The organism is Rhizobium sp. SRI_017, from assembly GCF_057586295.1.
Map to the genome: position 1 here is coordinate 393,388 of NZ_JBYCZP010000003.1, position 56,798 is coordinate 450,185.

Below are 56,798 nucleotides of genomic sequence, written 5' to 3' on the forward strand. Positions count from 1 at the left end.
AGCCTTCCTGGCGGCGGGGGCGACCGCGACAGATACCGGCGGCTCGATCCGCCAGCCGGCGGCCTTCACCGGCACCGTGGGCATCAAGCCGACCTATGGCCGCTGCTCGCGCTGGGGCATCGTGGCCTTTGCCTCCTCGCTCGACCAGGCCGGCCCAATCGCGCGCGATGTTCGCGACGCAGCGATCCTGCTGAAGTCCATGGCATCAGTCGATGCCAAGGATACGACATCGGTCGACACCCCGGTTCCGGATTACGAAGCCGCGCTCGGCAAGTCTCTCAAGGGCAAGAAGATCGGCATTCCCAAGGAATACCGCGTCGATGGCATGCCTGAGGAAATCGAGGCGATCTGGCAACAGGGCATCAGCTGGCTCAAGGATGCCGGCGCCGAGATCGTCGACATTACTTTGCCGCATACCAAATATGCTTTGCCGGCTTACTATATTGTCGCGCCGGCTGAAGCGTCCTCCAACCTGGCCCGCTACGACGGCGTCCGCTATGGCCTCCGCAAGGAAGGCAAGGACATTGTCGACATGTATGAGAAGACCCGTGCGGCGGGTTTCGGTACCGAAGTCAAGCGCCGCATCCTGATCGGCACCTATGTGCTTTCGGCCGGCTACTACGATGCCTACTACATCCGCGCGCAAAGGGTTCGGACACTGATCAAGCGCGACTTCGAACTCGCCTTCCACGCCGGTGTCGATGCGATCCTGACGCCTGCAACGCCATCCTCGGCCTTCGGAATCGCCGACCAGGACATGGCGAATGATCCGGTGAAGATGTATCTCAACGACATCTTCACGGTGACGGTCAATATGGCGGGCCTGCCCGGCATCGCGGTGCCGGCAGGCCTCGATCACAAGGGCCTGCCGCTCGGCCTTCAGCTCATCGGCAAGGCCTTCGACGAGGAAACCCTGTTCCAGACGGCCCATGTGATCGAACAGGCGGCCGGACGGTTCACGCCCAACAAATGGTGGTAAGCTCATGACGCAACGACTGTTCCGGACCATGACTGACGCGGACCGGACGGGCGTTGCGGATATTGGATACAATTCCTGGCTCGCCAATCGACTTTACCAGGAATGGTTCGACCCGGCGGTCGAAGCGCGGGCGCGGTCCTGGCTCAAGGACTGGGTCAAGAATCCGCAATGCGACGTCGTTGTTTGCGTGATCGATGGCGCGGTAACGGGCTGGGGTGCGCGGGATAACTACGAGAAGCCTGGTGCTGGCGGAGAACTCGACTACATCTCCGATCTCTGGGTGAGCCCGGACACGCAGGGCCGCGGCGTCGGTTCCGCTATTCTCAACGAACTGATGAATCGCATGCGCGCCGACGGGCTCGCGAGAGCTCGGATCGAGGTGGCGCAAGCCAATCTCAGGGCGCTCGACCTCTATGTCCGGCAGGGGTTCCGCGAAACCTGGCGGGGCGTGAAAATGTCCGAGACGCTCGGCCTGCCGCTGCCCCGAATCTTGCTCGAACGGCCGATCTAGGCCCGATCCCACGGGAGGGCGTCATGGGCAGTTTATGCCGCCCATGACTCTCCAGCTCAACGGTTGTTGAGCTGTGAACGCACCAGCTGCAGCCCGCGGCTGGTGATGCGGTAGGGTCTTCCTGACGATGACGAGATCGCTTTCAGGCTCTTGAGCTTGCGGAAGAGTGTCAGGTCGAGGCCGGGATAGACCCAGCCGTCGCGCGTGAAGCACGTGACATCTGACACTTTGGCCGTCGTGGAGTGTTTGTGTTCGATCCAGCCGCCCTGGGCGAGCAGGTGAAGAATGCGCTGTTCAGCGCGTGTGATATCCATTTTTGATGAAGTCCGGGAAATTGCCCGATGGGCGCAATAAAACGTGTCCGGACGCCGAGGCGGCCGGGTTTCAATTGCTACCGCTGCGCGCGAAAACTGGTCGCGGGCAGGGTCCTTCAGACAATCTCAGACAGACGAGACATCAACACTCCATAGATGCGCCCTGTATAAGACAGAGCGCGCCGGAGGGTCAATCACCCGGGTGGCGTTGGGGTGATGGCTGTGGCGCGAAGGCGTCAGTACTCTTTTTCGAAGAAGATGCCGGTCGCCGTGCCGCCATCCTGGGTGGCCTGGCCGCGCAGCTTCACGCCCTTGCCGATATCGAGATTGATCGCGACGCCGGACTTGCTGGGATCTTCTCCCTGCATGACTTCGACATAGGTGCGGCGGTTGATGTATTTGCCGGCGGTCACCTGCGCGCCGCCATTCTCGTCGGTGCCGACATTGAGGTCGTCGACGCCGAGACCCTGCCTGAGCTTGTTGAACAGCGAGGTGCGCTGACCGCCGGAGAGCGTCGCGACGGCATCGGCGAGCTGGGCGATCTGAAAAGGCGAGAGGCTCGAGGATTCGCGGCCGAAGATCAGTTGCGCCAGCACCTCGTCCTGCGGCAGAGCCGGAGATGACGTGAAGCTGAAGGCGGGATTGTTGGCGAGGCCGGTGACATTGACATTGAGGGTCGTCGCATTGACCGTCGTCGAGGCCACCATGTTGAGAGAGGGCACCAGTCCGCCGCCGAAGGTGATTTCGCCGGTGGTGAAGTCGAGCCGCTTGCCGATGATGGCGAGCCGCCCACGGTTCATCTTGAAGCCGCCGGAGACGTTCGGCGCGCTGGAAGAGCCGACGATGCGAACCTCGCCGCCGAGCTCGGCGTCAAGCCCGCGACCGCGGACGAAGATCTGGCGCGGGGCGATGATCTTGAGGTCGAGGCGCATGCCGCCTCCCTTGTCCTTGTCGGCAGTCGCGGTCGTGTCGGCGCGGATTTCTTTGGCCTGCTTTGCGACGTCGGCCGGGGTGTTCTTGTGCTTCACATTGGCGTTGGCGAGAGAGGAGGGCAGGCGCTCGGGAATGGTGACATCGGCGCGCCGCAACCGGATCGTACCGCCGAGGACCGGGCCGCGTTGCAAGGGTCCGGTGACGGTCAGGTCGCCGCTGACCTTGGCGACCACGACGCGGCCGTCGGCATAGGTGGCACGATCGAGCTTGATCTTGAGGTCTGCCGGAAGGCCGGAGCCAGGCGCGAAGCCGACGGTGCCGGAGCCGCTGATCTTGCCGCCGCCCTGCAGATTGCCCGAGAGGCTTGCAATGGTTGCCGTCTGGCCGGAGAGATTCACCGTCGCCGCGACATTGTTGACGATCAAATTCTGCCGGATGGCGATGAACTGGCTGTCGGCTGTGGTAATGCGGCCGGAGATGTTCGGCCGCGCCGTACTGCCGCCGATCTTGAGGTCGAAATTGGCGTTGCCCTTAAGCGCGAGGCCCTGGGTGGCCAGCTGGCTGGCAATGGCAGCGAAGGGCAACTGGCCCTTGACGGACAGGTTCAAGGCCTGGCTGCCGCCAGTATCGACCGTGCCATTGGCATTCAGCGTCAGCCCGCCGCTGCCGCGGACATTGGTGTCGATCGACAGCCGCGTGCCCACCAGCCTTCCCTTGGCGTTGACGGTCACAGCCGAGAGGCCGGCCGTGCGAATTTGGCTGGTCAGCGCATTCTGCCAGTTGGCGGTGAAGTTGACCTCAGGATTGGTCGATGAGCCCGCCACCGTCACATCCGCGGCGATGGTTCCCGAGGCATCGAGGCCGCTGGCGAAAGTATTGGCAAGACTGGCGGGCAGGGCTGCGACCTTGATCTTCAGGTCGAGCTTGTCGCCCGCGACGCCGTCGATTGTGATCGAGCCCTTGCCGGTGGCGATCTTGAGCGCCTTGATCTCGGCGCCATCGCCGCCCGTCGTGATCGTGACGGGAGCCGACAGTTTGACGGGGATCTTGCGCGGGCTGGCCGAGAACTGGTTGAGCGTGACGACCATGCCTTCAGCCTTGGTTTCAAGCGCGCCGGCGACCGTGAGCGGGGCGCCGTCATAACTGCCCTTGACGTCGAAGTCCGTCGTCGGGCCGTCGCGGGTGAAACGGGCATTGAGATCGGCGAGGCGGTTGGCGCCAGAGACGATGTCGGCTGCGATAACAGTGCCGGATATCTGCCCGCTCAGCAGATCCGGGATCTGCAGGTCGATCTCAGGTTTGCCGACCTTGATGCCCTGTGAGGTGACGCCTTCGCCATCGGCCTTGATTGCGGCGCTGATCTTGCCATCGACCTCGGTCAGATCGACCGAGCCCTTCAACTGGCCATCGGCGACCTGGCCGCCGAGCGCCGCCAGCAGGCCGATGTCGGGCAGGTCGAAGCTGAGCTTTCCGGTCGGCAGATTGGCGGTCGTGAGTTTAATGGCGCCGCTGATCGAGTTGCGACCGACATTGGCCTTGATCGCAGGGATCGAAACACGTCCCTGGTCGGGGACGACCTCGGCGCTCACATCGATGGTCTGGCCGTCGATCTCCCCCGTCGCCGTCAGCTTGGCAGTCGGCTTTCCCGGATCGGCGGTGGCCGTCGCATCGACGACTATGCGGGTCAGGGTCTTGCCGGCCATCACGGCATTTTCGGCTTCGAGTCTGATCTTGAGCGGCAATGCCGCGAGCGGACCGTCGGCTTCGATCAGGAAGGTCGCCCCGCCTTTGGCCTGGGGCAGGAAGGCGGTGAGATCGACGATATCGCCGGCGAGGCGGAGGTCAAGCGTGTCACCCTTGAGCACGGCATCGCCGCGCGCCGTGAGTACGGAAGACGTCAGCGCCACTTCATCGATGGCAATCGCGCCGTCCTTCAGAGCGACATTGGCGGTGATTTGCGAGGGTCCCAGTTCCTTTATGCCTGCAATATCAGCCTTGACCGACAGCTCGTTGTTCTCGAAGCGGCCGCTGGCCTTGATGTCGAGCGGATCGCGGCCGGCGTCACGGAGTTGCCGGGCGGTCAGTTGTTCGCCGTCGATGGTGAAGTCGGCGATCGGATTGGCCGACGTCCCGGTGACGATAGCATGGGCGTCGAAGGTGCCTGACGCGTCCAGGTCGACTGCGGCGACGTTGGCGAGCGCCGCAGGAAGGGCGGGTGCATCGATCTTGAGGTTCAGACTGTCGGACACGGTGCCGGAAACATCGATCCGGGCGCCGGCAATGTCTAGCGAGAGCTGGCCGAGATCGGTGGTGCCATCAGCGATGCGAATGCTGGCCGGCGATGCGAGAGCGACCGGCAGTTTGCGCGGCGCGGCCGAGAACTGGTTGAGACTGATTTCCAATCCATCGCTGTTCCGCAGCACTGCGCCGTTGAGCTTGAGCGGCGCGTCATCATAATTCGCGGCAATCGTGAAGTCCGTGCGCGGGCCGTCGAGTGCGAAGGTCGCATCGAGGCCCATCAGCGCATTCGCACCGGCTGAGAGTTCGGCGGCTGTCACCTTACCGGAGACCTGCCCGGTCAAGAGATCCGGGATGTCGAGATCGACCGATGGCGAGCGGATCGATAGCCCCTCGGCACGGATGCCTTTGCCTTCCGCCTTGATCATCGCGCTCAGGTTGCCGCCGGCATTGTCGACCCGGCCATGGCCCTTGAGGTCGCCTTCGGCCTTCTGGCCGACGAGGGCGGCGAGCAGACCGAGATCAGGCAGGTCGAATTGGATCTCGCCCGCGGGCAGGAAGGCCTTGTCGAGCGCGAGGGTGGCCGTCAGGCTGTTGCGGCCGATGACGGCCTTCAGCGCCGGCAACTTGAACAGGCCCTGCTCTGAAGTGATGGTGCCGCTGATATCGATGACCTGGCCGTCGAGTGTGCCGGTCGCGGTCAGCGTGCCTTTGGGTGCTTTCGGATCGGCCACGGCGTCGAGTTTGGCCGTCAGCGACTGGAGTGCGCGGCCGGCCAGCGTGGCATTGGCGGCGTTCAGTTCGGCTTTGATTGCGGGGGTCGCGATGGGGCCAGAGACGGTTGCAGTCAGGTTGGCGGCGCCCGCGATATTGGGCTGAAGCGCGGATAGATCGGGGAAAGTTCCCGCTACGCTCGCGTCGATCATGCCCGCTTTCAACGTGCCGGAGATCTCTGCGGCGACGAGATTCGAGGCGATTCTTATGTTGCGGAACGTGAGATTGTCAGGCGTTCCTTCAATCATACCGATGAGGTGGATCGGGGCTTTCAGCTTGGCCTGCAGGTCGGGCCGAAGCAGGCGCTTACCGGTCACGTCCAACTGGAAGGTTGCCTGAAGCGCCTGCGACGCAGGCTGGAAACTGCCGGTGACGTTGCCAGTCAGCGCTTCGCTTGCAAGATTGAATTTCTCGATGCGGATTTCCGGGCCGAGGCGAACAGATGCATTGGTCGTGAGATCGCCGGCCTCATCGATGCCCGAAATTGTCGTTTCGGCAGTGAGCAGATTGTTTTCCAGCGTGCCCTTGCCGGCGAGATCGAGCGGGCGGCGTCCCGCCTGGGTCAGCGGCGCGGCGGCAAGCGACTTGCCGCTAAATTCGTAGCGGATGACAGGCGCTGTGGCCTTCCCCGATATCGTCGCCTTGGCGTCAAGTGTGCCTGAGGCATCGAGGCTCGGCGAGAAGCTGTTTGCGAGGCTGGCGGGCAGGGCAGCCGCCACGACATTGAGATCAAGCGTTTCGCCGACTGTGCCGCCCAATGTCACCGTTCCGGTGCCCAGCGCAATGCGCAGTGCCTCGACAGTCGTCTTGCCGTCGCGGAGCAGGACGAAAGCCGGCTCGGCGAGCGCCAGCTGCAGCCCACGGGGCGCTGCCTTCAGGTCGCGCAGCATGACGTCGATTCCGGCAGGCCCCCGCTGTATATCTGCTGCCACGGCAAGCGGCGCGCCGTCGTACCGGCCGTCGAGCGAGAGTGCTGTCTGCGGACCCTTGTGGTCGATCGACAGCGCCAGGTTCTCAACCTTGTTGCCGGCGATTTCGAGCGATTGTGCCTTCAAGTCTCCCTTCACCAACTGACCGAGCAGGTCCGGGCTCTCGAAGCGCAACGTAGGCGATGCCAGGGTTGCACCCTGGGCCGTGATTCGGCTGCCGCTGCCGGCGATCACTGCAGTCAGCTTGCCATCAGAGGGCTTGAGGTGGAGGGTCAGGTCGAGGTCGCCTTCGACGCTTTGCCCGGCTAGGCGGCTCAGCGTGGTGAGATCGGCGAGCTTGGCGTTCAGTTTGCCGGTGGGCAAGAAATCCGGGCCGAGATCGATATTGCCGTTGAGCCAGCTGGTACCGATCTTCCCATCGATTGCCGAAATTGCGATGACATCCTTACTTCGGGTCACGTCGGCTGAGAGTGAGACCTGCGCGCCATCGAGTGATAACGACGCCTTGATTGTACCCTTGGGCCCTGAAGGATTGAGCTGGCCGCCGAAAACGACATCGACATTTTCGAGTGTTCGCCCAGCAGCGACGATCTTCTCCGCCGTCGCCGCGCTGTCGATCTTGAGGTTGGAGAGCGGCCCTGTGACCGTCGCCGTCAGACTCAGCGGGCCGTCAACTTCGCTGCTGAAGGCGGCGAGCGAGGGAATGTCACCGGTCAGCGACGCGGTCAGCTCGTTGCTCGCGAGCGTGCCGTCGACTTTTGCCGAAACGATCTTGGAGGTGAGCTGAATGGCGCTGAAGGCGAGATTGTCTGGTGTGCCCGTTAGTTGGCCGGACAGCTCGATCGTATTGCCGGCCTTGGCGGCGAGATCGGGCGATAGGAGCGCCGATGATGCGACGAAGCTCTTGAAGTCGAGTTCGAGGGACGCGGTCTGAAAGTCATAGGCAAGGGCCGCAGTGCCGCCGATCGCCGCGCTCGAAATCTCGATCGGATCGGTCTTGACATCCGCCGCTGTCAGAGTGACCGGTGCCGTGAGCTTGATCGGACCACGAACCAGCTTGCCGATCTGCGGGTCGGCGAAGGTGGCGCTTTCGGCGGTCAGTTCGGTGCTGAGTTGCCCGCTCCTGGTCGTAAGATTGAACCCATCGCTGCCGACGCGGAAGACGACATCCTCGACATTTCCGGCCGGCAGTGCCGCGCGTTTGACATCGGCGGAGAGTTCGAAGGCGACGGACTGAAAAGGACCCGAGGCGGTTAGCGCCACATTGCGGATATCCGCTTCGAGCATGCCGTCTGCCAGCGGCCAGCGGAAAGGCACGGTCTCGTTGGCGGCGTGAAGGCTGCCATTCAGCGTCGCGTCGCCTTTCGGGTCGATCGCGCCGCCAATATCGAGTGACAGGCTGGCATTGGCGAGTTTCGCGGAGCGGATGTCGAGCATGCCATCGGACGAGAAGGAGGCATCGATGTCGATCGCACTCTCGCCCTCGAACAGCGCGCGGAACTCCGGCGGCAACAGGTCACCGATGGCGCCGCCGCCCGAGAGCACGACCTGGTGTACGCCTGCGCTATTGCGCAAATGGCTGCCGTCGAGTGCCAGGCGCTGTTGGCCATCGAGACTGGCGCGGATTTTCCCCACCCAGGAATCGAGGGGCCCGTCCCCTGTGACGGAAATGTCGATCGCCGGATTGTCGGGCAGTTGCAGCACGGTGCCGAGCAGGCCGCCCTTGGGCTCGCTGACATTCATGGAGAGTTTCAGCGTCCGGGCGTTCACCGCATAGGCGAGATCGGCGACGGCGTGGGCGCCGGCCTGGTCCTTCTGCCTGGCATCGAAGGTCAGCGCGATGCGGTCGGCGGCACCCTTTGCCGATCCGGTGAGTGCGATATCGGCGGGCTTGCCAAGAATGTCCTTGCCCAGTGCCAGACTCGGCAGGTCGATATGTCTGACATCAATCTCGACAGGCAGGCTGAACGAGCCTTCGGAGGGTTCACTTTCGATCGTCTGGACGGGCGGGCGTTCGAGCCTGATGTTGGCCGCAGCGATGCGCTCGGCGTCGAACTCGCCCGTCAGTAGCTCCCATGGCGACCAGTCGAGCGCGATGTCTTCGACCTCGGCGAAGGCGCCCTTGGTGTCAGCGACCGTGACGCGATCAATGCGGAAATCGCCCACCAGCAGGCCACGTGCACCGTCGATCCGGATCTGCATGTTCGGCGTCGAGACACGGTTCGCGATCTGGTCGGCCATAAACTGGTTGCCGTTGGCGGTATAGCCGAGCACGACCAGTGCGACGATTGCCAGCACCACAAGCACGCCGGTCACGGCGAAGAGCCGCGCCAAAAGCCAACCGATCCATTTGAGTGCGGTCCTGATCGCCAAAGCTCCCGTCAGAAGGACTGTCCGATGCCGGCATAGATGCCGAAGGTACTGCCGTCGTCATATCGATCGAGAGGCATGGCGACATCAAGGCGAAGCGGCCCGAAAGGTGTGGCATAGCGGATGCCGAGGCCGGCGCCGGCGCGGATATCGCTGAAATCGGGATAGGTCTGGGACGAGACCGTACCGACATCGATGAAGGGCACGACGCCGACCGTGTCCGTGATTTTCACGCGCGTCTCGAAAGAGGCGAGCATGTAAGAACGGCCGCCGAGCGGATCGCCATCCTGGTTGCGCGGCGTGATCTCCTGATAGGCATAGCCCCGCACCGTGCCGCCGCCGCCGAGATAGAATCGCCGGGTGGCAGGCACGTCTTCGAGCGATGGCGCCATCAACAGCGTGCCGATGGCGAGCTTGCCGGCTAGGGTGACGCGGTCGTCCTCGCCGAAGGACGTATAGCCGCTGACCTGACCGTCGATCGTCTGGAAGAAATTGCCGCGGAAAATTTCGTAGCTCGGAATTCCGGTCAGGCGCAGCCGGTAGCCTTCCTTCGGATCGAGCTTGTTGTCGCTCGCATCACGGGTCCAGGCGACAGGCAGCGAGAAAGTCAGGAATTGAGCGGTGCCACGGAAATCCTCGGTTTCGTTCCAGGTAAGGTCGAAGCCACCGGTCACCGTGTCCTGCTTGTTGAGTTCATAGCCGATATTGGCGAGCTTGGTGAACGAGGTCGAACGGTAAGTCTCCGGGTTCACCTGCTGGGCGATGACGCTGACATTGAGTGTGGAATAGGCATCGAATATGCCGGGCTTGGAGAATTCGACCGAAGCGAGATAGTCGAGCTCGCGATAATCCATCTGCTCGCCAAGGCGTGAGACCGAGCCGGTGATCTTCAGAGATTCCGCCCCACCGAACAGGTTGCGGTGACCCCAGTAGCCCTGGAGGCCGAAACCATCGAGCGAGGAGAACTGCGCACCCAGCCCGAAATAGCGCTGCTTGCCGTCGGAGACCTGGATGCCGAGCGGGATCTGGCCATTCTGGTCCAGCCGGTCGGCCTTGACGATATTGATCGATGAGAACACGCCGAGCTTGCGCAGTCGCTCGTTGGCGTCCTTGACCTCCTCGGGTGAATAGCGCTTGTGCTGGTCGAGCCGCGACCATTTCTCGACGAATTCAGGGTCGACCGTCTTGGTGCCCGATACAGTGACATCGCCGACATCGGCGACAGGCCCGCCCTCGGCGCCGATGCGTATGTCGACCGTGTTATTCTTGTGGTCCGCAGTGAGGCCCCGTTCGGTCAGATGCGCGAGCGGCCGGCCTTCTGCTTCGAGATCTTCGACGATCTTGCCGGCGGCAGAGATCACAAGCGTCGAATTGGCCTGCGCACCGATTTCCAGGCCGTAATCCGCGGGGTTAAACTTGGTTGCATCACCGGTGAGGGACACCGTGCCAACCGTGAAAATCGGACCCGGCTGGACATCGACGGTCACGGGAATCGGCTTGTCGCGTGGAAACTCGGGTACCGGCGGCAATTCATCAATGGGGGTGCCGGCGACGGTTATATTGACCACGGCGCCATAGCGGGCGTTCTCATAGAGGGCGGCGAGCAAACGCTCGCGGTCGTCGCGGGCCTTGATGACGAGGCCTAAGTCGCCGTTGACTGGGTCGGCCTTTTCCTGGACGAGGGCGGATGCATCTTCAAGGGTGCCGGTGAGATCCTTGTCGGTTCCGCCGTTGAAGGTTAGCGTGTAGCGAACGGGATCGGAGACTGCTGCGGTGCTCTCGTCGCCCTCGAAGAACTTCCAGCCGAAAATCTCGAAGGCTGAGGCGGGCAGAGGTGTGGTCACCGCCAGGCCAATGCCAGCCAGCAGGCAAAGTGCGGTGCCCCGCAATTTTCCGCCTCGACGTCCCAACGGCTTCAACTCTTTGTTACACTTCAACGAAGAGCCGTAGCAGAAAGATTTTTGAAACAGAACCCCTTAATGCCCATTCCCCCGGTACACCCGATCCTTGAAATGCTTGCCCGCGATGGATAATTGGTCTAACCCGCAATTCGTTCCCTGACCGAAGAAGAGAAGACTCTCCAATGAGCATCGTCGACGTCCGCACCCCCGATCCGAAACGCTTCATCCCCGGCGCCACCGGCGATTGGGAAGTGGTGATCGGCATGGAGGTTCATGCCCAGGTTCTCTCCAAGTCGAAGCTGTTTTCGGGCGCTTCAACGGAATTCGGCAAGCCCGCCAATTCGAATGTCTCGCTCGTCGACGCCGCCATGCCCGGCATGCTGCCCGTGATCAATGAGGAATGTGTCAAGCAGGCGGTGCGCACCGGCCTCGGGCTCAACGCGCAGATCAACAAGCGGTCCGTCTTCGACCGCAAGAACTATTTTTATCCCGACCTGCCGCAGGGTTATCAGATCTCGCAATACAAGGATCCGATCGTCGGCGAGGGCAAGGTGATCATCTCGATCGGGCCGGACCGCCAGGGCCAGTTCGAGGATGTCGAGATCGGCATCGAGCGGCTGCATCTCGAGCAGGATGCCGGCAAATCGATGCATGACCAGCATCCGACGCTGTCCTTCGTCGACCTGAATCGTTCGGGCGTGGCGCTGATGGAGATCGTCTCCAAGCCGGACCTGCGCTCGTCGGACGAGGCAAAGGCTTACATCACCAAGCTGCGCACCATCCTGCGCTACCTCGGCACTTGCGACGGCAACATGGACGAGGGCTCGATGCGCGCCGACGTCAATGTCTCCGTGCGCAAGCCGGGCGGCGAGTTCGGCACGCGATGCGAAATCAAGAACATGAACTCCGTTCGCTTCATCGGCCAGGCGATCGAATATGAGGCCCGCCGCCAGATCGCGATTCTCGAAGGCGGTGGCTCGATCGACCAGGAAACCCGTCTCTTCGATGCCGGAAAGGGCGAAACGCGCTCGATGCGCTCCAAGGAAGATGCGCATGACTATCGCTATTTCCCCGATCCGGATCTGCTGCCGCTCGAATTCGACGATGCGTTCATCGAGGAGATGCGGGCCGGGCTCGCCGAGCTCCCCGACGACAAGAAGGAGCGCTTCGTCCGTGATCTCGGCCTGACGATCTACGACGCCTCGGTGCTGGTGTCGGAAAAGGCGATCGCCGACTATTTCGAAGCGCTCACCGCCGGCCGCGATGGCAAGAGTGCCGCCAACTGGGTGATCAACGACCTGCTCGGCGCGCTTAACAAGGCCGGCAAGTCGATCGAGGAAACGCCCGTTTCGCCCGACCAGCTCGGTGGTATCCTCGATCTGCTCAAGGACGGCACGATTTCGGGCAAGATCGCCAAGGACCTCTTCGAGATCATTTTGACCGAGGGTGGCAACCCGGCCGAGATCGTCGAAGCCCGTGGCATGAAGCAGGTGACAGACACCGGCGCTATCGAAAAGGCCGTAGACGAGATCATTGCCGCCAATCCCGATCAGGTTGCCAAGGCTCTGGCCAAGCCGACGCTCGCCGGCTGGTTCGTCGGCCAGGTGATGAAGTCGACCGGCGGCAAGGCCAACCCGCAGGCGGTGCAGGCGCTGGTCAAGGCCAAGCTCGGCCTGCCCGACGAAGGCTGACGGAGGTGTTCTTCGTTCGCTCAGCCTCCCCCGCCGATCTGCAGAAGGTCTCAGACCTGTTGGGTCGCAGCTGGCATGCGACCTATGACGCGCTCTACGGCGCCGACAAGGTGGCGGAGCTTACGGTGAGCTGGCATGGCGTGCCGGCTCTCAAGGAACGGCTGGCACGCCCCGACTCCGAGTTCGTCGTGGCCGATGATGGCAGGAGCATCGGCGGCATGGCCTATGCCGCGATGGACAAGGATGAAACCGACGTCGTCAATCTGCATCAGCTCTATGTCGAGCCGGATCTGCTGGGGCAGGGCATCGGCCGTGATCTCTTCGCCGAGGTCGAGACATGCTTCCCGGCCGCCAAGCGGATGCGCCTCGAGGTCGAGCCTCAGAATGAGCGCGCGGTGCGCTTCTATGCCGGTCTCGGCTTCCATGAGGTGGGCTGGACGAAGAACTGCGGCGCCGACCAGTCGGGTATTCCGGCCATGATCATGGAAAAGACGCTCAGCTTTCCCTGAAATCTCACTCCAGATTGGTGTGCCGGGCGCGCATGCTCTCGGCTGTTTCGCCAAGGCGCTCTTTCAGCATCATCACCAAGATCTCGCAAAGCAGGAACTGCGCGCCTTCAAAGAGGCTGCCCATCGGCAGGAAGGATGTCGGGGCCGACTGGTCGCGCGCCATGGTTTGGGCCGGGATCACAAGTGTGAAATCCGACGACTTCGTGACCTGCGAGCCGGGCTCTGCGGTGAAGCAGGCGGTGTTGGCGCCGGCGTTGCGTGCCACGGCGAGCAAGGCCTCGACGGTCGAGAGGTAGCCCGGACCGGCGCTGACCAGCAGAAGATCGCCGGGACCGACCGGCGGCGTCGTCATGTCGGCGACCATGTGGACATCCAGCCCCAAATGATAGAGCCGCATGCACAGTGCCCGCATCATCAGGCTCTCGCGCCCGCAGCCGTATAGCACAACACGCTTCGACACGGCGATCAACTCGACCAATTCGCCGAGCCTGGTTTCATCGATGCCGCGGAGGCACGTTCCGAGTTCGTCGAGCGCCCGCCCGACACCTTCCGTCAGCAGGTTCATATCAATTCTCGAGTTGCGGTTTGGCTTCGGGGTCGTGGATCTGAACGGCGGTGCATTCCAAAATGGTTCTGATCAAAGCTGTCATGAAACTCCCCGAGACGGATAGGCTCGACCCCGACCAGGAGGATGGTTTCCGCATGCGGCGAATGCAAGCGGGATTTCCTCGGCGCTGCGTCAATTGTTGTCTGGACAAGGGCAGGCGGGCGCGGCATAAGCGAGGCGATAGCTCACGGAATCTCCGCGCATTCAGTCCTTGTTTCGAGGCCATCTAGACATGAAGCTTCTGCTGCAACTCTTCACCTGGTGGAACGGTCAGACGATCGGAACGCGCTTCTTCACTTGGCGCCACGGCAAGCGCGTCGGCGAAGACGAGTTTGGCAATATCTATTACGAAGGCCCGATGTCGACCTATGGCCTGCAGAAGCGCTGGGTTGTCTATAACGGTTATGCCGAAGCGTCCGCGATTCCGCCCGGCTGGCATGGCTGGATGCATCACCGCACCAGCACCCCGCCGAGCCGCGAAGACTACAAGCCGCATGAATGGGAGAAGGCGCACAAGCCGAACCTCACCGGCACATCGACGGCCTACCGCCCCAAGGGCTCGTTGCTATCAAGCGGTGAACGGCCGCGTGTGACGGGCGATTATGATGCGTGGACGCCGCGCAGCTGACGCTTTTTGCGGCCACAATTGATCCTTACCGGTTGGCGGATCGGATTCGGCCAACCTCGGAAACAGCGTCAATGATCCCTTCTCTCTTCGCCCGACTGACGAGGCCCGCCTTGATGCTCTGCGTCGCGGGCATTTCCGTTGTCGGCGTCGTGCTTCCGGCACAGGCGGAGAAAGTCAAGAATCCCGTGGCCGTTTTTTCCGGCCTCGACAAGATCACCGGTCGAACGACGTCCTTCGATGTCTATATCGATGAGACCGTGCAGTTCGGAGCGCTGCAGGTAACACCCAAGGTCTGCTACTCCAGAGACGATACCGAAGCACAGAAAATCTCGAGCTTCGTCGAAGTCGACGAGATCACGCTCGACCGCAAGATCCGCCGTATCTTCACAGGCTGGATGTTTGCCGCGTCGCCCGGCCTTAATGCCGTGGATCACCCGGTCTATGACGTTTGGCTCACAGGCTGCAAGCAGTCGTCTGACGTACCGGCGCCGTCGGAGACCAAATCCGAGAGCCAGTGATACCGCGGTAGCAACGTGTTCACGCTAAATGTGTGAAACGATGCCGATCTTGCCCCGAAGCGATTGGGGCCACGACAATCGGAGTTGACCATGCGCGGTGCCCTTCTTTTCGTCACGTTGCTCGGCTCGTTGTTTGCAAGCCAAGCCGCGGCGGAGAAGCTGGCGCTTGACGTAGATGCCATGAAGGTCAGCATCTTTCCAACTAACCAAAAGGCAATGCTCACGATTACCCTGACGCCGGAAAGCGAGGCTGCCGCCGCCGAGTTCAATCGTCTCCGTGGTGACGAGCCGATAACGGTGCGGTTGGGAGACGAACCGCTGATCATGTCCATTGATGGCGGCAGGATCATCGAGGGCAAGATCAAGGTTGGCGGCGATTTGACTTACAGGGTCGTTCGCCAGATGAAGCGCGATATAGAATCCGGTAAGCGCACGCTCTTCCTCGAAGGCAGCGACAAATAGCGATCGATCATCTAGGGTCGAAGTCGATATCTTCGGCCTGCATCGCCTTTTCCAGCAGTTTCTCATAATCCTTGCGCGGAATGTCGACTGCGCCAAAGGTCTTGAGGTGGTCGGTGGTGAACTGCGTGTCTAGGAGCGTAAATTTCCGCTCCTTCAGCCGTTCCACCAAATGGACGAGGCAGATCTTGGAGGCATCGGTCCGGCGCGAAAACATGCTCTCGCCGAAGAAGGCCGAGCCGAGCGAGACGCCGTAGAGACCGCCGACCAGTTCCTCGCCTTCCCATGCCTCCACCGAATGAGTGTAGCCCATGCGATGCAGTTCCTTGTAGATCGTGAGGATCAGCGGGTTGATCCAGGTCGTCGGGCGATCATCGGTCGCTTCGGCGCAGAACTCCATGACCTTGTCGAAGGCCTTGTTGATTGTGATGTCAAAGGGCTTTTGGCGAAGCTTTTTTGCCAGGCTCTTGGAGATGTGGAACTCGTCGAGCGGAATGATGCCGCGGATCTTGGGCTGGACCCAATAGACCTCCGGATCGTCGGCCGATTCCGCCATCGGAAACATGCCTGCCGCATAGGCGCGCAGCAGGATTTCGGGCGTGATGGCGGGCTGCTCTCCGACATAGCGCGCCATCACGAACCTTTAGACAGTCGGGCCGGCCAGATAATGTTCCAGCCAGTGGATGTCGTAGTCGCCATTGGCGATATCAGGGTTGGTCACGAGATCCTGGAAGAGTGGCAGCGTCGTCTTGATGCCATCGATGACGAACTCGTCGAGCACGCGGCGTAGACGCATCATGCATTCGACGCGGGTGCGGCCGTGGACAATCAACTTGCCGATCAGGCTGTCGTAATAGGGCGGAATGCGATAGCCGGCATAGGCGCCGGAATCGACGCGGACGCCGAGGCCGCCGGGTGCATGGAAATGCGTGATCGTGCCGGGCGAGGGGACGAAGGTCCGGGGATCCTCGGCATTGATGCGGCACTCGATCGCATGGCCCTGGAACTCGATCTCCTCCTGCCTGACTGACAGTCCACCGCCGGAGGCGACGCGGATCTGCTCGTGGACGAGGTCGATGCCGGTGATGGCCTCGGTCACGGGATGCTCGACCTGCAAGCGGGTGTTCATCTCGATGAAATAGAACTCGCCATTCTCGTAGAGGAACTCGACCGTGCCGGCGCCGCGATATTTGAGCTTCTTCATCGCCTCGGCGCAGATCTGGCCGATATTCATGCGCTGTTCGACATTGAGCGCCGGGGAATTGGCTTCTTCCCAGATCTTCTGGTGGCGACGCTGCAGCGAGCAATCGCGCTCACCGAGATGGATCGCATTGCCCGCGCCGTCGCCGAACACCTGGATCTCGATATGGCGCGGCTTGCCGAGATATTTTTCCATGTAGACGGAGTCGTTGCCGAAGGCGTTGGCCGCTTCGGACCGGGCGGTGTTGAAGGCCTCCAGCAAGTCATCTTCCGACTTGGCGACCTTCATGCCGCGGCCGCCGCCACCGGCAGTCGCCTTGATGAGGACCGGGTAGCCGATTTCCTTTGCCGTCTTGATCGCGTCCGCCTCGGTCAGCACTTCGCCGGCCGAGCCGGGGACCACCGGAATGCCGAGATCCTGCGCGGTCTGCTTGGCGGTGATCTTGTCGCCCATGATGCGGATGTGATCCGCTGTCGGGCCGATGAAGGTGATGCCATGCGCATCGAGGATGTCGGCGAACTTGGCATTCTCGGAGAGGAAGCCATAGCCGGGATGGACGGCATCCGCGCCGGTGATCTCGCAGGCCGCGACGATCTGGTGGATGTTGAGATAGCTGTCGCGCGAGGGCGGTGGGCCGATGCAGACGCTCTCGTCGGCAAGGCGGACGTGCATGGCGTCGGAATCCGCGGTCGAATGGACAGCCACGGTCGCGATGCCGAGTTCCTTGCAGGCGCGGAGCACCCGGAGCGCGATCTCGCCTCTGTTGGCTATGAGGATCTTCTGGAGCATGGGCATCCGCCTACTCGATGACCAGCAGGGGTTCGCCGAATTCGACGGGCGACGAATCGGAGACCATGATCGCGGTGACCTTGCCGGAGCGCGGCGCCGGAATCTGGTTCATCGTCTTCATCGCCTCGATGATCAGAACCGTCTGGCCTTCCTTGACCGTCTGGCCAACTTCGACGAAGGCCGGGCTGCCCGGAGCGGGGGAATAGTAGCAGGTGCCGACCATGGGCGAGGTCAAAGTGAAACCGCTGACGACAGGGGCGGCCTCGGGCGCGGCCGGCTGGGCTACAGCGGCTGCAGCGCCGGGATAGGCTGGCGGTGCCATGGCGTGAATCATTTGCGGAGCATAGGCCGGCTGGGCCGGACCCATGCGCGACACGCGGATGCGCAGATCGTCCTGCTCGACTTCGATCTCGGTCAGATCCGTGTCTTTCAGGATGTTGGCGAGGTCTCTGATCAGAGCTTGATCGATGCCCGTCTTCTTGTCAGCCATTCCAAAATGTCCTGATGTTTCCTGTTATTGGATAAGTTCGTTGGCAGCCCGGAGTGCCAGGATATAGGAATGCGCTCCGAAACCGCAGATAATTCCCTTCACGGCAGGAGCGGTCCACGTCTTGTGGCGAAACTCCTCCCGGGCGTGAATGTTCGAGAGGTGCAGTTCGATGACCGGCTTCGAGATGGCACGGATCGCATCATGCAACGCGATCGACGTATGGCCATAGGCGCCCGGATTGATGCAGACCGCTTCGGCGCGATCATTGGCTTCATGCAGCCAGTCGACGAGTACACCTTCATGATTGGTTTGACGAAAATCGACCGTGATGCCGAGTTCCGCTCCGGCTTCCTTGCAGTCCGCCTCGATGTCCGCGAGTGTCTTGCCCCCATAAATTCCCGGCTCCCGCTTCCCCAGCATATTGAGGTTCGGGCCGTTCAGGACGAAAACTGTTCGAGTCATCAACTCATTCCGTATTCACGCAATCCCCTCCTATAGACCGGTGGAACCGTCAGGGAAAGGGGTGAATGGACGGGCAAATTATGGCCGGGGCCGGTGCGAGGCCTTGTCCACAGGCAATGCCCGTTCCCATGTCAAAGCAGGTTCCAGCGGATCAACAGGTGGTCTTGCCGCACTGGCGGACGCTGGCGATCTTCTGGCTCAACTCGCTCTCGCCGACGGCGCCGAAAACGGCCTCGTCGCCCAGGACGTAGGAGGGGGTGCCGGTGATGCCGAGCTTCGTGGCGAGCTGGTAGGCGGCGCGCACGCTATCATCCTGCGGAGCTTCCGCCATGTTGGCGCGGATCTGCTCCTCTGTTACGCCGAGCGACTTCGCGACCTCGATGGCGCGAGCCTCGTTGGCATGTTCGCCAGTCATCAGCGCGCGATGGAACTCGCCGTATTTCTGCGGTGCAATATTCTTGAAAGCGAATGAGACTTTGTGAGCGTCAACCGAATCCTGACCGAGGATCGGGAATTCCTTGAGCACGAAACGGACATCCGGATTGGCCTTGATGATCGCGTCCATGTCCGAGACGGCGCGCTTGCAGTAGCCGCAATTGTAATCGAAGAACTCGACCACGGTGGTCTTGCCCTGCAGATTGCCGAGCGCCATGTCGCTGGAACCATTGAAGATCGCCTCGGCATTTTCTTTGACTGCAACCCGGGCCTGCGCCATGCGCTCCTCGGCCTGCTTCTTTTCGAGGGCCTGCTGTACCTCGACAATAACGTCCGGATTGGCGAGCAGATATTCGCGGACGATCTTGCCTATCTCCTCCTTTTCGCCCTGGTCAAAGGCCTGGGCGCCGCCAGCGATCGCGACGATCGACAGGGCGGTTGCTGCAAACAGCGACTTGAATTTCATGACTTATTCCTCGAACGAAGCAGGCGTTTGTTTCTAATCCCTCTATCATGGCAGAAGGAAGGTGACGAAACAGAAAATGGCGTGAATGTTGTGCCTCTCGGCATTGTGAAAAGTTCGGCCTGGCACACATGAAAAGGACCCGGCTGGCGGGTCCCTCACACTATCACTTAAGGCCGATCAACGCCTTAACGGCATCAAAGAAACCCCCGTTTTTGCCACCAACCGCCCTTCTTGGGCTTGCTGGTATCCTCTTCGGGCGCGTTGGCGCTGGAGGAAACGACAACTGGCTTGGACGAACTGATCGCAGCCTCGCCGCGGTTGGAGCGACGGCGCGTCTGTGGCTCGGCTTCCTCGGCTGCGACAACGTCTGCTGCTACCGGTTCAGCGGGGGCGACGGCGGCAGGCGCTTCCGTGGCGGGCGCTTTTTCAGCCACCTTAGCGATGACGGCTTCCTTGGTCTGGCCCTTACGTGAACGGCGCTTCCGCGGCGAGTCTTCGACGACTTCAGGTTCGGTCGTACCCTTGTCACCCGCATCGCTATCCGGCGTCAGTTCGACAACCGCAGAGGACTCCGTATCGGCGGCCTGGACCACACCGTCGGTATCGTTCTCCGACTGTGTATCGGCAGCACCTTCCTCGCGATTGCGGCGACCGCCTCGCTTGCCGCGACGGCGGCGCTTGCGGCTTTCACTGTCTTCAGCTGGCGCAGCAGCCTGACCGTCCGCGCCTTCGGCCTCCGTACCCTCGGCGTCGCTATCGTCCTCGTCCTCGTCTTCCATGTCTTCGGACGCGGAAGCTGAGATGTCCTCGCTCGTCTGCGGTCCACCGCCCTCGGCACCGCGATTGCCACCACGACGGCGGCGACGGCGCTTCTTCTTGCGGGCGCCGTTGTCGTCGCGGGCGGCGACCGGCTGCTGTTGGGGGGCGGCAGCGACCGGCTTTGCTTCTTCTTCCTCGTCTTCGTCCTCGATGACGGGAATGTCTTCTTCTTCCTCTTCCTCGACCGGGAAGGCGACCAACTGCTCGACCTTCACCGGGTTCTCGACGGCTTCGCCGCGCTCGATGGTGAAGTGCTGGGCACCGACCGTGGTGTCGGACTCGATGACGATGGAGACGCCGAAACGGCCCTCGTAATCGACGATCGAAGCACGCTTCTGGTTCAGCAGGTAGAGCGCCGTGTCGGGCTGGGTATGGACGATAATGTCGTGGGTCGTGCTCTTGAGCAGGAACTCCTCGACGCCGCGCAGAACATGCAGCCCCACTGAAGACTGCGAGCGGACGTGGCCGGTGCCACCGCAATGGGCGCAGACCTGCATCGTGCTCTCGAGCACAGAGGCGCGAATTCGCTGGCGCGACATTTCGAGCAGGCCGAAATGCGAGATGCGGCCGACCTGGATACGGGCACGATCGTTCTTGAGATGATCCTTGAGACGCTTCTCGACATGGCGGTTGTTCCGCTTTTCTTCCATGTCGATGAAGTCAATGACGATCAGGCCGGCAAGGTCGCGCAGGCGCAGCTGGCGCGCGACTTCCTCGGCCGCTTCCAGATTGGTCTGAAGCGCCGTGTCTTCAATGGAATGTTCACGGGTCGAGCGGCCGGAGTTGACGTCTACGGCGACCAGCGCTTCGGTCTGGTTGATGATGATGTAGCCGCCGGACTTCAGCGTCACCTGCGGCTGCAGCATGCGGTCGAGCTGCGCTTCGATGCCGGCGCGGGAGAAGATCGGATGGATGTCGCGATAGGCCTGCACCGCCTTGGCGTGGCTCGGCATCAGCATCTTCATGAAGTCCTTGGCTTCACGATAGCCTTCTTCACCTGCGACCAGAATCTCGCTGATATCCTTGTTATAAAGGTCGCGGATCGAGCGCTTGATCAACGAGCCTTCCTCATAGACGAGGCAGGGCGCGGTCGAGGCGAGCGTCTTGGTCCGGACGTTTTCCCAGAGGCGCATCAAATATTCGAAATCGCGCTTGACTTCGGCCTTGGTGCGATTGGCGCCAGCGGTGCGCAGGATGACGCCCATGCCGTTCGGCACTTCGAGATCGCGAGCGATTTCCTTAAGACGTTTGCGATCCTGCGGGCTGGTGATCTTGCGGGAAATGCCGCCGCCGCGCGCGGTGTTCGGCATCAGAACCGAATAACGACCGGCGAGCGAGAGATACGTCGTCAGCGCCGCGCCCTTGTTGCCGCGTTCTTCCTTGGCGACCTGCACGAGCAGGATCTGGCGGCGCTTGATGACTTCCTGGATGCGATACTGCTTGCGCGGCTTGCGCTGCACACGGTCCGGAACCTCTTCCATCGCGTCTTCGGCGCCGACAGACTCGATGACTTCCTGCTCTTCGTGCGGATCGTCGTCGTCATCGTCATCGTCGCGACCCCGACGGGGGGCATCTTCGGAAACCGAGTCGATATGGGCGACCATTGCCATGGCCGGCGGCGTCGAGCCGTCGTCGCTGTCTTCAGACGTCTCGTTCGCAGCTTCAGCGGCCTTCGGCTTCTTAGCGCGGGGCGCGCGGGGTTTACGGGCCTTCTTCGCCGGCTCGGCCGGCACGTCTTCGGCGACATTTGCCGCTTCGACAGGAGCCTCTTCGGCTTTGTTTGGTTCCGCAGCGGCCGGCGGCGTTTCACCCTGCCAGGCTTCGATCACCGGCTGTGGCGCATCTTCCTGTGTCTGGTCGGACGAGACCGGCCATTCTTCGCGGGCCTGGGCCGGCGCGGGGCTGACGGGTTCGAAATCGTCGTCACGACGATGTTCTTCCGCTTCGGCCCTCAGCAGCGCCTGGCGATCGGCGAGCGGGATCTGGTAGTAGTCGGGATGGATTTCGGCGAAGGCCAGAAAGCCATGCCGGTTGCCGCCGTAGTCGACGAAAGCGGCCTGCAGCGAAGGTTCGACGCGCGTGACTTTCGCCAGATAGATATTGCCGCGGATCTGCTTCTTGTGCTGCGACTCGAAGTCGAATTCTTCTATGCGGTTGCCGCGTACGACAACGACGCGCGTCTCCTCTGCGTGAGACGCGTCAATGAGCATCTTGTCTGCCATGTAAATTCTGCTCCTCGGCCATAGGCGCGTGACAGCCGCGCTTCATCCTGGGGATGAAGACGGGAGCGCAAGCGGATAGGGCCGATTATTTCAGGTCTCGCGGGAAGCAGGCTGATATCACACAGGACGCGGCAGGAACCCGGATCAATGGTCCGTTCCTTCAATGCCGCGACTAACGAAATTCCTTGTGACAACGCCCTGTACCAGCGAGAAAGCCAATGTCCAAGGCCCCGGAGGGCCCAATGAATTTGCCCGAGAGTCGGGCGCTCAGCGGCAAGCCGCCAGGTCTAGTCACATGAGGCCCGGCCTCATGATGGAGAAAGCATGGGGTGAGCACGTGCCAACGGCAGATGATGTCGCAAACATGGCGCCAATCTAAAGTTGCAGATGGCGGCCTCCTAGCGACTCTAATCCCGTCATCGCCTTTCACCTCAATTTCCTTCTATGGTTTATCTTGTTGAATATCAAGTGGTGACGCAAATCCGTCACATTGCTGATCAAGTGCATGGGAAAGAGCTGCGAAACCATTGATTTTTCTCGACATGGCCTTGGCGCACACGGCGTGTTTTGCGACAGGACTTGCCATCCGGTCGCCGAATCAGGTTGACCCGCCTCTGATGCAAAATGCGTGGCGGCCCAAAGCTGCCCGAAATTGAGCGCAATCCTCAGGGATGGGGATCGTGTGGACCGAACTGCGGAGGCGAGGTGGCGGCAAATTCGCGACAGATGAACTGGAGATATGGCGGGCTCCTCGGGAACCTCGGCCTTGTCCTGCTCGTGGCAACCTTCGTCTGCAGTGAGTTCGGCTTTGGCAAGAGCGCTCATGCGCAGGAATCACTCAAGCCTCTCATCGCCTATGCTGCCCGGATCGCGGGCGACGATGCCCGCACCCGCATCGTCATCGATTTCGATCGCAAGCCGGAATTTCAGCTGCATTACACGGCCGATCCCAACCGGCTGATTATCGATCTTCCCGATACCGATTTCGGCTTCAACAAAGACGATCTTGCTGCGACCGGACTCTTCAGCGAAATCCGCTACGGCCGGATGGGCGAGGGCGCATCACGCATCGTGATGACGCTCAAGCGACCAGCGCACGCGGTATTGTCAGAGGTCCAGGAGAACGGCCCGGGACAGGGCTTCCGCTTGGTCGTCGATTGCGAAGTGGTGAAGACGGAGGCCTTTGTCGAACTTCTCAACAAGCAGCAGTGGATGGGTTCCGAGAAGGTTGCCGGCGGCAAGACCGACCGTCTCAGTGCAAAGCAGGACAAGACGCCGGACAACGGCTTCGTCGTCGCTGTCGATGCCGGCCATGGCGGCATCGATGCCGGGGCCAAGGGAACGGTCACAGAGGTGGAAGAAAAGACGATCACACTCGAATTCGCTACCCTCCTCGTCGAGCGCTTGAACAAGGAACAGGGTATCCGCGCGTTCTTGGTGCGTGACAAGGACGAGTTCATCTCGCTGTCGGAGCGCGTGGTGATCGCGCGTCAGCGCGGCGCCCAGCTCTTTATCTCCCTCCATGCCGATACGCTGCGACAGAAGGACATTCGCGGCGCCACGGTCTATACGATTTCGGACAAGGCATCAGACGCCCTAGCCGCGGGACTGGCGGAACGCGAAAATCTTTCCGACGACATAGCCGGCATCCAGATCGAAGACGAATCGTCGGAGATAACTGATATCCTGCTCGATCTTACCCGACGGGAGACACAGGCTTTCTCCATCCGCATGGCCGAAACCGTGCTCGAATCCTTCGAGGGGCAGATCGGCCTGATCAACAATCCATTGCGGCATGCCGGCTTCCGCGTGCTACAGGCGCCCGACGTGCCATCGGTTCTGCTCGAGCTCGGCTTTCTCTCCAATCCGAAGGATGAGGCGCTGCTGACAGACGAGAAATGGCGCAAGAAAGTGGCTGATCTGCTGGCCAAGTCCGTCGGCCAGTATATGGAAAGCGCAGGCGTGGCGCGCGGCGGATAGGTTGGGCGGCGGCATTTGCCGCAGCTTGTGGCCTGAATGCTACGAACCGGCCCTATTTTCCTCACATTCCCGCCAGTATGGACGTATCACGTAGGCCGCAAATTCGGTATAGGTCGAATCCGGCTCGGAAGGCAGCGGCGGGAAGATCCCGCGGAAGAGTTCAATGATAAGACTGATCGGCTACTTCTTCGGTTTGGGCACCGTGCTCTATCTCGGCGTGGCGCTCGTGGTGTCCGCCTATCTGGATGAAGTGACGCGGGATCTACCGGACTATCAGGTGCTCGAACGCTATTCGCCGCCGGTCATGACGCGCGTGCATGCCGATGACGGTTCGCTGATCGCCGAATACGCCCATGAACGCCGGCTGTATCTGCCGATCCAGACCATTCCCGATCGCGTCAAGGCCGCTTTCCTCTCCGCCGAAGACAAGAACTTCTACCAGCATCCCGGCGTAGACTTCCAAGGCCTGGTCCGCGCCATTGCCGTCAACGTCCAGAACGTGGGCTCAGGCCGCCGCCCGGTGGGCGCTTCGACGATCACGCAGCAGGTGGCCAAGAACTTCCTGTTGACGAAAGACCAGACGATGGACCGCAAGGTCAAGGAAGCTATCCTCGCCTTCCGCATCGAGCAGGCCTATTCGAAGGATCGAATTCTCGAACTCTATCTCAACGAAATCTTCTTCGGCCTCAATTCCTACGGCATTGCCAGTGCCTCGCTGACCTATTTCAATAAGCCGGTGACCGAGCTGACGATTTCGGAGGCCGCTTATCTCGCAGCGCTCCCCAAGGCGCCGTCAAACTACAACCCGTTCCGCAATCACGATGCAGCGATGGAGCGCCGCAACTGGGTCGTCGACCGGATGGTCGAGAACGGCTACGTGACGCAGGAAGATGGTGACAAGGCCAAGAAATCAGATCTTGGCGTCAATCCGAAGAAGTCGAACTCCTATCTCTTCGCATCGGAATATTTCGCCAGCGAAGTGCGCCGCCAGATCATCGACAAATACGGCGAAGAAGCGCTGTCCGAAGGTGGACTTTCGGTCCGCACATCGCTCAATCCGGCGCTGCAGCGATTCGCGCGCAAGGCACTCCAGGATGGTCTCATCAATTATGATGAGACGCGTGGATTCCATGGTCTGATTTCGACGATCGATACAGGTTCGGACTGGGGTGTGCCGCTCTCCAAGGTGATGCCCTTGGCCGACGTGCCGGAATGGAAGCTTGCCGTTGTGCTCGCTACCGATGAGGAAGGTGTCGATATCGGCATCCGGCCAACGGTTGATACTGCGGGCAAGATCGACGAAGCGCGTGTGACCGGTCGCATCGCGGCCAAGGCCATGAAATGGGCCTACCGTTCGGCGTCCGCCGACAAGAAATCTGCCAAGAACCCGACCGGCGTGCTCAATAGCGGCGACGTCGTCTATGTCGAGCCGATCGCTGACGAGCCTGGCGCCTACCGGCTGCGCCAACCGCCGAAGGTTCAGGGCGGCTTTGTCGCGATGGACCCGCATACCGGCCGCGTTCTGGCCATGGTTGGCGGCTTCTCCTACAACCAGTCCGAATTCAACCGCGCCACGCAGGCGATGCGCCAGCCCGGCTCGTCGTTCAAGCCCTTTGTCTACGCAGCCGCGCTCGACAACGGCTATACGCCGGCTTCTGTGGTCCTTGACGCGCCCATCGAGATCGTTTCGGGGGGCACCGTCTGGCGGCCGCAGAACTATGGCGGCGGCGCCTCCGGCCCCTCCACGCTGCGCCTCGGCATCGAGAAGTCGCGTAACCTGATGACCGTTCGCCTTGCCAATGACATGGGCATGAATGTCGTGGCTGAATATGCCGAACGCTTTGGTATCTATGACAAGATGCAGCCGGTACTCTCGATGTCGCTCGGTTCGGGCGAGACGACGGTGCTGCGCATGGTCTCAGCCTATTCGGTGCTCGCCAATGGCGGCAAGCAGATCAAGCCGACACTCATCGACCGCATCCAGGACCGCTACGGCAAGACGATCTTCAAGCATGAGGAAAGCATCTGCCAGGCCTGCAACGCGGACGACTGGACCGAACAGGACGAGCCGGAAGTGGTCGACAACCGCGAACAGGTTCTGGACCCTATGACCGCCTATCAGATCACGTCAATGATGCAGGGCGTCATCCTGCGCGGCACGGCCGCAGGCAAGATCAAGCTCGAGAGCGATGTCGCCGGCAAGACCGGCACGACCAACGACGAAAAGGACACCTGGTTCGTCGGCTATACGCCTGATCTTGTGGCTGGCCTCTATATCGGCTTCGACGATCCCAAGCCGCTCGGCCGCGGCGCCACCGGTGGTTCGCTGGCCGCGCCGCTGTTCAACACATTCATGCAGGCTGCGCTGAAGGATCAGAAGCCGTCGAAATTCATCCTTCCCGAAGGCATGAAGCTGATTGCCGTCAATCGTCAGACGGGCATGCAGGCCGTCGAAGGCGAGGGCGGCACGATCATGGAAGCCTTCAAGCCCGGTACTGGCCCGGCCGACGTCTTCTCCGTCATCGGCGGCGAGGAATTCGCATCGCCCGAGGAAATCCTCAATTCCTCGCAACAGGCCAAGGAAGCCGTTGAAGGCGGGCAGGGCGGGCTGTTCTAGTTCACCCTTTCAGCCAGGCCGATCAGTGAAACGCGACTTTACATAACGCCGGGCAGTCACTATTGACGGGCCCGGTTTGGCATATGGAATGGCAGAATGCGCAACGAAATCGTGAATGTGGTCGACGAAATCAAGCAGGGCATAACCCTGCTGAGGAGGCATCTTTGACTGGGATCAGGCTGTAAGGCGCCTGGACTGGCTCAACAACAAGTCCGAAGATCCGAATCTCTGGAATGATCCGCAGGAAGCGCAGAAGCTGATGCGCGAGCGCCAGCAGCTTGAAGACAGCATTTCCGGCGTGCGCAAGTTCGAGACGGATCTCCAGGAGAATGTCGATCTCATCGAACTCGGCGAGATGGAAGGCGACCAGGAGATCATTCAAGTTGCCGAGGAATCGCTCAAGTCCATGCTGTCAGAGGTCAACCGGCAGCAGGTCGAAGCCATGCTCTCCGGCGAGGCCGACAGCAACGACACCTATCTCGAAGTGCATTCGGGCGCCGGCGGCACCGAGAGCCAGGACTGGGCCAACATGCTGCTGCGCATGTATACCCGCTGGTCCGAGCGCCAGGGCTACAAGGTCGAAGTGCTGGAAATGCATGACGGCGAAGAAGCCGGCATCAAGTCGGCGACCATCCAGGTCAAGGGCCACAATGCCTATGGCTGGCTGAAGACTGAGTCGGGTGTCCACCGCCTTGTGCGCATTTCGCCCTATGATTCGAATGCGCGACGGCACACGTCCTTCTCCTCAATATGGGTTTATCCCGTTGTTGACGACTCGATCAACATCGACATCAACGAGAGTGATTGCCGTATCGATACTTATCGTGCCTCCGGCTCCGGCGGACAGCACATCAATACGACCGACTCGGCGGTGCGCATCACCCACATTCCCACGGGAATCGCGGTGGCGTGCCAGCAGGAGCGTTCGCAGCACAAGAACAAGGCCAAGGCTTGGGAGATGCTGCGTTCAAGGCTCTATGAGGCCGAGCTCGAGAAGCGCGAGGCGGCGGCCAATGCAGAAGCTGCGTCCAAGACCGATATCGGCTGGGGTCATCAGATTCGTTCCTATGTCATGCAGCCGTACCAGATGGTGAAGGACCTGCGTACAGGTGTCGAAAGCTCGGCACCCAATGACGTGCTCGACGGGGACATCAGTCAGTTCATGGAAGCCGCATTGGCACACCGCATCAGCGGCAAGGCCGATGCCGTGACCGACGACCTGACGTAAACGTTTCGTTTCGGCAATGAATGACACGCTCATTTTCTTGCCAAAAGATGCTTGTCTTTTTGGGGCAGATTGAATAACAAGCGCGGAGAATTGCTGTTCGGGTCTGTCTTGTGTGGGTCCGGATGGCAGGCGAAGGGGTATAGCTCAGTTGGTAGAGCGGCGGTCTCCAAAACCGCAGGTCGTAAGTTCGAGCCTTACTGCCCCTGCCAGTTCACAAACAGCCAATGTTGGATAGCGCGCTCGACGCGGCTCTCCGGCGTTGAAAAAAGCTCCAGTTTGCTCTTGTTAAAAGGGGAATCGGAGTTTATGTAGAGCAAAAATCAGACACGCGGTGCGTGGGGCTGGCCGGTCCAGCTTTACGCGCCGATATGGCGTGAGCAGTCAATGGCATCGAAAACGAATCCGTTCACGTTTCTGCAGCAGGTCCGCTCGGAGACGTCAAAAGTGACTTGGCCCACGCGGCGTGAGACGATGATCTCCACCGCTATGGTGTTCATCATGGCGGGTCTCGCAGCCGCGTTTTTCTTTCTGGCCGACATGGCGATGGGTTGGGCGATCGGCCTGATCCTCAACGCTTTTTAATAGAGCGGAGACGAACATGGCTGCGCGCTGGTACATCGTCCACGCTTATTCGAATTTCGAGAAGAAGGTCGCTGAATCGATCGAAGAGAAGGCTCGCCAGAAGGGCTTGAGCCACCTCTTCGAGAAGATCGTCGTACCGACCGAGAAGGTTGTCGAAATCCGCCGCGGCCGCAAGGTCGACAGCGAACGCAAATTCTTCCCGGGCTATGTGATGGTGCGCGCCAACCTGACGGACGAAGCCTATCACCTGATCAAGAACACGCCGAAGGTCACGGGCTTCCTGGGCTCCGAATCGCGGCCGGTTCCGATCCCGGATATCGAAGCCGAGCGGATTCTCAACCAGATCCAGGACGGCGTCGAGCATCCCAAGCCCTCGGTCTCTTTCGAGATCGGCGAACAGGTTCGGGTCGCCGACGGCCCCTTCGCTTCGTTCAACGGCATCGTCCAGGATGTCGACGAGGAGCGCTCGCGCCTCAAGGTCGAAGTCTCGATCTTCGGCCGTGCGACGCCGGTGGAGTTGGAATACGGTCAGGTCGAAAAGGTCTGACAAAGGCTTGGCGGCGCTTCTGCCGCCATAACCCGCGTGGAAGGCATGAAGTCTTAGCCGGACTTCGCAAAATGCCGCACCACGCAACCGCAGCCGCCAGCGTGAAAGCGCTGGCATTCGAGCCGGGAGACCGGCTTTTACCGGTTCCGGACTTCGGTGCATGGCATCGAGGCGAGGGCCGACTTGAAAGGCAGAGAAATGGCTAAGAAAATCGCAGGCCAGCTCAAGTTGCAGGTCAAGGCAGGTTCGGCAAATCCGTCCCCGCCAATCGGCCCCGCACTTGGTCAGCGTGGCATCAATATCATGGAATTCTGCAAGTCGTTCAACGCAGCGACGCAGGAAATGGAAAAGGGTATGCCGATCCCGGTCGTCATCACCTATTACCAGGACAAGTCCTTCACCTTCGCGATGAAGCAGCCGCCGGTGTCCTACTTCCTCAAGAAGGAAGCCAAGATCACCTCCGGTTCGAAGACTCCGGGCAAGGGTGCTTCCGCTGGCAAGCTGACCAAGGCGCAGATCCAGTCGATCGCCGAGGCCAAGATGAAGGATCTCAACGCCGCCGATATCGAAGGCGCAATGGCCATGATCGAGGGCTCCGCCCGCGCCATGGGCCTGACGGTAGAGGGTTGATCGACATGCCGAAGATTGCAAAGCGCATCCAGAAGATTTCCGAAGGCGTCGACCCCAACAAGTCCTACGCTCTCGTCGAAGCCATCAAGATGGTCAAGGAACGGGCCGTTGCCAAGTTCGACGAAACCATCGAGATCGCGATGAATCTCGGTGTTGACCCGCGCCATGCCGACCAGATGGTCCGCGGCGTCGTCAACCTGCCGAACGGCACGGGCAAGAATGTCCGCGTCGCCGTCTTCGCTCGTGGCGCCAAGGCTGATGAAGCCAAGGCTGCCGGTGCCGATATCGTCGGTGCGGAAGACCTTCTCGACATCGTCATGGGCGGCAAGATCGAATTCGATCGCTGCATCGCCACCCCTGACATGATGCCGCTTGTCGGCCGCCTCGGTAAGGTTCTCGGCCCTCGCGGCATGATGCCGAACCCGAAGGTTGGCACGGTCACCGTCGACGTCGCTGGTGCCGTCAAGGCATCCAAGGGCGGCGCCGTCGAATTCCGCGTCGAGAAGGCCGGTATCGTCCATGCTGGCGTTGGCAAGGCCTCTTTCGGCGCCGATGCTCTCGAAGCCAACATCAAGGCGTTTGCTGACGCCGTGATCCGGGCCAAGCCCGCTGGTGCCAAGGGCAACTATCTCAAGAAGATCGCCATCTCGTCGACGCAGGGCGCCGGCGTGAAGGTCGATCCGGCCACGATTTCGGCCTGATCCAAGTTTATCGGGAGCCTCGATCGGAGGCTCCCGTTCATGATTTCCCGGCGTAACACCCGGGAAAATGACGGGATACCCCGTCATTCCTGTCCGAGATTGCAGGTGGTTAGACCTTAATCACTTAGCCTGCATGAGACGGGTGAGCACCGGTTTCCGCGGATGAATGTCCGCAAAGAACGGTTCGAACCTAGGATGCCTTGTGTTGTCACGAAAGTGAGGCGCGAGGGGGCAGGATCCTCGAGCGTCGCTTGGGATCACATCCCATGCGGCAAAAGGCAACCCGGCAGGGTTTCAGGGCGATTTCCTGATCCTGCTAAATGGAGTGAGACAGTGGATAGAGCGGAAAAACGCGAATTCGTCTCCGAACTGAACGAAGTCTTCAAGGCTTCCGGCTCAGTGGTCGTGGCGAGCTATTCCGGCGTCACCGTCGCGCAGATGAACGATCTTCGTTCCAAGATGCGCGCACAAGGCGGCACCGTTAAAGTCGCGAAGAACCGCCTGGCCAAGATCGCTCTTCAGGGCACGGAGTCTGAAAAGATCAACAATCTTTTCAAGGGTCAGACGCTCATTTGCTATGCAAATGATCCGATGACGGCTCCGAAGGTCGCTTCTGACTTCGCCAAGACCAACGACAAGCTGGTCATCATCGGCGGAGCCATGGGCACAACGACTCTTGATGCCGAAGGCGTCAAGGCACTGGCGACGCTCCCGTCGCTGGACGAACTGCGTGCAAGGCTCGTGGGTATGATTCAGACCCCGGCTACCCGCATCGCAGGCATCGTTCAGGCGCCGGCAGCTCAGCTGGCTCGCCTTTTCTCGGCATATGCCACGAAGGACGAAGCCGCATAAGGCGGTACTTCGCTGTCAGATTACAAACTCAAGTTCGAACCTAAACAAGGAATACAAAAATGGCTGATCTCGCAAAGATCGTTGAAGACCTCTCGGCCCTTACCGTTCTGGAAGCCGCCGAACTTTCCAAGCTTCTCGAAGAGAAGTGGGGCGTTTCCGCTGCTGCTCCGGTTGCTGTTGCTGCCGCTGGCGGTGGTGCTGCTCCGGCTGCTGCCGTTGAAGAGAAGACTGAATTCGACGTCATTCTCACCGAAGCCGGCGCTAACAAGATCAACGTGATCAAGGAAGTCCGTGCGATCACCGCCCTCGGCCTCAAGGAAGCCAAGGATCTGGTCGACGGCGCTCCGAAGCCCGTTAAGGAAGCTGTGTCCAAGGCTGAAGCCGAAGACATCAAGAAGAAGCTTGAAGCTGCTGGCGCCAAGGTCGAGCTCAAGTAATTCTTGGAAATTACTGACGGGGGGAGGCCGCGTTTTCGCGGTCTCCCACTGTCTGTTTCTAGAGTACCTGTTACCCAAGCGTCTGGAAATCAGACTCTTGGGTAATGGGTTCTTCAAGAGGATGGTTCCCGTCGGGGCGACAAGGCAATCCGGCCTTTCGCTCCGAAAGCGGAACGAGATTGAACGATCCATTGTCGACGGAGCCGCCTGGCCAGCAGGTTCCGTCCATTGCAGGCCCGGATGTAGATTGATAAGGAGCGACGATGGCTCAGACCCTTTCCTTTAATGGTCGTAGGCGCGTACGCAAGTTTTTTGGTAAAATCCCCGAAGTCGCCGAAATGCCGAACCTCATCGAGGTTCAAAAGGCGTCTTATGATCAGTTCCTCATGGTCGACGAACCGGAAGGCGGTCGTCCCGACGAGGGGCTGAACGCTGTTTTCAAGTCCGTGTTCCCGATCACCGACTTCTCGGGCGCGGCGATGCTCGAATTCGTATCCTACGAGTTTGAACCGCCGAAGTTCGACGTCGATGAATGCCGTCAGCGCGATCTGACCTACGCAGCGCCGCTGAAGGTGACGCTGCGCCTCATCGTGTTCGATATCGACGAGGATACCGGTTCCAAGTCCATCAAGGACATTAAGGAACAGTCGGTCTACATGGGCGACATGCCGCTCATGACCAATAACGGTACGTTCATCGTCAACGGCACCGAGCGCGTCATCGTCTCCCAGATGCACCGTTCGCCGGGCGTATTCTTCGACCATGACAAGGGCAAGAGCCACTCGTCCGGCAAGCTGCTCTTTGCTGCCCGCGTGATCCCGTATCGCGGTTCCTGGCTCGACATCGAGTTCGACGCCAAGGACATCGTCTATGCGCGCATTGACCGTCGCCGCAAGATTCCGGCGTCGTCGCTGCTGATGGCGCTCGGCATGGATGGCGAAGAGATCCTGTCGACCTTCTACACGAAGTCGAATTATCAGCGCGACGGCAAGGGCTGGCGCGTACCGTTCAATGCGGAAACGCTGAAGAACACCAAGACCCTCTCCGATCTCATCGATGCCGACAGCGGCGAAGTGGTCGTTGAAAGTGGCAAGAAGCTGACGCCGCGCCTGCTGCGCCAGCTTTCCGACAAGGGTCTCAAGGCGCTGCGTGCGACCGACGAGGATCTCTACGGCAACTATCTGGCCGAAGACATCGTCAATCCGGCGACGGGCGAAATCTATCTCGAAGCGGGCGATGAGCTCGACGAAAAGACTCTGAAGGTTGTCATCGACACGGGTTTCGACGAGATTCCGGTGCTGGACATCGACCATATCAATGTGGGCGCCTACATCCGCAACACGTTGGCTGTCGACAAGAACGAGAACCGTCAGGACGCGCTGTTCGACATCTACCGCGTCATGCGTCCCGGCGAGCCGCCGACGATGGAATCGGCGGAAGCCATGTTCCAGTCGCTGTTCTTCGATGCCGAGCGCTACGACCTTTCGGCCGTCGGCCGCGTCAAGATGAACATGCGTCTCGACCTCGACGTCGCCGACACGGTCCGCGTTCTGCGCAAGGACGACATCCTGGCCGTGGTCCGGATGCTGGTCGACCTGCGTGACGGCAAGGGCGAGATCGATGACATCGACAACCTCGGCAACCGCCGCGTCCGTTCGGTCGGTGAGTTGATGGAGAACCAGTACCGTCTCGGTTTGCTCCGCATGGAGCGTGCGATCAAGGAACGCATGTCCTCGATCGAAATCGATACGGTCATGCCGCAGGATCTGATCAACGCGAAGCCGGCTGCTGCCGCGGTTCGCGAATTCTTCGGCTCTTCGCAGCTCTCGCAGTTCATGGACCAGGTCAACCCGCTCTCGGAAATCACCCACAAGCGCCGTCTGTCGGCTCTTGGACCGGGTGGTCTGACCCGCGAGCGCGCAGGCTTCGAAGTGCGCGACGTGCATCCGACCCACTATGGACGCATCTGCCCGATCGAAACGCCTGAGGGACCGAACATCGGTCTGATCAATTCGCTCGCGACCTTCGCCCGCGTCAATAAGTACGGCTTCATCGAAAGCCCGTACCGCAAGATCGTGGACGGCAAGCTGACGAGCGAAGTGATCTACCTCTCGGCCATGGAAGAAGCGAAGTACTACATCGCCCAGGCCAACTCGGTCATGAACGAAGACGCGACTTTCGGCGAAGAGTTCGTCGTCTGCCGCCATGCGGGCGACGTCATGCTCGCCCCGCGCGACAACATCAACCTCATGGACGTCTCGCCGAAGCAGGTCGTTTCGGTCGCGGCGGCGCTCATTCCGTTCCTCGAGAACGACGACGCCAACCGCGCGCTCATGGGCTCGAACATGCAGCGTCAGGCTGTGCCGCTGCTGCGCGCCGAAGCGCCGTTCGTCGGCACTGGCATGGAGCCGATCGTCGCTCGCGACTCTGGTGCTGCCATCGGTGCCCGCCGCGGCGGCGTGGTCGACCAGGTCGACGCGACGCGTATCGTTATCCGGGCCACCGAAGACCTCGATCCTGGCAAGTCCGGCGTCGATATCTACCGGTTGCAGAAGTACCAGCGCTCCAACCAGAACACCTGCATCAACCAGCGTCCGCTGGTTACCGTTGGTGACATCCTGAACAAGGGCGACATCATTGCCGACGGCCCGTCCACGGACCTTGGCGATCTGGCACTCGGCCGCAACGCGCTCGTCGCGTTCATGCCCTGGAACGGCTACAACTACGAAGACTCGATCCTGCTTTCCGAGCGGATCGTGCGGGACGACGTGTTCACCTCCATCCACATCGAGGAATTCGAAGTGATGGCGCGCGACACCAAGCTTGGTCCGGAAGAAATCACGCGCGACATTCCGAACGTTTCGGAAGAAGCGCTGAAGAATCTCGACGAAGCCGGCATCGTCTATATCGGTGCGGAAGTGCAGCCGGGCGACATCCTGGTCGGCAAGATCACGCCGAAGGGCGAAAGCCCGATGACGCCGGAAGAAAAGCTCCTGCGCGCCATCTTCGGTGAAAAGGCCTCCGACGTTCGCGACACGTCCATGCGCATGCCCCCGGGCACCTATGGCACCGTCGTGGAAGTGCGCGTCTTCAACCGCCACGGCGTGGAAAAGGATGAGCGCGCGATGGCGATCGAGCGCGAGGAAATCGAGCGTCTCGCCAAGGACCGTGATGACGAGCAAGCGATCCTCGACCGCAACGTCTATGGCCGTCTCGCCGAGATGCTCAGGGGCAATGTGGCGATTGCCGGCCCGAAGAGCTTCAAGAAGGGTACGGAACTGAACCAATCCGTCATCACTGAATATCCCCGCTCGCAGTGGTGGATGTTTGCAGTGGAAGACGAGAAGGCACAGGGCGAACTCGAGTCCCTCCGTGGCCAGTACGACGAGTCCAAGTCGCTGCTTGAACAGCGCTTCATGGACAAGGTCGAGAAGGTCCAGCGCGGCGACGAAATGCCTCCCGGCGTCATGAAGATGGTCAAGGTCTTCGTCGCTGTGAAGCGCAAGATCCAGCCGGGCGACAAGATGGCCGGCCGTCACGGCAACAAGGGTGTCGTGTCGCGTATCGTTCCGGTCGAAGACATGCCGTTCCTCGAAGACGGTACCTCGGTCGACGTCGTGCTCAACCCGCTCGGCGTGCCGTCGCGCATGAATGTTGGCCAGATCCTCGAGACGCATCTCGGCTGGGCCTGCGCCGGCATGGGCCGCAAGATCGGTGAGATGATCGAGGCCTACAAGGCTTCGGGCGACATCAAGCCGCTCAAGGCGACCATGACCGACATCATGGGCTCCGGTCCGAAGGCCGAGCGTGTCTCGGAATTCGACGACGAGTCGGTGCTTCGTCTGGCCGAACAGTCCAAGAAGGGCGTTTCGATCGCGACCCCGGTTTTCGACGGTGCGCATGAAGCCGACATCAACACGATGTTGACCCAGGCGGGACTTTCGCAGACCGGTCAGTCGACGCTCTACGACGGCCGTACCGGCGAGACCTTCGACCGTCCGGTGACGGTTGGCTACATCTACATGCTGAAGCTCAACCACCTGGTCGACGATAAGATCCATGCCCGTTCGATTGGTCCGTACTCGCTCGTTACCCAGCAGCCGCTGGGCGGCAAGGCGCAGTTCGGTGGCCAGCGCTTCGGCGAAATGGAAGTCTGGGCGCTCGAGGCATACGGCGCAGCCTACACGCTGCAGGAAATGCTCACCGTCAAGTCGGACGACGTGGCGGGCCGCACCAAGGTCTACGAGGCGATCGTCCGTGGCGACGACACGTTCGAGGCCGGTATCCCCGAGAGCTTCAACGTTCTCGTCAAGGAAATGCGGTCGCTGGGCCTTTCCGTCGAGCTCGAGAACACGGTGATCGAAGACGCCGCTGCCGAGCTGCCGGATGCGGCCGAGTAGGCAACATTACATAGCCCGCGCGTTGCCAAAGCGCGCGGGTGCCCCACCGGTTCCTTAGGCTGACCGGGCGATGGGAATGAGCCGCGATCGCGGCAAGAGCATTTTCAGGCGGCCGGTCAGCCCAAGTGACCGACATCCGCCGAATAATGGGTATGGCGCCCGAAGGAGACAGGCATGAACCAAGAGGTCATGAACCTTTTCAACCCCCAGGCCCCGGCACAGGTCTTCGATTCCATCCGGATCTCGATTGCCTCGCCGGAGAAGATTCTCTCCTGGTCTTACGGTGAGATCAAGAAGCCGGAAACCATCAACTACCGCACGTTCAAGCCCGAGCGTGACGGTCTTTTCTGCGCGCGTATTTTCGGACCGATCAAGGACTACGAGTGCCTGTGCGGCAAGTACAAGCGCATGAAGTACAAGGGCATCATCTGCGAAAAGTGCGGCGTCGAAGTGACGCTAAGCCGCGTTCGCCGTGAGCGCATGGGCCATATCGAGCTCGCAGCACCGGTTGCCCATATCTGGTTCCTGAAGTCGCTGCCGAGCCGCATCTCGACGCTGCTCGACATGACGCTGAAGGATATCGAGCGCGTTCTCTATTTCGAGAACTACATCGTCACTGAGCCGGGCCTCACTGCGCTCAAGGAAAACCAGCTGCTCTCGGAAGAAGAGTACATGCTGGCCGTCGACGAATATGGCGAAGACCAGTTCACCGCCATGATCGGCGCCGAGGCCGTCTATGAGATGCTGGCCGCGCTCGAACTCGAGAAGATCGCGGGCGAACTGCGCAGCGAGCTTGCCGACACCACGTCGGACCTCAAGCAGAAGAAGCTGATGAAGCGCCTCAAGATCGTCGAGAGCTTCATCGAATCCGGCAACAAGCCGGAATGGATGATCATGAAGGTCGTGCCGGTGATCCCGCCGGACCTGCGTCCGCTGGTCCCGCTCGATGGCGGCCGTTTCGCGACCTCCGACCTGAACGATCTCTATCGTCGCGTGATCAACCGTAACAACCGTCTGAAGCGCCTGATCGAACTGCGCGCTCCGGGCATCATCATCCGCAACGAAAAGCGCATGCTGCAGGAAGCTGTGGACGCGCTGTTCGACAACGGCCGTCGCGGCCGCGTCATCACCGGCGCCAACAAGCGTCCGCTGAAGTCGCTCTCCGACATGCTCAAGGGCAAGCAGGGCCGGTTCCGTCAGAACCTGCTCGGCAAGCGCGTCGACTATTCCGGCCGTTCGGTCATCGTGACCGGTCCGGAACTCAAGCTGCACCAATGCGGCCTGCCGAAGAAGATGGCGCTCGAACTGTTCAAGCCCTTCATCTACGCCCGCCTCGACGCCAAGGGCTTCTCCTCGACCGTCAAGCAGGCCAAGAAGCTGGTCGAGAAGGAAAAGCCTGAAGTCTGGGACATCCTCGACGAGGTCATCCGCGAGCATCCGGTTCTCCTGAACCGCGCGCCGACGCTGCACCGCCTGGGCATCCAGGCCTTCGAACCGACCCTGGTCGAAGGCAAGGCCATCCAGCTGCATCCGCTCGTCTGCACCGCCTTCAACGCCGACTTCGACGGCGACCAGATGGCCGTTCACGTGCCGCTGTCGCTCGAAGCCCAGCTCGAAGCCCGCGTGCTGATGATGTCGACCAACAACATCCTGCATCCGGCGAACGGCGCACCGATCATCGTGCCGTCGCAGGACATGGTGCTGGGTCTCTACTATCTCTCGATCGTCGCTCAGAACGAGCCGGGCGAGGGCATGGTATTCTCCGACATGGGCGAGCTGCAGCACGCGCTCGAAACCAAGACGGTGACCCTGCATACGAAGATCAAGGGCCGCTACAAGAGTGTCGACGCCCAGGGCAAGCCGACCTCCAAGATCTTCGAGACCACGCCCGGTCGCATGATCGTTGGCGAACTGCTGCCGAAGAACCCGATGGTGCCCTTCGACGTCTGCAACCAGGAACTGACCAAGAAGAACATCTCCAAGATGATCGACACGGTCTACCGTCATTGCGGCCAGAAGGACACGGTCATTTTCTGCGACCGCATCATGCAGCTCGGCTTCTCGCATGCCTGCCGCGCCGGCATTTCGTTCGGCAAGGACGACATGGTCATCCCGGCTGCCAAGTACACGATCGTTGATGAGACCGAAAACCTCGTCAAGGAATACGAACAGCAGTACAATGACGGCCTGATCACTCAGGGCGAAAAGTACAACAAGGTCGTTGACGCATGGGGCAAGGCTACCGAAAAGGTCGCCGATCACATGATGCAGCGCCTGAAGGCTGTTGAATTCACCGAGGACGGCCGTCAGAAGCAGATGAACTCCATCTACATGATGAGCCACTCGGGTGCCCGTGGTTCGCCGAAGCAGATGTCCCAGCTCGGCGGCATGCGCGGCCTGATGGCCAAGCCGGATGGTTCGATCATCGAAACGCCGATCACGTCTAACTTCAAGGAAGGCCTCACCGTCAACGAGTACTTCAACTCGACGCACGGCGCCCGCAAGGGTCTGGCCGACACCGCCTTGAAGACTGCGAACTCGGGCTACCTGACCCGTCGTCTCGTCGACGTGGCGCAGGATTGCATCGTGACGCATGTCGATTGCGGCACCGAAACGGGCCTCACCATGACGGCAATCGTCGATGCCGGTCAGGTCGTCGCCTCGATCGGTTCGCGTATCCTCGGCCGTACCGCTCTTGACGACATCGACAACCCGCTGACCGGCGAGAACATCGTCAAGGCTGGCGTGATGATCCAGGAACCTGACGTCATCGAGATCGAAAAGTGCGGCATTCAGTCGGTTCGTATCCGTTCGGCGCTGACCTGCGAAATTCGCACTGGCGTCTGCGGTGTCTGCTATGGTCGCGACCTTGCACGCGGCACGCCCGTCAACATGGGTGAGGCCGTCGGCGTCATCGCCGCTCAGTCGATCGGCGAGCCGGGCACGCAGCTTACCATGCGCACGTTCCACCTTGGTGGTACGGCGACGGTGGTCGACAGCTCGTTCCTGGAAGCCTCTTACGAGGGCACCGTCACGATCAAGAACCGCAACATGCTGCGCAACTCCGATGGCAACCTCGTTGCCATGGGCCGCAACATGGCCGTCACGCTGCTCGACGAGCGCGGCGTGGAACGCTCCTCGCAGCGCGTCGCCTATGGTTCAAGGATCATGGTGGACGATGGCGACAAGGTGAAGCGCGGCCAGCGTCTGGCGGAATGGGACCCCTATACCCGCCCGATCCTGACGGAAGTCTCGGGACGCGTCGAATTCGAGGACGTTGTGGACGGCCTGTCCGTCACGGAATCGACCGACGAGTCCACCGGCATCACCAAGCGCCAGGTCATCGACTGGCGTTCGACACCACGCGGCTCGGACCTCAAGCCGGCCATCGTCATCAAGGACGAGTCAGGCAACATCCTGAAGCTCGCTCGCGGTGGGGATGCCCGTTACTTCCTGTCGGTCGAAGCGATCCTGTCCGTCGAGCCTGGCACGAAGATCGGCCAGGGTGACGTTCTCGCCCGTTCGCCTATGGAAAGCGCCAAGACCAAGGACATCACCGGTGGTCTGCCGCGCGTCGCCGAACTCTTCGAAGCGCGCCGTCCGAAGGATCACGCCATCATCGCCGAGATCGATGGTACGATCCGCCTGGGCCGCGACTACAAGAACAAGCGTCGCGTCACGATCGAACCGGCCGAGGATGGTGTCGAGCCGGTCGAGTACCTGATCCCGAAGGGCAAGCCCTTCCATCTTCAGGACGGCGACTATATCGAAAAGGGTGACTACATCCTCGACGGCAACCCGGCACCGCACGACATTCTGGCGATCAAGGGCGTGGAGGCTTTGGCTTCCTACCTCGTGAACGAAATCCAGGAAGTCTACCGTCTGCAGGGCGTGTTGATCAACGACAAGCATATCGAGGTGATCGTACGCCAGATGCTGCAGAAGGTCGAGATCACCGAGCAGGGCGACTCCGGCTATATCACGGGCGACAATGTCGACCGGATCGAGCTCGAAGAAGTCAACGAGCGCCTGATCGAGGAAGGCAAGAAGCCGGCTTACGGCGAACCTGTCCTACTCGGTATCACCAAGGCCTCGCTGCAGACGCCGTCGTTCATCTCGGCCGCTTCCTTCCAGGAAACCACCAAGGTTCTCACGGAAGCTGCGATCGCGGGAAAACGCGACACGCTGCAGGGTCTCAAGGAAAACGTCATCGTCGGCCGTCTCATCCCGGCCGGTACGGGCGGCACCATGACCCAGATCCGCCGCATTGCTTCGGCACGCGACGAGATGATCCTCGAAGAGCGCAAGCGCGGCTCGGGCGCGGCAGACGCGACTCCGATGCTGCAGAAGCTAGCGTCAAGCGATCAGGTGCCTGCCGGCGAGTAACCTCGGGAACTGCGGAAATGAAAAGGGCCGCCGGGAGAAATTCCGGCGGCCTTTTCCTTGCGGGATTTCCGAATGGAGCCCGGTTCTAGCGCGTCAGATGTTGCAGAAGACCGTTAGAATTCGAAGGATTGATCTTGTTCCATTCTCATCGCACCCGGCTGCACCGATTTGTCGATCGCGCCCTTCTCTATTTTTCCTTTCACGAGGTCATCGACGGGCTCACGGTCAGCGCCTTTGTCGACAGGAAAGAGAGTGCCGTCATTCTCGGCAATGTCCGCGAGGCGCTGGCACTGATCCGCCAGTACGACGCCTATCGCTACAGGCGCGTCGTGACCCGGCTCAGCCGTATCGTAGTCAACCCATCGCCGAACCAGGGCGAGTATATCCGGTCGCTGCGTCGCTGCATCCTCGGCAAGTCGACTGTTGAGAGCGGCGACATCAGGAACATCGCGCTCACCATCATCCATGAGGCGACCCATGCGGAGCTGTTCGATCGTGGGATCGGCTATGTTGCCAAGATCCGGATCCGGGTCGAGGATGTCTGCTCGGGAGAGGAACTGCTATTCGTCAGGAAGCTGCCGGACAATGAGGAGTTGCTCGCAATCACCGAGGAGCGCTTCGCGATTCCAGAAGAGGTCTGGACAAACGAGGCGATGACGCAGAGGCAAATCGAGTGGCTGCAGAACGAAAGTGAAACCCCGAAGTGGCTGATGCGCTTGGGCCTTGCATATCGTGAATGGCGGATCCGGCGCCTGAAGCCGGTTGAGACGACCGAGCCGAAAACCATGTGAAGCGCTCGGTCATCCTACAGAGTTGTCCCCGTCGAACTGCTGGCAGGCGGGCAGGGGCGCGAGCCATGGTTCCCTCCGCTTGACCCATATCTCGGAGGTCGGACGAAGGGCCGTGGGTGCGACGTCCAGGCCGCCGACACGAATTTCAGCCTCGTCATCGCTCAGGTTGAAAAGACGCGAACCGCAGGTGGGGCAAAAGCTTCGTCCCTGGAAGACCGCCACATCGCCCGTTGAGGAAAACGCTGCGCGAGGCCAGATAGCGAAGGTGGCGAAGACCGAGTCGCTTTCCTTGCGGCAGTCCGCGCAGTGGCAGAGACCGGTACGCATTGGCTCGCCGCGCACTTCGTATTGGACGCGGCCACTGAGGCATGCGCCAATTCGGACTGTCAGAAGGGAGTCTCCCGTTTCCGGGATGGTAATGCAGCGAGCCCGCGTTCGATCCGCCGCCGCCCGATCAGCCGAACCGGATGATCGCGACTTCGCCTTCGAGGGCGCCCTGGTAGGCGGAAGCATGCGGTTCCTCGTCAGGCGCACCCATCAGCGTGCCGATCTGGTCGAGGTCAGCTTCGGAGAAACCTTCTTCCGTCAGCGCATTCAAGGCCTCACGCACCGCCGTATCATCGTCGGGCGCGCGCAGCATGATATGAATGTCGATCCCTTCATTGTCGCCGTCCAGGTAAGCCTTGCCGATAATGATGAAGACGAAGCCGCCCTTTGGCGTGTTGTCGTTGACAGGATCTTCCATGAAGTCTGACGTCTTTCTGCCGACAGGCGATTCTCTACGGAAGCCCGTCCGGCCGGGATTCCTCGATTCGGGGGCAAACAGTCTGCCCGGGGAGGGGAAGGCGAAAATGCAAGGCTGGCTTGCGGTTTGTGTATTCCGGACGCTCTTTGCGAAGTTAATATGCCCTTCACCGCTTCGCAAGTGCAACAATTGACCTCATAAGCCTGCCGCGGAGGGCTGGAAGTCCGCCAACCCCAAGCGCTTCAGGCAAAAAAATCCTCGAAGCTCTTGACGGGAGTAGGGGAAATGAGTAGTACCCGCGCCATCAGAGCCGATGTGGGGCTGGCTGTTTCGGGACGACTCGTCCTGAACTACGTCCCAAACAAGGTTCAACATAGCACGTTGAGACGAGATTGCTGCACGCATGACGCTTCCTTCGGGGGGAGTCCTCTGCATTTTTCGGGTCATCTGCCTTCCGGCGGATCGGTCCGTTTTTCGCGCATGACTTCAGCATGTTGGGCCGGAGACGGCAAGTTAGAGTGCCCCGAAAGGGTATGGAAAACAGAATTAAAGGGATGGTTATATGCCTACCGTAAACCAGCTGATCCGCAAGCCTCGTCAGGCACAGGTCAAGCGCAACAAGGTCCCGGCTCTGCAGGAAAACCCGCAGAAGCGCGGCGTCTGCACCCGCGTCTATACGACGACCCCGAAGAAGCCGAACTCGGCGCTTCGTAAGGTCGCCAAGATCCGCCTCGTCAACGGCTTCGAAGTCATCGGCTACATTCCGGGCGAAGGCCACAACCTCCAGGAACACTCCGTGGTCATGATCCGCGGCGGCCGCGTCAAGGACTTGCCGGGCGTTCGCTACCACATCATCCGCGGCGTTCTCGACACCCAGGGCGTCAAGAATCGTAAGCAGCGCCGCTCCAAGTACGGTGCGAAGCGTCCGAAGTAATTCGGTTCATTGGATTAAGGCGCTGCGCGAGGTTCTCCGCGTGGTGAGCGCCGTAGAGATAAAGAGACGAGAAAATGTCCAGACGTCACAAAGCAGAAAAGCGCGAGATCAACCCGGACCCCAAGTTCGGCGATCTGGTGGTCACCAAGTTCATGAACGCCATCATGTATGACGGCAAGAAGTCGGTTGCTGAAACCATCGTCTACAGCGCGTTCGACGCTGCGCAGTCGAAGGCCAAGGCAGAGCCGATCGGCCTCTTCCATACGGCGCTCGACAATATCGCACCGCATGTCGAAGTCCGCTCCCGCCGTGTCGGCGGTGCGACCTATCAGGTCCCGGTCGACGTTCGTCCGGAGCGCCGTCAGGCTCTCGCGATCCGCTGGCTGATCACTGCCGCCCGCAAGCGCAACGAAACCACCATGGTTGATCGTCTGTGCGGCGAAATTCTCGACGCGGCCAACAACCGCGGTTCTGCCGTGAAGAAGCGCGAAGACACGCACAAGATGGCGGAAGCCAACCGCGCGTTCTCGCACTACCGCTGGTAATCTCGAAGGAAAGGCAAGCTCAAGATGGCTCGCGAATATAAGATCGAAGACTACCGCAATTTCGGTATCATGGCGCATATCGACGCCGGCAAGACAACGACGACCGAACGCGTGCTCTACTACACCGGCAAGTCCCACAAGATCGGCGAAGTCCACGACGGCGCCGCGACCATGGACTGGATGGAGCAGGAGCAGGAACGCGGCATCACGATCACGTCCGCTGCGACCACGACCTACTGGAAGGGCCGTGACGGCAAGACCCGCCGCTTCAACATCATCGACACCCCAGGACACGTGGACTTCACCATCGAAGTCGAGCGTTCGCTGCGTGTTCTCGACGGCGCAATCGCGCTTCTCGACGCCAATGCCGGTGTTGAGCCGCAGACCGAAACTGTCTGGCGTCAGGCCGACAAGTACAACGTCCCGCGGATGATCTTCTGCAACAAGATGGACAAGACCGGCGCCGATTTCTATCGCTCGGTCGAGATGATCAAGACTCGCCTCGGCGCCACCGCCGTCGTTTGCCAGCTGCCGATCGGCGCTGAAACGGAATTCAAGGGCGTCGTTGATCTGATCGAGATGAACGCTCTTGTCTGGCGCGACGAGCAACTCGGCGCTCAGTGGGATGTCGTCGAGATCCCTGACGACCTCAAGGATGCCGCCGTCGAATGGCGCGAGAAGATGATCGAGACGGTCGTCGAAATTGACGAAGCTGCCACCGAAGCCTATCTCGAAGGCAACATGCCCGACAACGACCAGATCCGCGCGCTCATCCGCCGCGGTACGATCGACGTCAAGTTCTTCCCGATGTTCTGCGGCTCTGCCTTCAAGAACAAGGGCGTTCAGCCGCTGCTCGACGCCGTCGTCGACTTCCTGCCGTCGCCGATGGATATCCCGGCGATCAAGGGCATCGACTTCAAGACCGAACTGGAAATCGAGCGTCACGCCGATGACAGCGAGCCGCTCTCGATGCTGGCCTTCAAGATCATGAACGACCCATTCGTCGGTTCGCTCACCTTCTGCCGCATCTATTCGGGTAAGCTCGAAAAGGGCACCTCGGTGCTCAACACGGTCAAGGACAAGCGCGAGCGCGTCGGCCGCATGCTGCAGATGCATTCCAACAGCCGCGAAGACATCGAAGAAGCCTTCTCGGGCGACATCGTCGCTCTCGCAGGCCTCAAGGATGCCACCACCGGTGATACCCTCTGCGATCCGCTGAAGCCCGTCATTCTCGAGCGCATGGAATTCCCCGAGCCGGTCATCCAGATCGCTATCGAGCCGAAGTCCAAGGGCGACCAGGAAAAGATGGGCCTTGCGCTCAGCCGCCTGGCTGCCGAAGACCCGTCGTTCCGCGTCAAGACCGACGAGGAATCCGGCCAGACGATCATCGCTGGCATGGGTGAACTTCACCTCGACATCCTCGTCGACCGCATGCGTCGCGAGTTTAAGGTCGAGGCAAGCGTCGGCGAGCCTCAGGTTGCCTATCGCGAAACCATCACCCGCGAGCATACTGAAGACTACACCCACAAGAAGCAGTCCGGCGGTTCGGGCCAGTTTGCCCGCGTCAAGATTGTCTTCAAGCCCAATCCCGATGGCGACGACTTCAAGTTCGAGTCGAAGGTTGTCGGCGGTACGGTTCCGAAGGAATACATCCCGGGCGTCGAGAAGGGCATTGCAAGCGTCATGTCCTCCGGTCCGCTGGCAGGCTTCCCGATGCTCGGCGTCATGGCGACGCTGATCGACGGTGCCTACCATGACGTCGACTCGTCGGTTCTCGCCTTCGAAATCGCCTCGCGTGCCTGCTTCCGTGAAGCGGCCAAGAAGGCTGGCGCCCAGCTGCTCGAGCCGATCATGAAGGTCGAAGTCGTGACGCCTGAGGATTATGTCGGTGACTGCATCGGCGACCTCAATGCCCGTCGCGGCCAGATCCAGGGCCAGGAAGCCCGTGGCGTCTCGGTCGTGCTGAATGCGCATGTGCCGCTCGCCAACATGTTCAAGTATGTCGACAAGCTGCGTTCGATGTCGCAGGGCCGCGCTCAGTATTCGATGACCTTCGATCACTACGCGCCGGTTCCGTCCAACGTCGCCCAGGAAATCCAGGCAAAGTATTCCGGTCAGCGTTGATCGGAATATCCACCGTTTTGTGAATTAGGGCCGACAGGCCAACGAATGGAGAACCCCGATGGGTAAGAGCAAATTCGAGCGGAACAAGCCGCACGTAAACATTGGCACGATTGGTCACGTCGACCATGGCAAGACGTCGCTGACGGCCGCGATCACGAAGTATTTCGGCGAATACAAGGCCTATGACCAGATCGACGCGGCTCCGGAAGAGAAGGCGCGCGGCATCACCATTTCGACGGCGCACGTCGAATATGAGACGGCTGCCCGCCACTACGCCCATGTCGACTGCCCCGGCCACGCCGACTATGTCAAGAACATGATCACCGGTGCGGCCCAGATGGACGGCGCGATCCTGGTTTGCTCGGCGGCCGACGGCCCGATGCCGCAGACCCGCGAGCACATCCTGCTGGCCCGCCAGGTCGGCGTTCCCGCGATCGTCGTCTTCCTCAACAAGGTCGACCAGGTCGATGACGCCGAGCTTCTCGAACTTGTCGAGCTCGAAGTGCGCGAACTGCTGTCGTCCTATGACTTCCCGGGCGACGACGTTCCGATCATCAAGGGTTCGGCGCTGGCTGCTCTCGAAGATAGCGACAAGAAGATCGGCGAAGACTCGATCCGCGAACTGATGGCCGCTGTCGATGCCTATATCCCGACGCCGGAGCGTCCGATCAACCTGCCGTTCCTGCTGCCGATCGAAGACGTGTTCTCGATCTCGGGCCGTGGCACGGTCGTGACCGGCCGCGTCGAGCGCGGCATCGTCAAGGTTGGCGAGGAAGTCGAGATCGTCGGCATCCGCCCGACCACCAAGACGACGGTGACCGGCGTTGAAATGTTCCGCAAGCTGCTCGACCAGGGCCAGGCCGGCGATAATATCGGCGCTCTGATCCGCGGCGTTGCCCGTGACGGCGTCGAGCGCGGCCAGATCCTGTGCAAGCCGGGTTCGGTCAAGCCGCACAAGAAGTTCATGGCCGAAGCCTACATCCTGACGAAGGAAGAAGGCGGCCGTCATACGCCGTTCTTCACCAACTACCGTCCGCAGTTCTATTTCCGCACGACGGATGTGACCGGTATCGTGTCGCTTCCGGAAGGCACGGAAATGGTGATGCCGGGTGACAACGTTACGGTGTCTGTCGAGCTGATCGTTCCGATCGCGATGGAAGAAAAGCTGCGCTTCGCGATCCGCGAAGGCGGCCGCACCGTCGGCGCCGGCATCGTCGCTTCCATCATCGAGTAACAGCTCGAACTGGACATGAAGGGCAGGGGCGTCAGCCGCCCCGCTCTGCTGTTTGAAGAACAAGAATAGAAGATGTCCTTCGGGATGTCGCCAGCAAGGACTAGTCGAATGAACGGCCAGAACATCCGCATCCGCCTGAAGGCGTTTGACCACCGGATCCTCGATGCCTCGACGCGCGAGATCGTCTCGACGGCCAAGCGCACCGGCGCGCAGGTCCGCGGTCCGGTTCCGCTTCCGACCCGCATCGAGCGTTTCACCGTCAACCGCTCGCCGCATGTGGACAAGAAGAGCCGCGAACAGTTCGAGATGCGCACGCACAAGCGCCTCCTCGACATCGTCGATCCGACCCCGCAGACCGTGGACGCGCTGATGAAGCTCGATCTCGCTGCAGGTGTCGACGTCGAGATCAAGCTCTAAGCAGAGCGAGACGTCCGGCGAAAGCCGAATAACAAGGAAGGTACGTGGTCAGCCGGGAGGCGGACCAACGGCTTCTAAAACGGGAGACCGGAAGATCGTGATGATCTGACGGAATCCTTAAACAAGAGACTGAAGGGGTTCGCCCCGACAGGAACTCTCGAGAGGACGAACCAATGCGTTCAGGTGTGATTGCACAGAAGTTGGGGATGACCCGCATCTATACAGATGCCGGTGAGCACGTTCCCGTGACGGTTTTGCGCATGGAAAGCTGCCAGGTGGTGGCCCAGCGCACGGAAGAAAAGAATGGCTACACAGCCGTTCAGCTCGGCGCCGGTGTTGCCAAGGTCAAGAATGTCTCCAAGGCGTCGCGCGGCTCTTTCGCGCTGGCCCAGGTTGAACCGAAGGCCAAGCTCGCTGAATTCCGTGTTTCCGTCGACAACATGCTCGATGTCGGAACAGAGATTGCCGCGAGCCATTTCATCGCAGGTCAGCTGGTCGATGTGACCGGCACCTCGATCGGTAAGGGTTTTGCAGGCGCCATGAAGCGCCACAACTTCGCCGGTCTCCGTGCCACGCACGGCGTTTCCGTCTCCCACCGTTCGCATGGTTCCACCGGTAATCGCCAGGATCCGGGCAAGGTCTTCAAGAACAAGAAGATGGCCGGTCACATGGGCCAGACCCGCGTGACCACGCAGAACCTCGAAGTGGTTTCCACCGACGACGATCGCGGCCTCATTCTGGTCCGCGGCGCGGTCCCGGGCTCGAAGGGCTCCTGGATCATCGTTCGCGACGCCATCAAGGCGGGCACCCCGGCCGACGCTCCGCGTCCGGCTGGCATCCGCGCAGCCAAGTAAGGGGGGCCCTTGAAGATGGATCTCACAGTAAAAACTCTTGATGGCAAGGATGCCGGCAAGCTCTCCGTTTCGGATCAGATCTTCGGTCTCGATCCGCGCGAAGACATTATCGCCCGCATGATCCGCTATCAGCTCGCCAAGAAGCAGCAGGGTACGCACCAGACCAAAACCCGCGCGGAAATCTCGCGCACCGGCAAGAAGATGTACAAGCAGAAGGGTACGGGCCGCGCCCGCCACCACTCCGCTCGCGCACCTCAGTTCCGTGGTGGTGGTCGCGCCCATGGCCCGGTCGTTCGCAGCCATGCTCACGACCTGCCGAAGAAGATCCGCGCTCTCGCTCTTCGCCATGCCCTTTCGGCAAAGCTGAAGTCCGAAGACGTGATCATCATCGACAGCCTGATCGCTGCGGAAGCCAAGACCAAGGCTCTGGTGGGTACGCTCGCCGGTCTCGGCCTGACGAACGCCCTCTTCATCGGCGGTGCCGAACTGGATGCGAACTTCAAGCTCGCTGCCCAGAACATCCCCAACATCGACGTGCTGCCGGTTCAGGGCATCAACGTCTACGACATCCTGCGCCGCTCCAAGCTCGTGCTTTCCAAGGCCGCAGTAGAAGCTCTGGAGGAGCGGTTCAAATGACTGATCTTCGCCACTATGATGTGATCCGCACCCCGGCAATCACCGAAAAGTCCACCTTCGTTTCCGAGAACAACCAGGTTGTTTTCAACGTTGCCAAGGACGCTTCGAAGCCGGAAATCAAGGCTGCCGTCGAAGCTCTGTTCGGCGTCAAGGTCAAGGCCGTGAACACGCTCGTCCGCAAGGGCAAGACCAAGCGCTTCAAGACCACGATCGGCAAGCAGCAGGACGTCAAGAAGGCCATCGTCACCCTGGTCGAAGGCCAGACGCTCGATGTGACCACCGGTCTCTGAGGATAGAACAATGGCATTGAAAACATTCAACCCGGTCACTCCGAGCCTGCGTCAGCTGGTCATCGTCGACCGTTCCGGCCTGCACAAGGGCAAGCCCGTCAAGGCCCTGACCGAAGGCAAGTCCTCCAAGGGCGGCCGCAACAACCTCGGCCGAGTCACCGCCCGCTACCAGGGTGGTGGTCACAAGCAGTCCTACCGTCTGGTGGACTTCAAGCGCCGCAAGTTCGAGGTCGAGGCAACCGTCGAGCGTCTCGAATACGATCCGAACCGGACCGCATTCATCGCGCTGATCAAGTATGATGACGGCGAACTGTCCTACATCCTGGCTCCGCAGCGCCTCGCTGCCGGCGACAAGGTGATCTCGTCCGAGAAGGGCGCCGATGTGAAGCCCGGCAACACCATGCCGCTGCAGTACATCCCGGTCGGCTCGATCGTGCACAACGTCGAAATGAAGCCCGGCAAGGGCGGCCAGATGGCCCGTTCCGCCGGTACCTACGTCCAGCTTGTTGGCCGTGACCAGGGCATGGCGATCCTTCGCCTGAATTCCGGTGAACAGCGCCTCGTGCACGGCTCGTGCCTTGCCACGATCGGTGCCGTCTCCAACCCTGACCATGGCAACACGAACGACGGCAAGGCCGGCCGTTCGATCTGGAAGGGCAAGCGTCCGCATGTTCGCGGTGTCGCGATGAACCCGGTCGACCATCCGCACGGCGGTGGTGAAGGCCGCACCTCTGGTGGTCGCCATCCGGTGACCCCTTGGGGCAAGCCCACCAAGGGCAAGCGCACACGGTCTAACAAGCAGACCAACAAGTTCATCATGCGCTCGCGTCATCAGCGCTAATTGAGAGGTAGTCACAATGGCTCGTTCAGTATGGAAAGGACCGTTCGTCGACGGATATCTTCTCAAGAAGGCTGAGAAGGTTCGTTCCGGCGGTCGCAATGAAGTGATCAAGATGTGGAGCCGTCGCTCCACCATCCTGCCGCAGTTCGTCGGTCTCACGTTCGGCGTCTACAACGGCAACAAGCATGTTCCCGTATCGGTCTCGGAAGAAATGGTCGGACACAAGTTCGGCGAATTCTCCCCGACCCGGACCTATTATGGTCACGGCGCGGACAAGAAGGCGAAGAGGAAGTAATCATGGGCAAGGCTAAGACTGAACGCCGGCTCAAGGACAACGAAGCGCAGGCTATTGCGCGTACGATCCGCGTGAGCCCCCAGAAGCTCAACCTGGTTGCAGCGATGATCCGCGGCAAGAAGGTGGAACGCGCTCTCGCCGAGCTCGAGTTCTCCCGCAAGCGCATCGCTGCCACCGTCAAGAAGACGCTGGAATCGGCAATCGCCAATGCCGAGAACAACCACGACCTCGACGTCGACTCACTGATCGTCGCCGAAGCCTATGTGGGCAAGTCGATTGTCATGAAGCGTTTCCACGCTCGCGGCCGTGGTCGTGCATCGCGTGTTGAAAAGCCGTTCTCGCACCTCACGATCGTGGTTCGGGAAGTCGCTGAGAAGGAGGCCGCATAATGGGTCAGAAAATCAATCCGATCGGCCTTCGCCTCGGGATCAACCGTACGTGGGACAGCCGCTGGTTCGCCGACAACGCCGAATACGGTCAGCTGCTTCATGAAGACATCGCTATCCGCAAGTATCTGATGGCGGAACTCAAGCAGGCCGGCATCGCCAAGGTGGTGATCGAGCGCCCGCACAAGAAGTGCCGCGTCACGATCCACTCGGCGCGTCCGGGTCTGATCATCGGCAAGAAGGGCGCCGACATCGAAAAGCTTCGCAAGAAGATTTCCGAGATGACGAAGTCCGAGACACATCTCAACATCGTTGAAGTGCGCAAGCCGGAAATCGACTCGACGCTCGTTGCCCAGGGCATTTCCCAGCAGCTCGAGCGCCGTGTGGCCTTCCGTCGTGCCATGAAGCGCGCCGTGCAGTCCGCGATGCGTCTTGGCGCCGAAGGCATCAAGATCACCTGCGCCGGTCGTCTCGGTGGTGCGGAAATCGCGCGTACCGAATGGTACCGTGAAGGTCGCGTTCCGCTGCACACCCTGCGTGCCGACATCGACTACGGTGTCTCCGAAGCGCACACCGCGTTCGGCGTCTGCGGCATCAAGGTCTGGATCTTCAAGGGCGAAATCCTCGAACACGATCCGATGGCATCCGAGCGCCGCGCGATCGAAGGTGACAACCAAGGCGGCAACAGCAACCGTCGCCGTGAAAACGCGTAATAGCGCGGCACGCAGACTTCGGAGAATAGACAAATGTTGCAGCCAAAGAAGACGAAGTACCGCAAGCAGTTCAAGGGCCGCATCCATGGCGTTGCCAAGGGTGGCTTTGACCTGGCTTTCGGTGAATACGGCCTCAAGGCCCAGGAACCGAACCGGGTTAACGCCCGTGAGATTGAAGCGGCCCGCCGCGCGATCACCCGTCACATGAAGCGTGCCGGCCGCGTCTGGATCCGCGTGTTTCCGGATGTTCCGGTGACCAAGAAGCCGACCGAAGTCCGCATGGGCAAAGGCAAGGGTTCGGTGGAATACTGGGCTGCCCGCGTCAAGCCCGGCCGTATCATGTTCGAGATCGACGGCGTGAGCGAAGAGCTCGCTCGTGAAGCGCTCCGTCTTGGCTCGGCCAAGCTTTCGGTGAAGACACGCTTCATCCAGCGCATCGCCGAATAAGGAGTGAATACAATGAAAGCTTCCGACGTTCGCGGATTGAGCGAAGATCAGATGAAGGACGAGCTCGTCAAGCTCAAGAAGGAGCAGTTCAACCTGCGCTTCCAGAAGGCGACCGGCCAGCTGGAGAAGACCGCTCGCTTCAATGAAGTGCGCAAGGACATTGCCCGCATTAAGACGATCGCCCGCCAGAAGGCGGCCGGTTCCAAGGCTTGAAGGATATAAGAAATGCCGAAGCGCATCCTGCAGGGCACCGTCGTCAGCGACAAAAATGACAAGACCGTCGTGGTCCGCGTCGAGCGTCGCTTTGCCCATCCTCTGCTTCAGAAGACGGTTCGCCGTTCGAAGAAGTATAAGGCGCACGACGAACAGAATTCCGTGAAGACCGGCGATGTCGTTTCCATCGAGGAATGCGCGCCGATTTCCAAGGACAAGCGTTGGAAGGTTGTGGGCACCCACAGCTAAGATCCGGCTTTTGTTTTCGGAGAGAGTTAGCCCGCCCGGAGCCATCCGGGCGTGAACTCTTTTTCAGGGCAGGGCTTGATTTTGGACGCGTTTCGTATATGACGCGCCCATTCCATTGAAAATTGGACTGACAAGCCGGACCAGGGGTTAGGGCGTCACGACGCTCTGTCCAACCAGCCGGTCATAACAAGAAGGCGACCTGACATGATTCAGATGCAAACAAACCTCGACGTTGCCGATAATTCCGGCGCGCGTCGTGTCATGTGCATCAAGGTGCTGGGCGGCTCCAAGCGTAAATACGCGTCGATCGGCGACGTCATCGTCGTCTCGATCAAGGAAGCCATCCCGCGCGGCCGTGTTAAGAAGGGCGATGTGATGAAGGCCGTGGTGGTTCGTACCGCCAAGGACATCCGCCGGCCCGACGGAAGCGTGATTCGCTTCGACAGCAACGCAGCCGTTCTCATCGACAACAAGAAAGAGCCAATCGGCACCCGTATCTTCGGACCGGTTCCGCGCGAACTTCGCGCCAAGAACCATATGAAGATCATCTCGCTGGCTCCTGAAGTTCTGTAATCGAGAGGAACGACTGAGATGCAGAAAATTCGCAAAGGCGACAAGGTCGTCATTCTCACCGGCAAGGACAAGGGTCGCTCCGGCGAAGTCCTCCAGGTCATGCCGAAGGAAGACCGCGCGGTTGTTCGCGGTATCAACGTTGTAAAGCGCCATCAGCGCCAGTCGGCCTCCCAGGAAGCCGGCATCATCACCAAGGAAGCCCCGATCCATCTGTCCAACATCGCGATCGCCGACCCCAAGGACGGCAAGCCGACCCGCGTCGGCTTCAAGATCGACGGCGACAAGAAGGTCCGCGTGGCCAAGCGTTCGGGAGCAACCATCGATGGCTGATACCAAGTACGAACCGCGGTTCAAGAAAGACTATACGGACCGCATCCGCAAGGCGATGCAGGAGCAGTTCTCCTACACCAACGAGATGATGATCCCCAGAATGGACAAGATCGTCATCAACATGGGTGTTGGTGAAGCGACCGGCGACTCCAAGAAGCCGAGCGTTGCTGCCGCCGATCTCGCGGCGATTGCCGGCCAGAAGCCTGTTATCACCAAGGCGCGCAACTCCATCGCGGGCTTCAAGGTTCGCGAGTTCATGCCGATCGGCGCGAAGGTCACGCTGCGCGGCGTCCGCATGTATGAATTCATGGATCGCCTGATCACGATCGCGCTGCCGCGCGTTCGCGACTTTCGCGGCCTGAATCCGAAGAGCTTTGATGGCCGTGGCAACTTTGCCATGGGTATCAAGGAGCACATCGTGTTCCCGGAAATCAACTACGACAAGGTTGATCAGATGTGGGGCATGGACATCATCGTTTGCACGACGGCCAACACCGACGACGAAGCGCGGGCTCTTCTGAAAGAGTTCAACTTCCCGTTCCGTGCCTGACCGTAACGACGAGCGTAGAAAAGGAACTAACTGATGGCGAAAACGAGCGCAGTTGAAAAGAACAAGCGCCGCCGCAAACTGGTTGCCCAACAGGCTGGCAAGCGTGCCAAGCTGAAGGCGATCATTCAGAGCCGCGATCTTCCGATCGAAGACCGGTTCAAGGCAACTCTGAAACTGGCTGAGATGCCGCGCAATGGCTCCAAGGTCCGCATTCGCAACCGTTGCGAAGTGACCGGTCGTCCGCGCGCCTTCTACCGGAAGCTCAAGATGTCCCGTATCGCTCTGCGCGAACTGGGTAATTTTGGGAAGATCCCCGGCATTGTGAAGTCAAGCTGGTAAGGAGGCGAACCCATGTCCATGACTGATCCATTGGGTGATATGCTCACCCGCATCCGCAACGGTGTCGCCCGCCGCAAGTCGTCTGTTTCGACTCCGGCTTCGAACCTGCGCGCCCGCGTCCTCGACGTGCTCCAGGCCGAAGGTTACATCCGCGGCTATTCCAAGACCGATTTCGAGAACGGCAAGTCCGAGCTCAATATCGAGTTGAAATATTACGAAGGCGCACCGGTGATCCGCAAGATCGACCGTGTGTCCAAGCCGGGCCGCCGGGTCTATGTCTCGGTCAAGTCCATTCCGCAGGTCGCGAACGGTCTCGGCATCACCATCCTTTCTACTCCGAAGGGTGTGATGGCCGATCACCAGGCTCGCGAACAGAACGTTGGTGGCGAACTTCTCTGCTCGATCTTCTGATCCGGCTGAGTTGTTTGCATAGCGAACAGACAGGTAAAGAATATGTCTCGTATCGGTAAAAAGCCCGTTCCGGTTCCTGCTGGTGTGACGGCGACCGTCTCCGGCCAGACCGTGACCATGAAGGGCCCGAAGGGCGAACTCAAGTTCGTCGTCAATGACGAAGTGCTCGTCAAGCTCGAAGATAACACCGTCGCCATTACCCCGGCGAACGACTCCAAGGATGCTCGTGCGAAGTGGGGCATGTCCCGCACCATGATCGAGAATCTGGTGAAGGGTGTTAAGGACGGCTATGAGCGGAAGCTTGAAATCAGTGGCGTCGGTTACCGCGCCGCGATGCAGGGCAAGAACCTGCAGCTTCAGCTCGGCTTCTCGCACGACGTCGTCTATCAGCCGCCGGAAGGCATCAGCATCGCTTGCCCCAAGCCGACGGAAATCACCGTCTCGGGCATCGACAAGCAGGTTGTCGGCCAGGTGGCAGCGGAGATCCGCGAATATCGCGGCCCCGAGCCCTACAAGGGCAAGGGTGTGAAATACGCCGGTGAGCGTATTGTCCGCAAAGAAGGCAAGAAGAAGTAAGGAAGCGGAAAAATGGCCAGCACAAAAGACTCCCAGGTGCGCCGCGCTAACCGCGTCCGCCGTCAGATCAAGGCGGTCGCCAATGGCCGCCCGCGTCTCAGCGTTCATCGTTCTTCCAAGAACATCTACGCTCAGATCATCGACGACACCGCCGGCAAGACGCTTGCCGCCGCTTCGACCCTCGATGTCGACCTCAAGAAGGGCCTCAAGACCGGCGCCGACACCGCTGCTGCTGCAGCCGTCGGCAAGCTTGTTGCCGAGCGCGCTGCCAAGGCTGGCGTGACGGAAGTGGTCTTCGACCGCGGTTCCTTCATCTATCACGGCCGCGTCAAGGCGCTTGCCGATGCTGCCCGCGAAGGCGGTCTGAGCTTCTGATTTGGCGGCCCGGAGAGATCCGGGCCTTCGATCCCCCGAGGCGGGATGCCTCACTCACCGGATCCTGACTGCCTCCTGAACGAGGCACCCGGGATCTATTTTTGTATGCCGATTGCACCCGGAAAAGAAAAAGGAAAAGGACAATGGCACAGGAAAAGAGAGGCTCGCGGGATGACCGTCAGAGCCGCGAAGAGCGCGACAGCGAATTTGTCGACAAGCTCGTCGCAATCAACCGCGTCGCGAAGGTCGTCAAGGGCGGCCGTCGTTTTGGTTTCGCAGCACTCGTCGTCGTCGGCGACCAGAAGGGCCGCGTCGGCTTTGGTCACGGCAAGGCTCGTGAAGTGCCGGAAGCAATCCGCAAGGCAACCGAATCTGCCAAGCGCGACCTGATTTTCGTACCGCTGCGCGATGGCCGTACGCTGCACCACGACGTTCCCGGCCGCCATGGCGCCGGCAAGGTTCTGCTGCGCTCGGCTCCGGCCGGTACCGGCATCATCGCCGGTGGCCCGATGCGCGCCGTCTTCGAAACGCTCGGCGTCCATGACGTCGTCGCCAAGTCGACCGGTTCGTCCAATCCCTACAACATGGTTCGCGCGACCTTCGATGCCTTGAAGAACCAGGTCCATCCGAAGGACATCGCGGCTCAGCGCGGCATCAAGTACGCCACGCTGCAGGCCCGTCGCGCCCAGTCCACCGGCGGCGCTGCCGCTGGCGAGGAATAAGGAGACGGATGATGGCGAAGAAAGCCGAAACCAAGAAGACCACCGTCACCGTTGAGCAGATCGGTTCGCCGATCCGCCGCCCGGCGCGTCAGGAACAGACCCTGATCGGCCTCGGCCTCAACAAGATGCACCGCGTCCGTACGCTCGAAGACACGCCGTCCGTGCGTGGCATGATCGCCAAGGTCAGCCACCTGGTTCGCGTCGTCGAAGACAAGTGAGCCGGGAGAGACGATCATGAAACTGAATGAGATCAAGGACAACGAAGGCGCGCTCAAGAGCCGCAAGCGTGTCGGCCGCGGCATCGGCTCCGGCACCGGCAAGACCGGTGGCCGCGGTGTCAAGGGTCAGAAGGCCCGTTCCGGCGTCGCGATCAACGGCTTCGAAGGCGGTCAGATGCCGATCTATCGTCGCCTGCCGAAGCGCGGCTTCAACAACATCTTCCGCGCCGACTATGTCGTCGTGTCGCTCGGTCGTATCCAGGCCGCTGTTGATGCCAAGAAGCTCGACGGCAAGCAGACTGTTGATGCTGCTGCCCTCAAGGCAGCCGGCGTGATCCGCCGCGTTAAGGACGGTGTTCGCATCCTCGCTGACGGCGAACTCAAG

General features: G+C 60.7%; 56 protein-coding genes and 1 tRNA gene (2 of these 57 only partly in view). 45 read left to right on the top strand and 12 right to left on the bottom strand.

The genetic code is table 11. From position 1 onward, the window contains the following. On the top strand, positions 1–979 hold the 3' portion of the coding sequence (gene gatA / locus AC2YI2_RS09625; RefSeq protein ID WP_487386244.1) for an Asp-tRNA(Asn)/Glu-tRNA(Gln) amidotransferase subunit GatA. Its footprint begins 503 nt before the window's first position; the window shows 979 of its 1,482 coding nt (coding positions 504–1,482); the start codon falls outside the window, past its left edge; it ends in the stop codon at positions 977–979. A 4-nt stretch (positions 980–983) separates the two neighbouring features. Continuing rightward, positions 984–1,490, top strand: coding sequence for an N-acetyltransferase family protein (locus tag AC2YI2_RS09630; RefSeq protein WP_487386245.1), 507 nt, complete (start codon positions 984–986; stop codon positions 1,488–1,490). Between the two features lie 56 nt (positions 1,491–1,546). Here the strand turns inward: AC2YI2_RS09630 and AC2YI2_RS09635 are convergent, their stop codons facing one another. The 3 genes from AC2YI2_RS09635 to AC2YI2_RS09645 all read right to left on the bottom strand — a co-directional run bounded on the left by AC2YI2_RS09635 (position 1,547) and on the right by AC2YI2_RS09645 (position 10,937). Beyond that, positions 1,547–1,804: a YjhX family toxin gene (locus AC2YI2_RS09635; protein WP_487386246.1), complete on the bottom strand. Its 258-nt coding sequence runs from the start codon at positions 1,802–1,804 to the stop codon at positions 1,547–1,549. Between the two features lie 236 nt (positions 1,805–2,040). Further along, positions 2,041–9,051 carry a translocation/assembly module TamB domain-containing protein gene (locus tag AC2YI2_RS09640; protein WP_487386247.1) on the bottom strand — a complete coding sequence of 2,337 codons (7,011 nt, stop codon included), beginning with the start codon at positions 9,049–9,051 and terminating at the stop codon, positions 2,041–2,043. Between the two features lie 8 nt (positions 9,052–9,059). Then, positions 9,060–10,937 carry an autotransporter assembly complex protein TamA gene (locus AC2YI2_RS09645; protein WP_487386248.1) on the bottom strand — a complete coding sequence of 626 codons (1,878 nt, stop codon included), beginning with the start codon at positions 10,935–10,937 and terminating at the stop codon, positions 9,060–9,062. A gap of 194 nt (positions 10,938–11,131) precedes the next feature. Here AC2YI2_RS09645 and gatB point away from each other — a divergent pair, with 194 nt between their 5' ends. Together gatB and AC2YI2_RS09655 are read left to right on the top strand one after the other, a co-directional pair. Then, positions 11,132–12,640, top strand: a complete 1,509-nt coding sequence (gene gatB, locus AC2YI2_RS09650; protein WP_487386249.1) for an Asp-tRNA(Asn)/Glu-tRNA(Gln) amidotransferase subunit GatB — start codon at positions 11,132–11,134, stop codon at positions 12,638–12,640. Between the two features lie 5 nt (positions 12,641–12,645). Then, a complete protein-coding gene (locus AC2YI2_RS09655) occupies positions 12,646–13,149 on the top strand; it encodes a GNAT family N-acetyltransferase (protein ID WP_487386250.1) in 504 nt (167 codons plus the stop codon). Positions 13,150–13,153: 4 nt separating this feature from the next. On the opposite strand, the gene AC2YI2_RS09660 is transcribed toward AC2YI2_RS09655, so the two are convergent. After that, positions 13,154–13,714, bottom strand: coding sequence for an SIS domain-containing protein (locus tag AC2YI2_RS09660; protein ID WP_487386251.1), 561 nt, complete (start codon positions 13,712–13,714; stop codon positions 13,154–13,156). A gap of 274 nt (positions 13,715–13,988) precedes the next feature. Between AC2YI2_RS09660 and AC2YI2_RS09665 the strand changes: the two genes are divergently transcribed. From AC2YI2_RS09665 to AC2YI2_RS09675, 3 genes are all read left to right on the top strand, one after another. Continuing rightward, a complete protein-coding gene (locus tag AC2YI2_RS09665; protein ID WP_487386252.1) occupies positions 13,989–14,384 on the top strand; it encodes an NADH:ubiquinone oxidoreductase subunit NDUFA12 in 396 nt (131 codons plus the stop codon). A 113-nt stretch (positions 14,385–14,497) separates the two neighbouring features. Next, positions 14,498–14,902, top strand: a complete 405-nt coding sequence (locus AC2YI2_RS09670; protein WP_487386359.1) for a DUF2155 domain-containing protein — start codon at positions 14,498–14,500, stop codon at positions 14,900–14,902. A gap of 90 nt (positions 14,903–14,992) precedes the next feature. Then, positions 14,993–15,364, top strand: a complete 372-nt coding sequence (locus tag AC2YI2_RS09675) for a hypothetical protein (RefSeq protein WP_487386253.1) — start codon at positions 14,993–14,995, stop codon at positions 15,362–15,364. Between the two features lie 7 nt (positions 15,365–15,371). On the opposite strand, the gene aat is transcribed toward AC2YI2_RS09675, so the two are convergent. From aat to AC2YI2_RS09705, 6 genes are all read right to left on the bottom strand, one after another. After that, on the bottom strand, positions 15,372–15,995 hold the full coding sequence (gene aat / locus AC2YI2_RS09680) for a leucyl/phenylalanyl-tRNA--protein transferase (RefSeq protein WP_487386254.1): 624 nt from the start codon (positions 15,993–15,995) through the stop codon (positions 15,372–15,374). 9 nt (positions 15,996–16,004) lie between these two features. Continuing rightward, a complete protein-coding gene (gene accC / locus AC2YI2_RS09685; RefSeq protein ID WP_487386255.1) occupies positions 16,005–17,357 on the bottom strand; it encodes an acetyl-CoA carboxylase biotin carboxylase subunit in 1,353 nt (450 codons plus the stop codon). 4 nt (positions 17,358–17,361) lie between these two features. After that, positions 17,362–17,841: an acetyl-CoA carboxylase biotin carboxyl carrier protein gene (accB, locus tag AC2YI2_RS09690; protein ID WP_487386256.1), complete on the bottom strand. Its 480-nt coding sequence runs from the start codon at positions 17,839–17,841 to the stop codon at positions 17,362–17,364. A 24-nt stretch (positions 17,842–17,865) separates the two neighbouring features. Then, a complete protein-coding gene (aroQ, locus tag AC2YI2_RS09695; protein ID WP_487386257.1) occupies positions 17,866–18,303 on the bottom strand; it encodes a type II 3-dehydroquinate dehydratase in 438 nt (145 codons plus the stop codon). A 151-nt stretch (positions 18,304–18,454) separates the two neighbouring features. Beyond that, positions 18,455–19,204 (bottom strand): DsbA family protein, encoded by a 750-nt coding sequence (locus tag AC2YI2_RS09700; protein WP_487386258.1) that lies wholly within the window; start codon positions 19,202–19,204, stop codon positions 18,455–18,457. 194 nt (positions 19,205–19,398) lie between these two features. After that, positions 19,399–22,245: an Rne/Rng family ribonuclease gene (locus AC2YI2_RS09705; protein WP_487386259.1), complete on the bottom strand. Its 2,847-nt coding sequence runs from the start codon at positions 22,243–22,245 to the stop codon at positions 19,399–19,401. Between the two features lie 726 nt (positions 22,246–22,971). On the opposite strand from AC2YI2_RS09705, the gene AC2YI2_RS09710 reads away from it, so the two are divergent. From AC2YI2_RS09710 to AC2YI2_RS09770, 13 genes are all read left to right on the top strand, one after another. Then, positions 22,972–24,225: an N-acetylmuramoyl-L-alanine amidase gene (locus AC2YI2_RS09710; protein ID WP_487386360.1), complete on the top strand. Its 1,254-nt coding sequence runs from the start codon at positions 22,972–22,974 to the stop codon at positions 24,223–24,225. A 163-nt stretch (positions 24,226–24,388) separates the two neighbouring features. Beyond that, positions 24,389–26,842 (top strand): penicillin-binding protein 1A, encoded by a 2,454-nt coding sequence (locus AC2YI2_RS09715; protein WP_487386260.1) that lies wholly within the window; start codon positions 24,389–24,391, stop codon positions 26,840–26,842. Positions 26,843–26,938: 96 nt separating this feature from the next. Continuing rightward, positions 26,939–28,070, top strand: a protein-coding gene (prfB, locus tag AC2YI2_RS09720; RefSeq protein ID WP_487386261.1) for a peptide chain release factor 2 whose coding sequence is annotated in 2 segments (ribosomal slippage) — positions 26,939–27,007 and positions 27,009–28,070 — 1,131 coding nt in all. Because the reading frame shifts where the segments join, the coding sequence is not laid out codon by codon here. Positions 28,071–28,203: 133 nt separating this feature from the next. Then, a tRNA-Trp gene (locus AC2YI2_RS09725) sits at positions 28,204–28,279 on the top strand. A gap of 175 nt (positions 28,280–28,454) precedes the next feature. Beyond that, on the top strand, positions 28,455–28,652 hold the full coding sequence (gene secE, locus AC2YI2_RS09730; protein WP_487386262.1) for a preprotein translocase subunit SecE: 198 nt from the start codon (positions 28,455–28,457) through the stop codon (positions 28,650–28,652). A 16-nt stretch (positions 28,653–28,668) separates the two neighbouring features. Then, positions 28,669–29,199: a transcription termination/antitermination protein NusG gene (gene nusG / locus AC2YI2_RS09735; protein WP_487386263.1), complete on the top strand. Its 531-nt coding sequence runs from the start codon at positions 28,669–28,671 to the stop codon at positions 29,197–29,199. Between the two features lie 198 nt (positions 29,200–29,397). Further along, positions 29,398–29,829: a 50S ribosomal protein L11 gene (gene rplK, locus AC2YI2_RS09740; protein WP_487386264.1), complete on the top strand. Its 432-nt coding sequence runs from the start codon at positions 29,398–29,400 to the stop codon at positions 29,827–29,829. Between the two features lie 5 nt (positions 29,830–29,834). Then, positions 29,835–30,530 (top strand): 50S ribosomal protein L1, encoded by a 696-nt coding sequence (gene rplA / locus AC2YI2_RS09745; RefSeq protein ID WP_487386265.1) that lies wholly within the window; start codon positions 29,835–29,837, stop codon positions 30,528–30,530. Between the two features lie 333 nt (positions 30,531–30,863). Continuing rightward, on the top strand, positions 30,864–31,382 hold the full coding sequence (gene rplJ, locus AC2YI2_RS09750; protein ID WP_487386361.1) for a 50S ribosomal protein L10: 519 nt from the start codon (positions 30,864–30,866) through the stop codon (positions 31,380–31,382). Positions 31,383–31,441: 59 nt separating this feature from the next. Next, on the top strand, positions 31,442–31,819 hold the full coding sequence (gene rplL / locus AC2YI2_RS09755; protein ID WP_487386266.1) for a 50S ribosomal protein L7/L12: 378 nt from the start codon (positions 31,442–31,444) through the stop codon (positions 31,817–31,819). Positions 31,820–32,082: 263 nt separating this feature from the next. Continuing rightward, positions 32,083–36,219, top strand: a complete 4,137-nt coding sequence (rpoB, locus tag AC2YI2_RS09760) for a DNA-directed RNA polymerase subunit beta (protein ID WP_487386267.1) — start codon at positions 32,083–32,085, stop codon at positions 36,217–36,219. A gap of 174 nt (positions 36,220–36,393) precedes the next feature. After that, positions 36,394–40,605 (top strand): DNA-directed RNA polymerase subunit beta', encoded by a 4,212-nt coding sequence (gene rpoC, locus AC2YI2_RS09765; protein WP_487386268.1) that lies wholly within the window; start codon positions 36,394–36,396, stop codon positions 40,603–40,605. Between the two features lie 134 nt (positions 40,606–40,739). Continuing rightward, complete coding sequence (locus AC2YI2_RS09770) at positions 40,740–41,396, top strand: hypothetical protein (protein ID WP_487386269.1); 657 nt, start codon at positions 40,740–40,742, stop codon at positions 41,394–41,396. Positions 41,397–41,405: 9 nt separating this feature from the next. Here the strand turns inward: AC2YI2_RS09770 and AC2YI2_RS09775 are convergent, their stop codons facing one another. Continuing rightward, positions 41,406–41,786 carry a GFA family protein gene (locus AC2YI2_RS09775; RefSeq protein WP_487386362.1) on the bottom strand — a complete coding sequence of 127 codons (381 nt, stop codon included), beginning with the start codon at positions 41,784–41,786 and terminating at the stop codon, positions 41,406–41,408. 64 nt (positions 41,787–41,850) lie between these two features. Next, positions 41,851–42,141 carry a transcriptional regulator gene (locus AC2YI2_RS09780; RefSeq protein WP_487386270.1) on the bottom strand — a complete coding sequence of 97 codons (291 nt, stop codon included), beginning with the start codon at positions 42,139–42,141 and terminating at the stop codon, positions 41,851–41,853. A gap of 562 nt (positions 42,142–42,703) precedes the next feature. On the opposite strand from AC2YI2_RS09780, the gene rpsL reads away from it, so the two are divergent. From rpsL to rplO, 25 genes are all read left to right on the top strand, one after another. Then, positions 42,704–43,075 (top strand): 30S ribosomal protein S12, encoded by a 372-nt coding sequence (gene rpsL / locus AC2YI2_RS09785; RefSeq protein ID WP_137153564.1) that lies wholly within the window; start codon positions 42,704–42,706, stop codon positions 43,073–43,075. A 74-nt stretch (positions 43,076–43,149) separates the two neighbouring features. After that, positions 43,150–43,620, top strand: coding sequence for a 30S ribosomal protein S7 (gene rpsG, locus AC2YI2_RS09790; protein ID WP_487386271.1), 471 nt, complete (start codon positions 43,150–43,152; stop codon positions 43,618–43,620). 24 nt (positions 43,621–43,644) lie between these two features. Further along, a complete protein-coding gene (gene fusA / locus AC2YI2_RS09795) occupies positions 43,645–45,744 on the top strand; it encodes an elongation factor G (protein ID WP_487386272.1) in 2,100 nt (699 codons plus the stop codon). Between the two features lie 58 nt (positions 45,745–45,802). Next, on the top strand, positions 45,803–46,978 hold the full coding sequence (tuf, locus tag AC2YI2_RS09800) for an elongation factor Tu (protein ID WP_487386273.1): 1,176 nt from the start codon (positions 45,803–45,805) through the stop codon (positions 46,976–46,978). A gap of 108 nt (positions 46,979–47,086) precedes the next feature. Next, entirely contained in the window at positions 47,087–47,395 is a 309-nt protein-coding gene (rpsJ, locus tag AC2YI2_RS09805; RefSeq protein ID WP_137156080.1) for a 30S ribosomal protein S10, read from the top strand. Between the two features lie 173 nt (positions 47,396–47,568). Continuing rightward, complete coding sequence (gene rplC / locus AC2YI2_RS09810; protein WP_487386274.1) at positions 47,569–48,249, top strand: 50S ribosomal protein L3; 681 nt, start codon at positions 47,569–47,571, stop codon at positions 48,247–48,249. A 15-nt stretch (positions 48,250–48,264) separates the two neighbouring features. Continuing rightward, the gene (gene rplD, locus AC2YI2_RS09815; RefSeq protein WP_487386275.1) at positions 48,265–48,885 is read left to right on the top strand and encodes a 50S ribosomal protein L4; all 621 of its coding nucleotides are present in this window, start codon (positions 48,265–48,267) and stop codon (positions 48,883–48,885) included. Then, positions 48,882–49,175, top strand: a complete 294-nt coding sequence (locus tag AC2YI2_RS09820) for a 50S ribosomal protein L23 (RefSeq protein ID WP_487386276.1) — start codon at positions 48,882–48,884, stop codon at positions 49,173–49,175. Before rplD ends, AC2YI2_RS09820 begins: the two co-directional genes overlap by 4 nt. Before the next feature lie 10 nt (positions 49,176–49,185). Continuing rightward, complete coding sequence (rplB, locus tag AC2YI2_RS09825; RefSeq protein WP_487386277.1) at positions 49,186–50,016, top strand: 50S ribosomal protein L2; 831 nt, start codon at positions 49,186–49,188, stop codon at positions 50,014–50,016. Between the two features lie 16 nt (positions 50,017–50,032). After that, positions 50,033–50,311: a 30S ribosomal protein S19 gene (gene rpsS / locus AC2YI2_RS09830; protein ID WP_487386278.1), complete on the top strand. Its 279-nt coding sequence runs from the start codon at positions 50,033–50,035 to the stop codon at positions 50,309–50,311. 2 nt (positions 50,312–50,313) lie between these two features. Continuing rightward, positions 50,314–50,700, top strand: a complete 387-nt coding sequence (rplV, locus tag AC2YI2_RS09835; protein WP_487386279.1) for a 50S ribosomal protein L22 — start codon at positions 50,314–50,316, stop codon at positions 50,698–50,700. Then, positions 50,700–51,410, top strand: coding sequence for a 30S ribosomal protein S3 (rpsC, locus tag AC2YI2_RS09840; protein ID WP_487386280.1), 711 nt, complete (start codon positions 50,700–50,702; stop codon positions 51,408–51,410). Before rplV ends, rpsC begins: the two co-directional genes overlap by 1 nt. Before the next feature lie 33 nt (positions 51,411–51,443). Then, the gene (rplP, locus tag AC2YI2_RS09845; protein WP_487386281.1) at positions 51,444–51,857 is read left to right on the top strand and encodes a 50S ribosomal protein L16; all 414 of its coding nucleotides are present in this window, start codon (positions 51,444–51,446) and stop codon (positions 51,855–51,857) included. Between the two features lie 12 nt (positions 51,858–51,869). Beyond that, entirely contained in the window at positions 51,870–52,070 is a 201-nt protein-coding gene (gene rpmC / locus AC2YI2_RS09850; RefSeq protein ID WP_487386282.1) for a 50S ribosomal protein L29, read from the top strand. Positions 52,071–52,082: 12 nt separating this feature from the next. Continuing rightward, positions 52,083–52,319 carry a 30S ribosomal protein S17 gene (rpsQ, locus tag AC2YI2_RS09855; protein ID WP_487386283.1) on the top strand — a complete coding sequence of 79 codons (237 nt, stop codon included), beginning with the start codon at positions 52,083–52,085 and terminating at the stop codon, positions 52,317–52,319. Between the two features lie 204 nt (positions 52,320–52,523). Continuing rightward, positions 52,524–52,892 carry a 50S ribosomal protein L14 gene (gene rplN / locus AC2YI2_RS09860; protein WP_201663652.1) on the top strand — a complete coding sequence of 123 codons (369 nt, stop codon included), beginning with the start codon at positions 52,524–52,526 and terminating at the stop codon, positions 52,890–52,892. 18 nt (positions 52,893–52,910) lie between these two features. Continuing rightward, positions 52,911–53,222, top strand: coding sequence for a 50S ribosomal protein L24 (gene rplX / locus AC2YI2_RS09865; RefSeq protein WP_487386284.1), 312 nt, complete (start codon positions 52,911–52,913; stop codon positions 53,220–53,222). Continuing rightward, the gene (gene rplE, locus AC2YI2_RS09870) at positions 53,215–53,772 is read left to right on the top strand and encodes a 50S ribosomal protein L5 (RefSeq protein WP_487386285.1); all 558 of its coding nucleotides are present in this window, start codon (positions 53,215–53,217) and stop codon (positions 53,770–53,772) included. Before rplX ends, rplE begins: the two co-directional genes overlap by 8 nt. 33 nt (positions 53,773–53,805) lie before the next feature. After that, on the top strand, positions 53,806–54,111 hold the full coding sequence (rpsN, locus tag AC2YI2_RS09875; protein WP_487386286.1) for a 30S ribosomal protein S14: 306 nt from the start codon (positions 53,806–53,808) through the stop codon (positions 54,109–54,111). A 12-nt stretch (positions 54,112–54,123) separates the two neighbouring features. Further along, positions 54,124–54,522 (top strand): 30S ribosomal protein S8, encoded by a 399-nt coding sequence (rpsH, locus tag AC2YI2_RS09880; RefSeq protein ID WP_487386287.1) that lies wholly within the window; start codon positions 54,124–54,126, stop codon positions 54,520–54,522. 42 nt (positions 54,523–54,564) lie between these two features. Further along, a complete protein-coding gene (gene rplF, locus AC2YI2_RS09885) occupies positions 54,565–55,098 on the top strand; it encodes a 50S ribosomal protein L6 (protein ID WP_487386288.1) in 534 nt (177 codons plus the stop codon). A 12-nt stretch (positions 55,099–55,110) separates the two neighbouring features. Continuing rightward, complete coding sequence (rplR, locus tag AC2YI2_RS09890; protein ID WP_487386289.1) at positions 55,111–55,473, top strand: 50S ribosomal protein L18; 363 nt, start codon at positions 55,111–55,113, stop codon at positions 55,471–55,473. Between the two features lie 143 nt (positions 55,474–55,616). Further along, positions 55,617–56,195, top strand: a complete 579-nt coding sequence (rpsE, locus tag AC2YI2_RS09895) for a 30S ribosomal protein S5 (RefSeq protein ID WP_487386290.1) — start codon at positions 55,617–55,619, stop codon at positions 56,193–56,195. 11 nt (positions 56,196–56,206) lie between these two features. Next, positions 56,207–56,413 carry a 50S ribosomal protein L30 gene (gene rpmD, locus AC2YI2_RS09900; protein WP_487386291.1) on the top strand — a complete coding sequence of 69 codons (207 nt, stop codon included), beginning with the start codon at positions 56,207–56,209 and terminating at the stop codon, positions 56,411–56,413. Positions 56,414–56,429: 16 nt separating this feature from the next. Continuing rightward, a protein-coding gene (gene rplO / locus AC2YI2_RS09905) for a 50S ribosomal protein L15 (RefSeq protein WP_487386292.1) crosses the window boundary here: on the top strand, positions 56,430–56,798 show its 5' portion. Its footprint extends 114 nt past the window's final position; the window shows 369 of its 483 coding nt (coding positions 1–369); its start codon is at positions 56,430–56,432; the stop codon falls past the right edge of the window.

What these genes read in the sequence shown, in the direction of transcription:
- AC2YI2_RS09630 (WP_487386245.1), top strand. Translation starts at nt 984, where the DNA reads ATGACGCAACGACTGTTCCGGACCATGACTGACGCGGACCGGACGGGC.
- AC2YI2_RS09635 (WP_487386246.1), bottom strand. Translation starts at nt 1,804, where the DNA reads ATGGATATCACACGCGCTGAACAGCGCATTCTTCACCTGCTCGCCCAG.
- gatB (WP_487386249.1), top strand. Translation starts at nt 11,132, where the DNA reads ATGAGCATCGTCGACGTCCGCACCCCCGATCCGAAACGCTTCATCCCC.
- AC2YI2_RS09660 (WP_487386251.1), bottom strand. Translation starts at nt 13,714, where the DNA reads ATGAACCTGCTGACGGAAGGTGTCGGGCGGGCGCTCGACGAACTCGGA.
- AC2YI2_RS09665 (WP_487386252.1), top strand. Translation starts at nt 13,989, where the DNA reads ATGAAGCTTCTGCTGCAACTCTTCACCTGGTGGAACGGTCAGACGATC.
- AC2YI2_RS09670 (WP_487386359.1), top strand. Translation starts at nt 14,498, where the DNA reads ATGCTCTGCGTCGCGGGCATTTCCGTTGTCGGCGTCGTGCTTCCGGCA.
- AC2YI2_RS09675 (WP_487386253.1), top strand. Translation starts at nt 14,993, where the DNA reads ATGCGCGGTGCCCTTCTTTTCGTCACGTTGCTCGGCTCGTTGTTTGCA.
- aat (WP_487386254.1), bottom strand. Translation starts at nt 15,995, where the DNA reads ATGGCGCGCTATGTCGGAGAGCAGCCCGCCATCACGCCCGAAATCCTG.
- accC (WP_487386255.1), bottom strand. Translation starts at nt 17,357, where the DNA reads ATGCCCATGCTCCAGAAGATCCTCATAGCCAACAGAGGCGAGATCGCG.
- accB (WP_487386256.1), bottom strand. Translation starts at nt 17,841, where the DNA reads ATGGCTGACAAGAAGACGGGCATCGATCAAGCTCTGATCAGAGACCTC.
- aroQ (WP_487386257.1), bottom strand. Translation starts at nt 18,303, where the DNA reads ATGACTCGAACAGTTTTCGTCCTGAACGGCCCGAACCTCAATATGCTG.
- AC2YI2_RS09700 (WP_487386258.1), bottom strand. Translation starts at nt 19,204, where the DNA reads ATGAAATTCAAGTCGCTGTTTGCAGCAACCGCCCTGTCGATCGTCGCG.
- AC2YI2_RS09705 (WP_487386259.1), bottom strand. Translation starts at nt 22,245, where the DNA reads ATGGCAGACAAGATGCTCATTGACGCGTCTCACGCAGAGGAGACGCGC.
- AC2YI2_RS09710 (WP_487386360.1), top strand. Translation starts at nt 22,972, where the DNA reads ATGAACTGGAGATATGGCGGGCTCCTCGGGAACCTCGGCCTTGTCCTG.
- AC2YI2_RS09715 (WP_487386260.1), top strand. Translation starts at nt 24,389, where the DNA reads ATGATAAGACTGATCGGCTACTTCTTCGGTTTGGGCACCGTGCTCTAT.
- secE (WP_487386262.1), top strand. Translation starts at nt 28,455, where the DNA reads ATGGCATCGAAAACGAATCCGTTCACGTTTCTGCAGCAGGTCCGCTCG.
- nusG (WP_487386263.1), top strand. Translation starts at nt 28,669, where the DNA reads ATGGCTGCGCGCTGGTACATCGTCCACGCTTATTCGAATTTCGAGAAG.
- rplK (WP_487386264.1), top strand. Translation starts at nt 29,398, where the DNA reads ATGGCTAAGAAAATCGCAGGCCAGCTCAAGTTGCAGGTCAAGGCAGGT.
- rplA (WP_487386265.1), top strand. Translation starts at nt 29,835, where the DNA reads ATGCCGAAGATTGCAAAGCGCATCCAGAAGATTTCCGAAGGCGTCGAC.
- rplL (WP_487386266.1), top strand. Translation starts at nt 31,442, where the DNA reads ATGGCTGATCTCGCAAAGATCGTTGAAGACCTCTCGGCCCTTACCGTT.
- rpoB (WP_487386267.1), top strand. Translation starts at nt 32,083, where the DNA reads ATGGCTCAGACCCTTTCCTTTAATGGTCGTAGGCGCGTACGCAAGTTT.
- rpoC (WP_487386268.1), top strand. Translation starts at nt 36,394, where the DNA reads ATGAACCAAGAGGTCATGAACCTTTTCAACCCCCAGGCCCCGGCACAG.
- AC2YI2_RS09780 (WP_487386270.1), bottom strand. Translation starts at nt 42,141, where the DNA reads ATGGAAGATCCTGTCAACGACAACACGCCAAAGGGCGGCTTCGTCTTC.
- rpsL (WP_137153564.1), top strand. Translation starts at nt 42,704, where the DNA reads ATGCCTACCGTAAACCAGCTGATCCGCAAGCCTCGTCAGGCACAGGTC.
- rpsG (WP_487386271.1), top strand. Translation starts at nt 43,150, where the DNA reads ATGTCCAGACGTCACAAAGCAGAAAAGCGCGAGATCAACCCGGACCCC.
- fusA (WP_487386272.1), top strand. Translation starts at nt 43,645, where the DNA reads ATGGCTCGCGAATATAAGATCGAAGACTACCGCAATTTCGGTATCATG.
- tuf (WP_487386273.1), top strand. Translation starts at nt 45,803, where the DNA reads ATGGGTAAGAGCAAATTCGAGCGGAACAAGCCGCACGTAAACATTGGC.
- rpsJ (WP_137156080.1), top strand. Translation starts at nt 47,087, where the DNA reads ATGAACGGCCAGAACATCCGCATCCGCCTGAAGGCGTTTGACCACCGG.
- rplC (WP_487386274.1), top strand. Translation starts at nt 47,569, where the DNA reads ATGCGTTCAGGTGTGATTGCACAGAAGTTGGGGATGACCCGCATCTAT.
- rplD (WP_487386275.1), top strand. Translation starts at nt 48,265, where the DNA reads ATGGATCTCACAGTAAAAACTCTTGATGGCAAGGATGCCGGCAAGCTC.
- AC2YI2_RS09820 (WP_487386276.1), top strand. Translation starts at nt 48,882, where the DNA reads ATGACTGATCTTCGCCACTATGATGTGATCCGCACCCCGGCAATCACC.
- rplB (WP_487386277.1), top strand. Translation starts at nt 49,186, where the DNA reads ATGGCATTGAAAACATTCAACCCGGTCACTCCGAGCCTGCGTCAGCTG.
- rpsS (WP_487386278.1), top strand. Translation starts at nt 50,033, where the DNA reads ATGGCTCGTTCAGTATGGAAAGGACCGTTCGTCGACGGATATCTTCTC.
- rplV (WP_487386279.1), top strand. Translation starts at nt 50,314, where the DNA reads ATGGGCAAGGCTAAGACTGAACGCCGGCTCAAGGACAACGAAGCGCAG.
- rpsC (WP_487386280.1), top strand. Translation starts at nt 50,700, where the DNA reads ATGGGTCAGAAAATCAATCCGATCGGCCTTCGCCTCGGGATCAACCGT.
- rplP (WP_487386281.1), top strand. Translation starts at nt 51,444, where the DNA reads ATGTTGCAGCCAAAGAAGACGAAGTACCGCAAGCAGTTCAAGGGCCGC.
- rpmC (WP_487386282.1), top strand. Translation starts at nt 51,870, where the DNA reads ATGAAAGCTTCCGACGTTCGCGGATTGAGCGAAGATCAGATGAAGGAC.
- rpsQ (WP_487386283.1), top strand. Translation starts at nt 52,083, where the DNA reads ATGCCGAAGCGCATCCTGCAGGGCACCGTCGTCAGCGACAAAAATGAC.
- rplN (WP_201663652.1), top strand. Translation starts at nt 52,524, where the DNA reads ATGATTCAGATGCAAACAAACCTCGACGTTGCCGATAATTCCGGCGCG.
- rplX (WP_487386284.1), top strand. Translation starts at nt 52,911, where the DNA reads ATGCAGAAAATTCGCAAAGGCGACAAGGTCGTCATTCTCACCGGCAAG.
- rplE (WP_487386285.1), top strand. Translation starts at nt 53,215, where the DNA reads ATGGCTGATACCAAGTACGAACCGCGGTTCAAGAAAGACTATACGGAC.
- rpsN (WP_487386286.1), top strand. Translation starts at nt 53,806, where the DNA reads ATGGCGAAAACGAGCGCAGTTGAAAAGAACAAGCGCCGCCGCAAACTG.
- rpsH (WP_487386287.1), top strand. Translation starts at nt 54,124, where the DNA reads ATGTCCATGACTGATCCATTGGGTGATATGCTCACCCGCATCCGCAAC.
- rplF (WP_487386288.1), top strand. Translation starts at nt 54,565, where the DNA reads ATGTCTCGTATCGGTAAAAAGCCCGTTCCGGTTCCTGCTGGTGTGACG.
- rplR (WP_487386289.1), top strand. Translation starts at nt 55,111, where the DNA reads ATGGCCAGCACAAAAGACTCCCAGGTGCGCCGCGCTAACCGCGTCCGC.
- rpsE (WP_487386290.1), top strand. Translation starts at nt 55,617, where the DNA reads ATGGCACAGGAAAAGAGAGGCTCGCGGGATGACCGTCAGAGCCGCGAA.
- rpmD (WP_487386291.1), top strand. Translation starts at nt 56,207, where the DNA reads ATGGCGAAGAAAGCCGAAACCAAGAAGACCACCGTCACCGTTGAGCAG.